The sequence below is a fragment of the Flavobacterium flevense genome (assembly GCF_900142775.1).
GTDB classification, from domain to species: domain Bacteria; phylum Bacteroidota; class Bacteroidia; order Flavobacteriales; family Flavobacteriaceae; genus Flavobacterium; species Flavobacterium flevense.
The window spans coordinates 1-57,671 of the sequence record NZ_FRCC01000004.1; the positions used below are offsets into that span (position 1 = coordinate 1).

Below are 57,671 nucleotides of genomic sequence, written 5' to 3' on the forward strand. Positions count from 1 at the left end.
TAAGCTTATGTACAAATCCTCCCCCGAGCAATCGGGGGAAGAAACTTTCTAACAAATAAAAATACTTTCTTTATCTCAGTATGTTAAGATATTGTGTAATGTTGACTAGCTAAAGCTAATCACCCATTGCAAAACGACCTTAAGGTGGTTATTGCGGCGGGGCTCACCTCTTCCCATCCCGAACAGAGTAGTTAAGCCCGCCTGCGCAGATGGTACTGCAGTTTTGTGGGAGAGTATGTCGTCGCCTTTCTTTATTGAGCCCCAACCTGAAAAGGTTGGGGCTCTTTTTTTTATAGGTACGAGGTGTTCGCCTAACGGCTCGGTTCGTCCCCTTTCTTTATGAAAACCCTGTTTCTAACGAAACGGGATTTTTTGTTTTATATTATTTTTATAAAAATATTAGAGGTCAAGTTTAAATGAATTAGGTAAAAGTTGGGGATTTTGCAAAAAGATTGGATACTTTAAAATGGAATCTCTTATATTCTTTTTATCACATAGGTTACAATTCCCCAAATAATGAGTTCGTTTTCTTCAGTGACTTTTATAGGAGTATAATTGCTGTTTTCAGGCATCAGGTAAAGACAGTCTTTTTGTAATTTAATGCGTTTTACTGTAAATTCTCCGTCGATAAAGCATATGGCTATTTTGTTGTCCTGCGGTTCAATACTGCGGTCTACAATGAGTACGTCCTGGTCTTCAATCCCGGCATCGATCATCGAATTTCCTTTTACCTTAATATAAAAAGTAGCCAGAGGATTTTCGCTCAACTCTTTATTTAAATCAATATTGTTCTCCATGAAATCAGCTGCAGGGGAAGGAAATCCTGCCGAAACACCATCAGGAATAAAAGGGATTTGTAGTTTGCTTTCGTAATTTGGTTTGTAAAAGCTTAGTTTTTGATCTTTTTTCATTCGCATCGTATTTCCAGTATCTGGTCGAATTTGGTAGTATATTTATTAGAGAGAAGTTTTTGATTCATATCCCAGGTCAGTCTTAAATTCTGGCTTGCCAGTTTTACTTTGGTGTCACCCATTTTAGTATTAAGATGATCCATCACTTTCATTAATGCTAAATGTTTTGGATTTTCTTCTTCGAATAGTTGAAATTGTTTTTGGTTTTCACCAATGAGTTCGCTAACGATTACACCTGCTTTTTTAAACTTCAGATGTTCGTTTCCTTCATGTAATTGTTTAAATAAATCAATAGCGGCATTTGAAATAGTTAAAGTGGAATTAGTCGCATACGGTAAAGTGATTGCTTTGTTGAAATAATATTTAGATGTTTTTACAGTATGCTTATCAATGATGAGCATCACTATTATAGTATGGCAACAGGATTGTTGTTTTCGTAATTTCTCTGCGCAAACTGCTGCAAAAGTAGCGATACGCTCCCGCAGTAAATCAAAATCGGAGATCTGTTTTGGGAAACTTCGGGTAATGGCAATACTTTTCTTTTGCTCTGCAATGGGTTCTAAATCTAAAACCGATTTTCCTTCCAGTTCTGCTTTTAAACGGAGACCAATAACTCCCATTTCTCTTTTTATCCAGTTTTCATGTTGTGGTTGTATAAAGTCCAGAGCTGTATTGATGTTTCTTATTTTTACTTTTTTACGCATTCGATAACCAATGCCCCAGACATCTTCAATTTTAGTCCATTTTAAAGCTTTAATGCGTTTTTCTTCCGAATCAATAACATATACACCCTGAGTTTTATCCTGAAATTCTTTGGCAATTTTATTGGCCACCTTAGATAAAGCTTTGGTTTCTGCAAATCCGATGCATATTGGGATTCCAACCCACTTTCGAACCCGATTTTTCATTTGGAGACCATAATCATGATAATCCTGAATATTTAATCCGTCAAAATTGAGGAAAGCTTCATCAATACTATAAATCTCTATATTGGGTGTAAACTGATTAAGAATTTCCATTACACGGCGGCTTAAATCGCCATAAAGGGCATAATTAGAAGAAAAGAGTTTTACATTTTTTTCTTTTACTAAATCTTTAATCTGGAATGCCGGGGCTCCCATAGGAATGCCGGCTGCTTTAGCTTCGTAACTTCGGGATATTACGCAACCATCATTGTTAGATAAAATCGCAACGGCTTTACCGTTGAGTTCCGGTTGGAAAACACGTTCGCAGGAAGCATAGAAATTATTACAATCGACTAAAGCATACATGATACAAAATTACGCAATAGAGTTATTGCTGAATCCTTTTACAGCGTTAAAAGTTATGATTTTCTGAAACAAATTTATTTTTTGAAATAGAAAGAAAATTGTGCGTGTAGTTGATAACTATGTTATTTTACCTATTAACTGTGTTTTATTGTCTTATTTAAACTAAAACGTTTTCGTAAAAGGTAATATAGCATATAAATATGAAAAGCCACTGTAGTTTAATTCTATATTCGCAAGGTATCTTTGTACCAGTTAAAAGAAATATAAATCTAAAATTTCTAATTATGAAAAAGATTTTAAAACTAAGTTTAGTATTAATAGTTGTTTTAATCGCTATAAATACTCGTGCAACTGGCGTTAAATTTTCTAAAGTTGAAAAAGTAAGCCCAAAAAAAATGGTAACTTTTGCCTTAAATGATGTAAATAAAGCTAATGTATCTCTTTATGATGCAAATGATCAGTTGTTACATACAGAAAAACTGTATACATTGAATTTGAATCCGCTTAAATCAGAAGACAAAATCGTTAAAACATACGATTTGAATCCTTTAGCTGACGGGGTTTATTACCTGGTAGCTGAGTCTAAAACAAAAGTGGTGAAATATGAAATTATTGTTGCTAATGAAACTGCAACTATCATGTCTGATCCTTATTCAGAAGTATACAAAACGGTTGCGGTTAAATAATTAACTTTGGTTAGGTTAGTAGTGAGAGACTCCTTTTAGGGGTCTTTTTTTTGTTCTGTTTTTCACTCTAAAAATGACCTTAATTCATATCGGTATTCAGAAGCATTCTTACCGGTAAATTCTTTGAATGATTTGTTAAAATGGCTAAAATTGTTAAAGCCACTTTCAAAAGCAATCGCTGAAATACTGATGGGTTTTTCGGCTAATAATTTACAGGCATGCACCAGTCGGTAATCATTTACAAATTTGGTAAATGTTTTATGGGTTATTTTTTTAAAATAACGACAGAATGAAGGTACCGTCATGCTGACTTTACCGGCAATTTCTTCTAAACGAATGGGTTCTTTAAAATGATCTTTTACATAATTAAAAATAGAATTAATTCTTTCATTGTCCTGAACGTGCATTTCCATTCGGAAACCTTCGGCGTTTAAAACCGTTGCATCTTCAGTGGCTAATTCTAATTCATTCAAAATTTCGATAATACTTAATAATCGTTCGAATGGAGTTTTGTCTTCCATTTTTCCAATTTTCTTCCCAATTTTTCTTTTGGTTTTTCCGCCAAAAGTAATCCCTGATTTGGCTTGTTGTAATAGGTTTTTGATGTTCACCATTTCGGGAATTTCAAAAAAATGTTCTCCTAAAAAATCAGGTTTCATCTGGATCACAATTTCATTTTTATTTCCCGTTAGTTCGTCAGTAAAACCGCAATGGGGCAAATTGCTCCCTATTAAAGTCAAATCACCATTGGTATAATACGAAATGTGGCTTCCTACCTGGCGTTTTCCGGCTCCACCATTGACATAAATTAATTCAATTTCGGGATGATAATGCCAAAAATGGGAGTTGTAATTAATATTGTATTTGGTCAATGTAAAAGAACTTCCAAAAGAGGGTTCGATGATTTTAAGGGTAGGTAAGGCTGATTTCATTTTTTGGTCAATTTGGTTGGCTATACTAAATTAACAAAAAAATATGTAATATTAACTGAATCAAACGATAACGTTTTAGTAAAAGGTAATATAACATATTAACTGGAGAATCTACTGCCCTTTTTATGGCTGTGCCTGCAATAACTTTACATTGTTAAATGAATATAAATCTTAAAAATAGTAGTATGAAAAAGATTTTAAAAATTAGTTTAGTAACAGGAGTAGTTTTATTAGCTATGAATGTGTATGCTGTGGCCGTTAATTTTTCATTCCGTAATGAATTTCGACAAGAAAAAATGATCTCATTTGGTTTAGACGATACTGATCAGGTTAAAATAAGTATTTATGATACCAACGAAAAATTAATCCATAGCGAGAGCCTTATGGTTGAAGGGAAAATTGTCAGAAGTTATGATTTAAATAACTTTGACGAAGGAGTGTATTATTTAGTTGAAGAATCGAATTCTAAAATTATAAAATATGAAGTTTTAGTTTTAGATGATTCTGCGACTATTATGACTGATCCAATTGCAGAGGTGGATAAGCTTGTTTTGTAATTTTTTTAATCAAAAAATAACTAAAAACATTTTTTGGCACGAATTATGATAATCAAAATATGGTTAGAAATTTTGCTATTTGTTAGTAATTAATTAGTTTGTGTAGTTAAATAAAGCTTCGGGTGGTTCTGAAGCTTTTTTTGTTTTTATACTATACCAATGATTTTATCCATGACCCAGCTGGTATGAGTTGCTGTTTTTCCACTGGAAGGATGAATTCCAGTTCCAAGTAATTGTGCTCTCATATCTTCCACATGGTGCAATTGAACGTTTTCAGGATGATCAATTACCATTGGAACAATTCCGTTTTCATTAGAAAGAACCACAGGATGTTCATCAAAAACAGAAAATTCAATGCTTCCCTGACTTCCATAAATAATGACTTTGTCCTCTCTGGTTGCAGTACCAAAATTCCAGCTTCCTGTTCCTGTAATTCCGTCTTCATGAAGCCAGCAGGCTACAAGAGCATCTTTGGCTGAATATAAATTTTGCTGATTTAAGCTCATTCCTGAAACTTCTTTAATATCACCCAGAAGATAGTTGAATAAATCCAGGCCATGACTAGCTAAATCATCAAAATAGCCACCTTTGGCTACTTTAGCATCGGTACGCCAATTGTACAAACCGGATAAATCCTGTGGAGAAGCGGGCTTGCTTAAATGCCAGTTAATATGCCTGATTTGCCCGATACTATTGGCGTCCAGCCATTTTTTAATTTGTTTAAAACGGGGTAATGAGCGTCTGTAATAAGCAGCAAAAAGCGGAATATTTTTGTTTTCAAAAGCTTCCGAAATAGCTTTACTGTCTTCGTAACTGGGGGCCAAAGGTTTTTCGATACAACAAATCTTTCCTGCTTCGGCTACTTTTAAACCGTACAATTTATGTGAATCCGGAGGTGTAGCAATATAAACAGCATCTACTTCAGGATCATTAATCAAGGCATCAGCATCCGAATAATGTTTTTTGATACCATGTCTTTTAGCATAATCAGCTGCTTTTTCGGCATCTCTGCGCATTACGGCAACAATTTCAAATCCTGCTGTTTTTTGGTACGCAGGTCCACTTTTTTTTTCGGTTACGTCTCCACATCCAATGATTCCCCATCGAATTATTTTTTCATTATTTATAGCACTCATTTTTATCTTTTTAATTACATCCGTCAATGCCACAGCTGTCGGCATCTGGAGTGTTCAAGATAGTAATTTTTGATTCAAATTGCCCTTCTTCCCAAACTTTTTCCAAAGTTTTTATAAAAATTTCTTCATGCTGTGCTCCGGAAATTGCATATTTATTATCAAAAACAAAAAACGGAACACCCTGAATTCCTATTTTTTGTGCCGTTAAGATATCTTCTTGTACTTTATTAGCAAAGGCATTTGAATTTAAAACTTCGGTAATGGATTTTTCATCAAGTCCTGCTTGTATTGCCAGTTTAGTTAAGGTCTCTTTGTTATTTACATCTTCTCCATCTGTTAAATAGGCTTTAAAGAGCAATTCTTTAAGTTCATTCCCTAGTTGATGTTCTTTGGCTAAATGCAGTAAACGATGGGCATGGAATGAATTAGCCATAATAGCTTTTTCAAAATGAAATTCTAATCCTGAATTAGCTGCATTTTGGGTCATGTTTTCTAATGATTCTATAGCCCAATCTTTATCTTTTCGGTATTTTTCAGCAAGATGATCTACTAAATTGTCGTCTTCTTCGGCTATAAAGTTAGGATCCAGCTGGAAGCTTTTCCATTCAATTTCAATAGCATCTTTGTGTCCAAATTTTTCTATAGCATGCTCTAATCTTCTTTTTCCAATATAACAAAACGGACACATAATATCCGACCAGATTTGTATTTTAAGTTTGTTTTCCATTTTAAATAAAATTTATTTGTATATACAAATGTACTAAAAACCTTTTGCAACTATTTCTTTTTTATGCTTTTATTAGGAATTGTGATTTTGGCTATAGGCTGTTTAAAAAGCAAAAAAACCATCAAAATGTACTTTGATGGTTTTTGTATGAGGTATAAAAGTGTATTACAATAAGTCTAAAACAAAAGAAGGGAAGAAACCTAAAGCAATATTCAACACAATAGCAATCACTGCAACAGCATAATAGATACGTGAAGTAGGAGTTTTGGCTTCATTAGGCTCTTTAGTGTACATGGCTAAAATTAGTTTGAAATAGTAACCCACACTAATGATAGAGTTAATCACTGCTATTACAACTAAGACAATAAATCCTGCCTGAATAGTTTGGGTGAACAAAAATAGTTTAGCAAAGAAACCTCCAAAGATTGGAATTCCGGCCATAGACAATAATGAAGCAGTTAGTATTGCTGCCATTAAAGGATTGTTTTTTCCTAAGCCATGAAAATTAGTAAGGTCTTCGTTTTCTCTGGTTTTACAAACATATAAAATGACTGTAAAAGCTGCGATTCCGGCTAAGGCATAAGCCGAAGTATAGTACAATAAAGTTCCGGATGATTTTTCGGTGCTTAATAAAGTCATTAACATAAATCCGGCATGTGAAATACCTGAAAAAGCCAACATACGTTTTACGTTGATTTGGCGTAAAGCCATAATATTACCAACAGTCATTGAAGCAATAGATACAATGACAATAATTAATTGAAATGCCGGAGAAATATCAGCATTCATGGTTTTTACTAATTTGTATAATGTGGCAATAGCTACTACTTTAGCCAAAGTACTCATTAATGCGGTAGTCAGTGCAGGAGAACCTTCGTATACATCCGGTGCCCAGAAATGGAACGGAACAGCGGCAATTTTGAAAAGCATTCCAATAAAAATTAAAACAATCCCTATAGGAAACCAAATTGGTAACTCAGCAGAGCGGGATAATTCGCTAATCTCCACAATGTCAAAACTTCCCATTGCACCATAAATCAAACAAATTCCGAAAAGAAGAATTCCGGAAGCAAAGGATCCCATCAGGAAATACTTTAAACCGGCTTCGTTACTTTTAATGCTTAATCGGTTGCTTGACGCCAAAACGTACAAAGCAATGGATAAAACTTCGATTCCTAAAAAGAACATCGCTAAGTTTCCAAAAGAAACCATAGCAACTGCTCCCGCTAACAGGAATATTTTTATGGCAATAAAATCGGAGATTTTAGTTTGATTTCCTTCATAAAATTTATGTCCTAAACTCACTAAGAAAATAGTAAGAATGATAAATAATCCTGAAAACGCCGAAGAAAATTTACTCACAACTATCATGTTGTTGTAATAAAATTGAGGAGCAGCATTATATTCAGATATATCTAATCCAAGCACCGCCAATAATCCAATAACGACTACCGGAATGATGGCTTTTCTAGCATCAAAAATTTCAAATAAAAGGCATAAAATACCTAATCCTATTATTGCTATTAATGTATTCATATATTATTTTGTGATTCAGGATTGGCACCTGATATTAAAAATAGTCGGTTTATTATTGAATTTTATATAATGTTCTTAAAATTTGGTCCAAACTAGGAGTAATTAGTTCATTAATGGGTCTTGGATACATACCGAAAAAGAAAATGACCGCAATGATAATAACTAAAACAAATGTTTCATGGAAAGTAACATCAGCAAAAACTTTTGTATTAGTTTCTCCCAGCATTACTTGTTGGTACATTTTTAACATATAATAAGCTCCTAATATAATTGTTGTTCCGCCTAATACTGCAAACCATACATTAATTTGATACAAACTATACAAAACCGTAAATTCTCCCACAAAGTTAAAAGTAGTAGGCAAGGCTACAGAAGCCAAAACTAATATCATAAACAAGGAAGCAAATTTAGGTGCCTGAGAACGAATTCCTCCCATTTCGGCAATTACTCTGGTGTCAAATCTTCTGTAAATGATTTCGGCGGCAAAGAACAATCCCACTACAACAAAACCATGAGAAATCATTTGTAAAACAGCGCCACGCAATCCGTCAATGTTTAAAGTATAACATCCGGCAGCAATTAGTCCCACGTGAGCCAATGAAGAATAAGCCAATAATTTTTTCAAATCTTTTTGTCTTAAAGCTACAATCGAACCGTAGATTACACCCGCAATTCCTAAACCGATTAATATTGGTAAATACGTTTTTGATGCAATTGGAGTTATTGGTAATTGCCAACGTAAAACGCTATACAATCCCATTTTTAACATGATACCTGATAAAAGCATGGTTCCCACTGTAGGTGCTTTTTGGTACACTTTTGCCTGCCAGGTATGGAAAGGGATAATTGGAATTTTGATAGCATAAGCTAAAAAGAACGCCCAGAAAATCCAGAACTGTTCCATTTGGCTTAACTCTGCTTGGTATAAATCCTGCAACAGGAAGCTGCCTGCTTTTTGGTACAAATAAACAAAAGCAATTAGCATGAATAAAGATCCGGCAAGGGTATAGATAAAGAATTTTACCACTGCTTTTTTGCGTTCTTCAACATCTCCGTTACCCCAAATTAAAGCAATGAAATAAATAGGAATTAATGCTAATTCCCAGAAAATATAGTATAAAAGTCCATCTGATGCTAAGAAAGTTCCTGTCATAGCAAATGACATAAACAGAATTAAAGCATAAAACGATTTGGCATTTTTATATTCATTTCCAAAAGAAGAATAGATAATTAAAGGTGTCAATGACGAAGTCAATAATAACATGATTAATGACAATCCATCGGCAGTTAAGGAAAAAGAAACTACAGGTTTGTTAATCCAGAATTTAAAAAAACTAATATTTTCTCCTGAATTATAAGCATTCAACAAAGCAATTGATATTCCTAAAGCAACTAAGCTGAATAATAATGCGACTTTTGAAGCCAGTTTATCGCCGGCAAAATAAGTAGCAAATGCACCAACAAGAAGTATAATTAATAGTAGTGATACGTTCATGATATAAAATTATTGAGCTAAAAATAAATAAGTTAGTATGGCACTAAGCCCTAAAACAAATACAAACAAGTAAAAACCAATACTTCCTGTTTGTAATTTCTTTCCCTGGTAACTTAATTCGTTGGTTACTTTTCCTAATCCAAAAACTACAGCAGATAAAGATGTTTCGATATAATCTCTAAAGAATCCGGACAAGCTGTTGATTGAATTTACAAAGATGACATTGTAAATTTCATCTACATAATATTTGTTGTAGAGTACTTTTGAAAAACCTGTAATTTCAGCATCTTCTGCCGGAACCTGATTTTGTTTAATGTATTTTACAAATGCAATTGTAATTCCGATGATTCCTCCAAGTACAGCAACAGCCATCAATGCGTATTCTGTTGTTCCAAAGTGATGTGCTTCGTGCGCTTCTTTCGAAAATAATGGTGCTAAATAACCATTCAGCCAGCTATTTGTTGGTAAACTAATCAAACCGCCAATAGTTGCTAAAATTGCCAAAACAATAAGCGGAAAAGTAATTAATCCCGGACTTTCATGTAAATGACTTTTCTGATGTTCAGTTCCTCTGAATTCTTTAAAGAAAGTCAGATACAACAAACGGAACATATAAAAAGCAGTCATTAACGATGCCAGAGAAGCAATAACCCATAGTGCTATATTGTTATGATAAGCAGTCATTAAGATTTCATCTTTCGAGAAAAAGCCTGAAAAAGGAGGAATTCCTGAAATGGCTAATGATGAAAGTAAAAACGTAATAAACGTGATTCCCATCACTTTTTTCAATCCGCCCATTCTGCGCATATCCTGTTCTCCGTGCAAAGCATGAATTACTGATCCGGAACCTAAGAACAAACAAGCTTTAAAGAAAGCATGAGTGATTACGTGAAAAACTGCAATTTCATAAGCTCCAAAACCTAAAGCTAAGAACATTAATCCTAATTGAGAAACGGTAGAATAAGCCAATACTTTTTTGATATCGGTTTGAACCAAAGCAATTGTTGCAGCAACTAAAGAAGTTACAGCACCTACAATAGCAATGATGTTTTGTACTTCAGGAGCTAAATCAAATACATAATTTAATCTTGTAATCATGAAAATACCAGCAGTAACCATCGTTGCAGCGTGAATCAATGCCGAAACTGGCGTTGGTCCGGCCATCGCATCAGGCAACCAGGTGTATAATGGAATTTGAGCTGACTTTCCACATGCTCCAATAAATAAAGCAAATGCAGCAATCGAAATCATCGTAATATCTAAATTACCGGAAGTAGCAATAGCTGTTTTTAAGGTAGTGTAATCTAAAGTTGAAAATAAAGAACCAATGATGAAAATCCCAATCAATAATCCTAAATCTCCAATTCGGTTCATGATAAAAGCTTTTTTAGCCGCATCATTGTATTCCTGATTTTTATGCCAAAACCCGATAAGCAGGTAAGAACAAAGTCCAACGCCTTCCCATCCGATGAATAATACTAATAAGTTGCTTCCGATAACTAAGGTAATCATGAAGAAGATAAACAAATTCAAATAGGCAAAGAACTTGTGCATATTCTCATCATCATGCATGTAGCTGATAGAGTAGAGGTGAATCAAAGACCCAATTCCGGTAACAAAAAGCAACCACAAAATGGATAATTGGTCTAATAAGAAACCAAAATTCACACGGAAATTATGAGTTCGAATCCAATTGAATAAATCAATTTGGACTGCTTCTTTGGTTTCGTTTATTTGCAGGAAAAAAACAAGTGTAGCAACAAATGAAACTGCAACAGTCAATGTTCCAATAATTCCTGAAGCCGATTTTCCAATCTTTTTCCCAAAGAAAATATTAAATAAAAATCCTAAAAAAGGAGCTAATAATAAGAGTAAAGCTAAATTCGTATTCATTATCGTTTATCCTTTTAAGTTTTTTAAATTATTAATATCAATCGAACCTAAATTTCTAAAAATCGATACCAGAATCGCTAAACCTACAGCAACTTCAGCCGCAGCTACAGCCATAGAGAAAAACACAAATATTTGTCCTTGTGCATCCTGATGATAGGTCGAAAATGCTACGAATAAAAGATTTACCGCGTTAAGCATAATTTCGATCGACATAAATACGATGATGGCATTTCGTCTGTATAAAACTCCAAATACTCCAATACAAAAAAGTATTACAGAAAGGAAGATATAGTTCTCGATGCCTATTTCATTTAAAATATTAGTCATTTTATTTCTCCGTTTTTTCTTTTTTAGACAATAATACAACTCCAATCATCGCTGTTAAAAGCAAGACAGAAGCAAATTCGAAAGGGACCATGTATTCATTTAATAAAACACGTCCTAAAACCTTTATAGATTGATAATCTTCTCCGGTAGCAATATATTCTCCTTCAATAGGTTTTGAATTGATGAAAATCAAAATCAGAACCACACAGATTAAACAAAAAGAAACAATAGCTCCTAATCGGGTAATACGGGGTTTATGAACTTCATTTTGCTTATTCAAATTCATTAACATGATTGTAAATAGGAACAAAATCATAATCGCTCCCGAATAAACAATAACATGAACAATAGCTAAAAACTGTGAATTCAATAGTAAATAATGACCCGCGATAGTGAAAAAACAAATTACTAAGTAAAGCGCACTATGAATAGGGTTTCTGCTAAATATTGCCAGAAAAGCGGTAATTAACGTAATAAACGATAAGAAACAAAATATAATTTGTACAGGAGTTGCGTTAGCAAAATCAGGAATATGTATCATTTAGTTAGCGTTATTAAGTTGAGCATTTTTGATAGCCATATCTAACGGCATCACTAATTTGTCTTTTCCAAAAATAAAATCTTCTCTTTCATAACTGGAAGGAACCAATACTTTTGAAGTAGTCAAATAAATAGCGTCTTTAGGACAGGCTTCTTCGCACAATCCGCAAAAAATACAACGCAGCATATTGATTTCGTATATTTCGGCATACTTTTCTTCTCTGTACAAATGTTTTTCATCCGCCTTGCGTTCAGCAGCTTTCATCGTTATGGCTTCTGCAGGGCAAGATAATGCACACAATCCACAAGCCGTACAGTTTTCTCTTCCTTGTTCGTCACGTTTCAACATGTGTTGACCACGATAAACCGGACTCATCGTACGCACTTGTTCCGGATACTGAATAGTAACTTTTCTCGAAAACAAGTGTTTCAGAGTGATAAATAATCCTTTTACAATTGCAACAAGATACAAACGCTCTAAAAAAGTCATCTCTTTATTAGAGACTTGTACTTTTCTTCCAGATAAGGATATGGTTTCTATTGACATCTTTATTTTATTTTTTTATTTGAAGCTAATCCTGCTTTCCGTTTCAATCTTTTTAGTTTTTAAAGAAAAAACTAAAAAGGATTTTCACTTCAATCAGGGCTAGGGTATTTGGGTGTTAATGTTGTTTTATTTTTTATAGCCTATTTTTGTTCTTTCAATTTTATTTTCTTGTTTGTCCATTAATTCATCAAGATAAGAAAATACTAATTCTATGTCTTTATCGTGATTGATTTCTAAAGTGTCGCATTTTGCGACACCTTAATTTTTTATTATTTTTAAGGTGCCAATTTGGCTCCTCAAGATTTCAATAATCTTAAAATCCTAAAAATACGGCTAATTCATGTCTCAAAATTACAATTCCTGTAATCACAATATTAACAATCGATAACGGAATTAATATTTTCCATCCTAAATTCATTAATTGATCGTATCTGAATCTTGGAATAGTCCATCTTACCCACATATAGAAAAAGATGAAGAAACATATTTTTGCAAATAATACTGCAATTCCTATTACGTTTGCCAAATTTACTCCCCAGTTTTCTACCGCCCAACTCATTCCCGGATAATTATACCCTCCAAAGAATAAAACAGCAAGAATAGTCGATGAGATAAACATACTCGCATATTCAGCAAATAAATAGAATCCCATTTTCATAGAGGAATATTCAGTATGATAACCACCAATTAATTCACTTTCGCATTCCGCTAAGTCAAATGGTGTTCTGTTTGTTTCTGCAAAAGAACAAATCAAAAAGATTAAGAAGGAAAGCGGTTGGTAAAATACATTCCAGCTCATTCCCGATTGTTGCATGCTAATTTCTCTTAAGCTTAAAGTTCCCGTCATCATCAATAATGCAATCATGGATAACCCCATAGCAATTTCATAAGAAACCATTTGGGAACCCGCACGAACCGCTCCCATCAAAGAGAACTTGTTATTAGATGCCCATCCACCAATCATGATGCCGTAAACACCAATAGAAAGTATTGCAAAAATGTATAATAAGGCATTATCAATATCAGAAGCCTGAAGGATAATATCTCTTCCAAAAAGATGGAAATGATCTCCCCACGGAATTACTGCACTGGTCATTAAAGCCGTACTCATGGCTACTGCCGGACCTACAAAAAACAAAAATCGGTTGGGTGTGTCAGGCTCAAATTCTTCTTTCGAAAATAATTTTAAACCATCAGCAAGAGGTTGTAAAAGTCCTCCTTTTCCGGCTCTGTTAGGACCAATACGGTCTTGTAACCAGGCTGCAATTTTACGTTCTGCAAGTGTAGAATACATTGCCATAACCATTGTAATGGCAAAGACAACCAGAATGATAATACTTTTTTCTATAATAATTGTACTGTCCATTTTTTATAGATTACCATTGTTAAATTCTTCTTGCTCTTCTTTATTCAAAGGGATTGCAGTCATACTGATCTTTTTACGGTCTTGCTCTCTTCCTTTCAGAATTCCTTCTTCGGTAGCAATATGAACTGTATCCATTTCTCGGGTATAGTTATTCTGATTGATAACCGAATCTTTATCAAATTTTCTTGGTCCTTCAATAACCCAGTCCGTAACTTCTTTTTTGTCAAAACGACAAGTGTTACAAATAAAATCCTCTACTTCGTGGTATTGATCTTTACGTCCGGTAACTCTTTGTATTTCGTTTCCAAACATCCAAACCGTAGTTTTACCGCAACATCCCGGAGTCGTACATTCTCTGTGAGCATTAAAAGGTTTGTTGAACCAAACTCTGGATTTAAAACGGAACGTTTTATCAGTCAAAGCACCTACAGGACATACATCAATCATGTTTCCTGAGAATTCATTGTCAATAGCTTTCGAAATACAAGTCGAAATATTAGCATGATCGCCTCGGTCTAAAACTCCGTGAACTCTGTTGTCTGTCAATTGATCTGCAACCTGCACACAACGTTGACATAAAATACAACGATTCATGTGTAATTGAATATTTGGACCAATATCTTCCGGTTCAAATGTTCTTTTTTCTTCTATAAAACGGGTTTTTGATTTTCCGTGTTCAAAGCTTAAATCCTGCAAATCGCATTCTCCGGCCTGATCGCAAATAGGGCAATCCAATGGGTGATTGATCAATAAAAATTCTGTCACCGATTGACGTGCTTCACGCACCCGGTCTGAATTTTTACTATTCACTTCCATACCATCCATGCATCCTGTTACACAAGATGCCATTAATTTTGGCATTGGTCTCGGATCGGCATCGCTACCTTTGGCAACTTCAACTAAACAGCAACGGCATTTTCCACCGCTTCCTTTTAGTTTAGAATAATAGCACATCGCAGGTGGAACTGATTCTCCTCCTATCATACGAGCCGCCTGCAAGATGGTTGTTCCTGCTTCAACTTCAATTTCTTGACCGTCTATTGTTACTTTCATTTTAATATTGTTTTTTTAGTTTCAGGTTTAAAGCTTCAGGTTTAAGTACTTGAAACTAAAAAAACTTGAAACTTGAAACTATTTTATACTGTTTGTTTGCTTACCAAATGTCTTACTTTATCAAAAGGCTCGGCAACAAAATGATTTCTATCCTTAATTCTTTCCGGGAAACGAACATGATATTCAAATTCTTCTCTAAAATGACGAATGGCTGCTGCCACTGGCCATGATGCTGCATCTCCAAGGGGGCAAATGGTGTTTCCTTCAATTTTACTTTGAATACTCCATAGTAAATCGATATCTTCTTCGCGACCCTGACCATTTTCAATACGCCACAATACTTTTTCTAACCATCCTGTTCCTTCACGGCAAGGTGTACATTGTCCGCAAGATTCATGGTGGTAAAAACGAGAGAAATTCCAAGTGTTGCGTACAATACAAGCGGTGTCATCATAAACGATAAATCCTCCTGAACCTAACATAGAACCTGTTGCAAATCCGCCATCACTTAAAGATTCATAAGTCATTAAACGGTCTTCGCCATTAGCTGTTTTAAAAATTAAATCGGCTGGTAAAATTGGCACTGATGAACCTCCCGGAACTAAAGCTTTCAAAGGTCTGTTCGAACTCATTCCGCCTAAATATTCGTCAGAATTCATGAATTCGTCAACGCTTAATCCTAATTCTATTTCGTAAACTCCAGGGTTTTTAACATGTCCGGAAGCTGATATTAATTTAGTTCCTGTAGATCTTCCAATTCCTATTTTTGCATAATCATCACCTGAATTGTTTACAATCCATGGCACTGCTGCAATAGTTTCTACGTTGTTTACTACTGTTGGGTTAGCCCAAAGTCCGGAAACAGCCGGGAAAGGTGGCTTGATACGTGGATTTCCTCTTTTACCTTCTAATGATTCGATCAAAGCGGTTTCTTCTCCACAAATATAAGCTCCTGCTCCACAGTGAACGTGTAATTCTAAATCATAACCTGTTCCTAGAATATTTTTCCCTAACCAGCCTGCAGCTTTAGCTTCGGCAATGGCTCTTTCTAATATTTTAAAAACCCACATGTATTCTCCTCGAATGTAGATATAAGAACGGTTTGCACCCAAAGCAAAACTGGAAGTAATCATTCCTTCGATCAACAAGTGAGGAATAAATTCCATCAAATAGCGATCTTTGAATGTTCCTGGTTCTGACTCATCGGCGTTGCAAACTAAATGTCTTGGTTTTCCTGATTTTTTGTCAATAAAACTCCATTTCATTCCGGCTGGGAAACCCGCTCCACCACGACCACGAAGTCCTGATTTTTTCACTTCCTCGACCACTTCGTCAGGAGTCATTGATTTCATGGCTTTTTCTACAGAAGCATAACCACCTTCTCTGCGGTATACTTCGTAGGTTTTAATCCCCGGAACGTTTATTTTGTCTAATAATATTTTTTTTGACATCTTATTTATCGTGTAATATTATTTTATTATCTCGGCAATCAGCAATAATCTGATCGATTTTTTCTTTAGTCAAATGTTCTTTGTAGAAATCGCCTAATTGCATCATCGGAGCATATCCGCAAGCACCTAAACATTCTACACCTCTTACTTCAAAAAGTCCGTCAGCAGTAGTTTCGCCAATGCCTACACCTAATTTTTCGCAGGTATAATCCATTAAATCTTCGGTTCCTCTCAAGCAGCAGCAGGATGTTTGGCAAAATTCAAACATGTATTTCCCAATCGGTTTCAGGTTGTACATCGTATAGAAAGTAGCTACTTCGTAAACTTCGATAGGTAAAATTCCAAGAATTTCGGCAACCTTATCCATTAATGCAATACTCAGCCAGTTATCGTGTGCATCTTGAACTTCATGTAAAACAGGCAATAAAGCCGATTTTTTCTTGTCTTCAGGATAATGACTAAGCAATTCGTTGATGCGAGTCATCAATGATTCCGTCATATTTATTTCTTGTTCGTAATGTTTTCTTTCCATTCTTAATTTTAGATTTCTGATTTTAGATTTTAGATTTTTCAATCTGCACTCTATAATCTACATTCTGTATGAGTTTTAGATTTTAGATTTTAGATCTTTTCAATCTGAAATCTAAATTCTAAAATCTGCAATCATTTAAGCGTCTAATTCTCCGGCAATTACATTTAAACTGGATAAAATAACAATGGCATCTGATAATAATGCACCTTTTATCATTTCCGGATAGGCTTGGTAATAAATAAAACAAGGTCTTCTAAAATGCAATCTGTATGGTGTTCTACTTCCATCAGTAACCAAATAGAATCCTAATTCTCCATTTCCTCCTTCTACCGGATGGTAGATTTCGGCAACCGGAACAGGAACTTCTCCCATTACAATTTTGAAATGATAAATTAACGACTCCATATTATGGTAAACATCTTCTTTAGGAGGCAAATAATAATCAGGAACTTCGGCATGGTATTCATTTCCTTCCGGCATTTTGTCTAATGCCTGACGAATGATGCTTAAACTTTCCCAAACTTCGGCATTACGAACACAAAAACGATCGTAAGTATCACCTGATTTTCCTACCGGAACTTTAAAATCAAAGTCTTCATAAGAACTATAAGGTTGCGCCACACGAACATCATAATCAACACCTGTAGCACGTAAATTAGGACCTGTAAATCCGTAAGCCATTGCTTTTTCAGCAGATATAGCTCCTACATTAACAGTTCGGTCTATAAAAATTCTATTTCTTTCGAACAGGTTTTCAAATTCTTTCCAGGCAACTGGGAATTCTTCTAAGAAAACGTCTAGTTTTCTAAAAGCTTCTGGTGACCAGTCTCTTTCAAAACCACCAATTCTTCCCATATTTGTAGTTAAACGAGCACCACAAATTTCTTCGTATATTTCGTATACTTTTTCTCTAAATTGGAAAACATAAAGGAAACCGGTATAAGCACCGGTATCAACTCCTAAAATGGAATTACAAATCAGGTGATCGGTGATTCTTGCTAATTCCATTACAATAACTCTTAAATATTGGGCTCTTTTAGGAACTTCAACACCTAGTAATTTTTCTAATGTCATCCACCATCCCATATTGTTGATAGGAGAGGAGCAATAGTTCATACGATCCGTAAGAGGCGTAATTTGGTAAAAAGGACGATTTTCGGCAATTTTTTCGAATGCTCTGTGGATGTAACCAATAGTAGGTTCAGCATCTAAAATTCGTTCCCCATCCATCAGCAGAATATTTTGGAAAATTCCGTGAGTAGCTGGGTGAGTTGGACCTAAATTCAAGATAGAAAGCTCGTTTCCGTCTTCGTTTAGCTGCTCTTTTATTATTTTAGCATAGCGATGCTCTGGTGGTAATAATAGTTCTGACATTTATAGAATGTGAAAAATTATATATTGTTTTTTTAGCAATTGTCTACTGTTCTTCCAAAGAAACGGTCGTCTTTATCGGTTCTTCCGCCGTCTTCCATTGGGAATTCTTTACGCATTGGAAAAGAAATCATTTCATCCATATTCAAAATACGTTTCAATTGTGGATGACCAACAAAGTTTACACCGAAGAAATCATAGGTTTCTCTTTCCATCCAATTTGATGACAAGAAAACATTCGAAATTGTTTTTATTTCAGGGTTTTCCCCATTAATAAAGGCTTTGATTCGAATGCGTTTGTTTTCGTACCAATTGTGCATGTGATATACAATTGCAAACTGTTTTTCTACTGGATTATCCGGATAATGAACACCGCATAAATCAGTTAAAAAATGAAAACGTAAATCAGGATCGTTTTTTAGGAATAAAATGATAGCGGTATTTTTATCAGCATTGATTTCGAAAGAAAAAATATCTCTTTCCTCCTGGAAATTAAATACATCTTCACCAAAAGTTGCGGCTAATTTTTCTTGTATAGCGGTGTTTTCTAATGCCATTTTATTTGATATTATAAGAAGCTAATAATTCTTGATACTCTGGCGAACTTCTTCTTCTTACCGATTCTGATTTTACCAGTTCTTGTAATTTCATCACGCCATCAACAATTTGTTCCGGTCTTGGTGGACATCCTGGAACGTAAACATCAACCGGAATTACTTTGTCAATTCCTTGCAGAACGGAGTAAGTATCGAATATCCCGCCTGATGAAGCACAGGCTCCAACAGCAATTACCCATCTAGGTTCAGACATTTGTTCGTAAACCTGACGTAAAATAGGAGCCATTTTTTTAGAAATTGTTCCCATTACTAACAACATATCAGCCTGACGAGGAGAAAAACTTACACGCTCAGAACCAAAACGCGCCAAGTCATAATGAGATGCCATAGTGGCCATGAATTCAATACCGCAACAAGAAGTCGCAAAAGGTAATGGCCAAAGTGAATTAGCACGTGCCAATCCTACAACATCATTTAGTTTTGTAGCAAAAAAACCTTCACCTACAACACCTTCCGGAGGGGCAACCATATTTATTTTTGAATCGCTCATTTTTATTTTTAGATTTTAGATTTCTGATTTTAGATTTAGTAACCTGAAAGTTGAAATCAAATATTTTAAAAAATCAATAATTATATTTTTGAGAAATGAAGTTTTCAAATCTAAATTCTAAATTAAAACAATCTAAAATCTAAATTCTGAAATTTCTTTATTCCCATTCAATCGCTTTCTTTTTGATGATGTAGAAAAAACCAACTAAAAGTAAAGCCATAAATACAATCATTTTTATCATTCCTTCTATTCCCAGTTCTTTAAAATTAATAGCCCATGGATATAAGAAAATTACTTCAATATCAAATAACACAAATAATATAGCAACCAGGAAGTATTTAACGGAGAAAGGAATACGGGCATTCCCTACAGATTCGATTCCGCACTCAAAATTTTTGTCTTTTATAGCTGATTTTCTTTTAGGTCCTAATTTCCCGGAAATAAGGATAGTAGCTACTACAAACCCAACTGCCAGTAAGGCTTGCATTAAAATAGGAAAATAATTGAACTGTTCTGATTGCATAATAAAATATTTTGTGCTAAAATAAGTCACAAAGATATGCTTCAATGTTATAAATCACAAGTAGTGAATGTAAAATCATATTCGTTTTGAAGGGGTTTTTTAGTAGTTTTTAATGATTATAAATAAGGATTTCTATCTTTCTTAAAAAAACCTAAAAATTTAACTTTTAATTATATAAAAAAAAGCGTCCCGATAATTATCGGGACGCTTCTGAGCATTCGTAACAAAAAAAATATTTTGTTTAGATTACTGCAACTTTAGCAGCAACTTTTCCTTTTCTTCCTTCTTCTTCTTCGTAGCTAACTCTGTCACCTTCGCGTAATTCTTCCGCGTTGATTCCTGAAGCGTGAACAAAAATGTCTTTTCCTGTTTCTTCGTCTGTAATGAATCCGTAACCTTTTGATTCATTGAAAAATTTAACTGTACCTGTACGCATTGTAATAGTAATAATAATTTATAATAAGGCAAATGTAATGTTTAATATAATACGAAAATGATTAATAGCAACTTTTTTCATAAAATAATTGATATTCAGCCTATTCAGTCCGTTTCGAAAGATATTTATTATAAATCTAATTGTATGCGTAACTCCTTTAATTGTGCGGTATCAATGGCTGCAGGAGCATCAATCATAACATCTCTTCCGGAGTTATTTTTAGGGAAAGCAATAAAATCTCTAATGGTTTCCTGTCCACCTAAAATAGCCACTAAACGATCCAGCCCAAAAGCTAATCCACCGTGTGGCGGTGCTCCAAACTGAAAAGCATCCATCAGGAATCCGAATTGTGCTTTGGCTTCTTCTTCGCTGAAACCTAAATATTTAAACATTAATTGTTGGGTTGCTTTATCGTGAATACGAATAGAACCACCGCCAATTTCATTTCCGTTCAGCACCATGTCGTAGGCATTTGCACGCACTTTTCCTGGTTCGGTTTCTAATAAAGCAATATCTTCCGGTTTTGGGGATGTAAACGGGTGGTGCATAGCGTGGTAACGCCCGCTTTCTTCGTCAAATTCTAACAATGGAAAATCGACTACCCAAAGCGGAGCAAAAACTGCCGGATTACGCAATCCTAAACGCGTAGCCAGTTCCATTCTTAAAGCACTTAACTGTGCTCTGGTTTTGTTAGCCGGTCCTGAAAGTACAAAAATCATATCTCCGGCTTTAGCTCCGGTAACTTTTGCCCAGTTTCCTAAATCGTCCTGATCGTAGAATTTATCTACTGATGATTTGTAAGTTCCGTCTTCGTTGCATTTTACATACACCATTCCGCTTGCACCTACTTGGGGACGTTTTACCCAATCAATTAAGGCGTCAATTTCTTTACGGGTATAATTTCCGGCTCCCGGAACTGCAATTCCTACTACTAATTCAGCAGCGTTGAAAACTGGGAATTCTTTGTGTTGTGCAAATTCGTTTAATTCGCCAAATTCCATTCCAAAACGAATATCCGGTTTGTCATTTCCGTAGGTTTTCATTGCATGCTCATACGTCATACGAGGGAATTTGTCTACTTCAACTCCTTTTATCTCTTTTAGCAAATGACGAGTCAGTCCTTCGAAAATATTTAAAATATCTTCTTGTTCTACAAATGCCATTTCGCAGTCAATTTGTGTAAATTCAGGTTGACGATCCGCACGTAAATCTTCGTCACGGAAACATTTCACTATTTGGAAATATTTATCCATTCCGCCTACCATCAATAATTGTTTGAAAGTTTGTGGCGATTGTGGTAATGCATAAAATTGTCCTTCGTTCATTCTACTTGGAACAACAAAATCTCTCGCTCCTTCCGGAGTAGATTTGATTAAATAAGGTGTTTCAACTTCGCAAAAATCCAGATCAGATAAATATTTACGTACTTCCATTGCCACTTTGTGACGGAAAAGCAAGCTGTTTTTTACCGGATTTCTTCGAATGTCCAAGTATCGGTATTTCATTCGAATATCTTCACCACCATCCGTTTCGTCTTCAATAGTAAATGGAGGAGTCAGGGCTGCATTTAAAATAGTTAGCTCTGAAACTAATATTTCAATTTCTCCCGTTGGAATATTTTTATTTTTAGCTTCTCTTTCGATAACAATTCCTTTAACCTGAATTACAAATTCTCTTCCAAGAGTTTTTGCCAGTTCAAATACTGTTTTTTCAGTACGGCTTTCGTCGAAAATTAATTGTGTTATTCCATAACGGTCTCTTAAATCGACCCAATTCATGAATCCTTTATCACGTGATTTTTGAACCCAACCCGCAAGTGTAACTTCGGTATTGATATGTGAGGCGTTTAACTCGCCACAGTTATGACTTCTATACATTCTTGAAAAATTTAATTATTTGATTTGTAAGTCTGTTGAAAGACCGGCTGCAAATTTAGAACTAATTATGTACATTGAATTGAGAAAATTGATTTTTTAATAGCAGCGGTAATAAGTAGTTTTAATTTCCAATGTTAAGTTTTTGCTCAATGTTATTAAATTGTTACCAAATTGTTTTTTAAATGTAAATTAATATGTAATTTTGATAAAAGAAACCACGTAAAATTTTACATTATGAAAAAATATATAGTTATCGGAGCAATTTTAATCACAGGGATGATTTTTGCACAAGCGCCTAAACCACAATTAGAAGCGGTGGGAAACAAAGTAAAAGCAACTTATTTTTATGAAAACGGACAAGTTCAGCAAACAGGTTTTTATAAAGACGGGAAATTAGACGGAAAATGGGTTTCCTATGATAAGGAAGGAAACAAATTAGCTATTGCTGAGTACAAAAAAGGAGAAAAAGTGGGGAAATGGTTCCACTGGAATGCTTCAACTTTAAGCGAAGTGGATTATTCGGACAATAAAATTGCCTCTGTAAAAAATTGGAAAAAAGAAGCAATAGTTAATGTGGATTAAATTTACAATTGTTGATTGAAAAAAAGGCTTTTCCTGAAATTTTAGGAGAAGCCTTTTTTTTCCTTCATTATTTTTTTTCTTTATGGCTTTTTAATTTAAAGCTGGTATATAAAGTTATTATCGAAAGTATAATCCAGAAAACATCTACAAAAAACGGTTGAAATTGATTGTTGTTATAAGATATCCAAAACCAATTTCCTGTTTTGATACCATTTGCAATTGGAATCAAAAAACCCAGAATACTTCCGGAAATCAAACAAAACTGATTGGTAAAACGATTGTTTTTCTTTAGAATAAAAAAGATGCTCAACAGTAACCAACTTATAAAATATACCGAATAAGTATGATCTTTGCCCAAAGGATAATACATTTTAGTAACAATAAAGGTTACTGCCGTAACCGGAAGCATACTCAGGCAAATGGCTAAGTATATCCGAACTACAGCTTCATTGAATCGTCTTTTTTTCACGGGCATACTTTTCTTATCTCTGGCTACGAGCCAAATCATAACTCCCGAAATGATTACAAAACAGCTTAGAATTCCCAGTACAAAACTGATAATTTTTAAACCATAACCGCCATAGTCCCCAAAATGGATGCGGTACAAAATGTTTTTGACACTGTCTAAATAGGTCGTTTGCGTCAGAGGATTTTTTTTAGATACCACTTCGCCGGTGGCAACTTTATAAACCACTTCGCCAGCACCGGTAAATTTCTTGTCATATTCGGTTTCTCCTTTTACTACAACATGCATATTGGCATCACCATAGTTTTGGATTTCAACATGGGTAATATTAAAATCATCCCAGTTTTTTTTAGTAGCAACAACCATTTCATTAATACTAAATGATTTGGTTAAAGCTTTATTTTCGAATGTGTAATCGGTTCCGGTGTATTCTAATTCTTTGTATAATTTATTTTGATCTCCCTGATAAAGCAATTGAACGCTGGGTGCTACAATGACTAATTTAATCATAAAAAAAGCACCTGTAACGGCATATACAAATTGGAACGGTAAACCCAGCATTCCCAGAGAAGTATGTGCATCAGTCCACCAGGTTTTTAATTTTTCTTTAGGACGGAAAACATAAAAACTGGAAATAATTTTTTTCCAATGCAATAAAACTCCGGTGACTATGGCAAAAAGAAAAAACAGCGCAATAAATCCCGACAGATAATAACCTACAGGATAAGGGATTTGTGCCAGAAAGTGCAAACGATAAATAAATTCGCCCAAATTGTATGATTCCTCATAGGTTGTAGTCTTATAGGTTGTGTTGTTAAGGTATAAAAATTGTCCTTCTTTGGCTTTTTTCGAAGCCAAGCTGTCTTTTGTTGCCTCAAGATACGCTGCAACATTTTTTTCATTATGGGGTTGAGAAATGGTGATTTTTCTACCTTGTAAATCATAAGCCGTATCTAATGCTTTTAAAGCCTGATCGTAATTTAATTGTATCTCATTTGAAATTACTGCCGATTCCCCACGTTCCCAACTGGCAATGTCATCTCTGAAAAACGAAAAGGAACCAGCGAAAAAAATTACATACAAAACCACGCTAATCACAATGCCGCTAACAGTATGGGTATGGAAAAAGATATTATAATTTCGGTTGTTCATCGTTTATTTTGCTATTGGATTATAGGTTTGACCTAAGTACAGTATTCCTGAAAAGAGGCAACTTAGTACTATGTAAATGAGCCAGATTTTCCAGCCATTCTTAGCTAAAAATGCGATTACCATCAATGCCACCCAAAGAATAAAACCGCTAAAAGCCATTGTTATGATGATGTTGGCTCTGTTAAACCAGCTGGCTAAAGCTAAATGGAAGCTGATAGAAACCAAATAACCGCCTAAAATTGCTGCGGTTATTTTGGCAAAGCGTTGCCATTTAGATTGTGTTAAATATTTTGGATTTGCTGGCATGATTTAATTAGTTATAACATTTCGATTAAAGTGGCCGTTGTAAAAAGTAGAATGACAAATGCCGGTTTTATAATTTTTAATGGACTTATAATGATAATCAGGCTTCCGATAGTCATTAATAATATGCAATAAGTTAAAGCTCCTGAGCCTATAGCTTTTTCGAGTAACAAAATAAAAAAAGCACTCAGCAATATGACTAAACCAACATATTTTGTGGGTCTGGTATTTTTTTTAATCCATTGTTCAAATGCTCTGTTATACGAAACATAGGTTTTTTGCGAAGTATAATAAAGTGCGTAAAAACCAATAAATATCAGAAAACTTACAACTGAAATCATAACTTATATATTTAGGATCAGCTTAGCTAAAAAGGTTTAGCTAAGCTGATTTGTTTATACTATTAAAATTTATAAGAGAAGCTGGCTGATGCACTTCTCATGTTCCTTGGATGCACTGTTGACCATCCATCGTAAGTGTCTACGTTAGCAATGTTGTCAATTTTTAATGTTAAATTGAATTTGTCGTTTCCGTAGAAAACCGATGAATTCAATACAGTGTATTCAGGAATAGTGAAAGTTCCGGTTACCAGACCGTGAGTGATTTTGTTTTCACCCGAATAGTTTCCTCCAAATCCCAAACCAAATCCTTTTAGTGCATTATTTTGGAAACGGTAACTTGCCCATAAGTTAGCTGTGTTATAAGCTCCGGCACTGGTTGGTCTGTAACCCACTGTGTTGATATCCCCTTTAAGAACGTTAGCATCTACATAACTATATCCGGCTACAATGTTGAAACCCTGAATAGGATTGGCAATAATTTCGGCTTCAAAACCTTTATTTCTTTGTCCTCCATCCTGAAAGTAAGTAATGTCAGTAGCTGAATTACGAATGTTATAAACACGGTCAGTAACCTTAATGTTGTAGTAGCTTAAAGTAGTATATAATTTGTCTTCCAATAAATTCAGTTTTGTTCCAAATTCTAATTGGTCTGCATGTTCCGGATCAAAAACACGTGGCGTTCTGGTGGATCCATTAACATCTTCGGCAGGAGCTACGTTAGTAAATCCGTTCATATAGTTGGCAAAAAGAGAGACTTTATCCAGAACAGGCTGGTAAACTACTCCAAATTTTGGAGAAAGCGCCGTTTGGTTATAACCTCCATTTTGAGCATTCATAAAGCGATCTACACGCAAACTTGCCATTGCAGATAAGTTAGGCAGGAAATTAATAACATTGGAAACATAAGCACTGTAAACTTCTTGTTTTTGTCTGGAATTATTAACTGTTGCTCCTGCTAATAAAGCATCGGTTGCATTTTTACTCAATTTTCCATTGTCACCGGTTCTGATGTATTGTGCTGGAGTGGTAATTTTAAATATTACTTCATTCACTGTTTGTAAATTATCATCACCAATGTATACCGAACCATTCTGAACATATCCTGTTCCATTGTCAATAATTTGACGATTAAAGTAATCTAATCCTGCTACAATTCGGTTTCTCATGTTTCCAATTTTGAAATCGCCAATAAAGTTTTGTTGGATGTCAGTAGCTAATGTAGTTGAGTTTTGATAATTTAAAAGTCTGTCGAAAACAAGCCCCTGATTAATTCCTTCATATTTTCTTACTGTAGAATTGGGTAATAATTGGTCAGTATTGTCAAATAAATAACTATAGTATCCTTCTGATTTTGCCGATGTTCTGGAAACAGCGGTTTGTGAAGTCCAGGAATCATTTATTTTATAAAACATTTGCCCTTGTAAGTTGAAAGAAGGCGTTTTAATTGATAACTGATTGTTTGTGTAAGAACGTTTGTTGTCGTATCCTAATTCATCCATATTTTTAACTCTTAGTGGAGTAGAACGGGTTAAAAACAACATCGTTGCATTGGTCGCTTCATTGCTTAAAAATTCTGTATTAATTAAGAATGAAAGTCGGTCTGATGCTTTATATGATAAAGACGGAGCTACAAATATTGCTTTTCTGAATCCGGCATCCTGAAAGCTGTTTTCGTTATGATATGCGGTATTGATTCGGAAATTAACTGTTTTTTCTTCATTAAGCGGAGTGTTAATATCAGCAGTTACACGGTTTAATCCGTAAGAACCTGCGGTGTAGTTGATTTCTCCTCCAAAATGATCATAAGGAGTTTTAGTGGTGATATTGATTAATCCTCCATAAGAAACCAGAGTGCTTCCAAACAAAGTTCCTGAAGGTCCTTTGATTACTTCTATTTTATCAATGTTTGCGGGATCCAGACTTCCGTTAGATAATCCCGGTAAACCATTAAGAGCTCTAGGCTGAACGGCAAAACCACGTAGTGAAAAATAACCTGCACCGTCAGAACCTCTACCGGTTGATGTCCACAAAGGCTGGATACCGGGAGCATTTTTCAAGGCATCATCAATGTTAGTAACCACCTGATCTTTTAATAATTCAGAGGTAATTGTGGTGTAAACCTGAGGATTTTCAAGATTTTTTAGCGGTAATCGTGATACTTGCGGGTTTTCTTTGCGGGCAAAATTATTTTTTTTATTCCCATTAACGGTTACTCCGGAAAGTTCTTCTGAGTTGATATTGATGGTCGCGTTTTGTATTAACTCCTGACCTGCAGCTAAAATAATTTTAAACTCTCTTGTAATGTATCCGAGAGCCGAAATTTTCAAAGTATAATTTCCCGGCTTTACATTTTTGATTTTATAGATTCCATTAGCATCTGTAATGGTACCAAATCGGGTTCCTTTCAGGATTACAGAGATGTTTTCGGGAGATTGATTGTCATTTAAGCTTACTTGTCCTGTAATTGTTCCTTTTTCCTGAGCCTGACTTGCATTAGAAAATAACAGAAAAAATAATGAAGTTAAAATAACCAGTGTAAATTTTGTTCTCATTTTTATTTAGAATTGTTTTTAATAACGCAAAAATAGTTAGCGAAATCTTAAAAACCAAAATTAATTTTAATTTATTCTAAATAAACAATATTAATAATGTTTAAAAACAAAACTTGTACGTCGATAGTACACTTTGCTTGTCTTGAAAACTTGTGTGTTAGGTTTTGTTTGTTAGTTTATGATAATTTATTAAAGTGTTAGTAAGAACTCTTCATAATTTTCTGGAGAAACTATTTTTGATGTTACATTGGCATAGTTTACCGAAAAAGTGACAGGAATTTTATACTTGGTTTTAGCGTTCCATTTTATTTCACAAGCTAAAATGGAGTTATCGCTTTTTTCAATATAATCTATTTCCTGTTGCTGTGTTGTCCTCCAAAAATAAGAGTTGGCTTCATTCTGTTGAATATTAAGTTGTTTGACACGTTCACTTATAATGTAGTTCTCCCATAAGCTACCCGTATCTGTCCTTAGAGCCAGCGGATTGAAATTTGCCGTGACCGCATTGATGATCCCATTGTCATAAAAATAGATTTTTTTGCCTTTTTTTATTTCGTTTCGAACATTGTTCGATAAAGCGGGAAGTTTAAAAATCACAAATGCTTTTTCGAGTAGGTCGATGTATTTTTCGACAGTTTTGTTGTCTATTTGGATGAGTTTAGCCAATTCGTTATAATTAACCTCGCTACCTACTTGCAGTGCTAATGCTTTTACGATTTTTTGAAGCAATACCGGTTTTGAAATTTGTTCCAATAAAAACAAGTCTTTATACAAATAACTGTTGGCAATCAGTTTTATATGTTCTTTGGCGTCTATCGGATTGGTAATAATTTCTGGATAGTTGCCGTAGATAAGACGTTGTTCCAAAGCTCTTTTTTCTTCTAGTAATCCACTGTGGGCGACCATTTCTGAAAATGCAATTGGAAATAAAAACATTTCATATTTTCTTCCTGTTAAGGGTTCGTTTAGTTTGTTGGCCAATTCAAAACTGGAAGAACCTGTTGCTATAACCTGCACTGTTTTAATCTGGTCAACAATAATTTTAAGTACAATTCCAATTTTTGTTATGCGTTGCGCTTCATCAATGACTAGAATTTCGTTATCACCGATGATGTTTTTTAGTTTGCTAACGTTTGGATTTTCGAATAAAACAAGTACATCCGATTCATCTCCGTTCAGGAAAAGTGTTTTTTTATTTAAGTCGGCAATTAAGTTTTGAACAAAAGTTGTTTTTCCCACTTGCCTTGATCCAAAAACAAGCAGTGCTTTTCCTTTGAATAAACGTGCTTTGGCATAGGCTGTTTGTTCTCGTCTTATCATAATGAGTTGATTTTGAGAATCAAAAGTACTTAATTTAAATTTTTATTCCAAAATAATTATGTTTTTATTGGATTTGATTCCAAAATAATTATGTTTTTATTGGATTTAATTCCAAAATAATTATGTTTTTTATGCTGGCTATTTGTCTTGCAGCTTGTAAAAATGAATTACTTATTAAACAGTTCGCTCCTACGGAGCTAAGAAAAGGAAACAACATCTATAGCTACAAACATTTCACTCCTACGGAGTTGCCCAAAGTCTTATCAGAACTTGCTGTGTGTAGCAATAATCAGCATCGATAAAGTAAGCTCCGTAGGAGCGACCTATTTCAAAATATGTTTTGATGAGATTCTGTGTTGGAGTAAAGTCAGGAGATATTAGCCTAGCATCCGATTTTAATAATATTTTGTTTTTAAGACGGCTTTGTGGAGCGGATAACTTGTTTACCACTTTTCGTCTAATCATTAAATGTTTTTTAGTTTTATTTTTGTGAGCTTTATATAATAAAAACCATTCCGGCAAAAACCAAAAAACCACCCAAAATCAAATTTCGGGTGGTTTGTTTAAATATTTAAATTCTAAAGATTAAACCGTATGTTTCGGGTTAAAACCGTCTTCGCTTAATTCTTTGTGATCATAATCGGCCACCATTTCGGCTTCATAATCTATTTTTTCTCCTTTAGAGAATTTAGCAATGATTTTTTCCATGATTTCATAAATCACCGGAACGATAATCAGGGTTAAGAATAATGACGAAATTAATCCTCCAATAATTACCCAGGCTAATCCGTTTTTCCATTCAGCTCCAGCTCCGGAGGCCAGTGCAATAGGGAACATACCAAAAACCATCGCAATTGTAGTCATCAAAATAGGACGCAAACGAGCGTGATTGGCCTGGATTAAAGCAGTTCTGATTGTTTCTCCGGCGGCTCTTCGCTGATTCGTGTAATCCACTAACATAATCGCATTTTTACAAACCAGTCCAATCAACATGATGATTCCTAAAATGGTAAAAATGTTTAATGAATTATTAGTTAATGCTAAGGCTAACATGGCTCCAATGAACGAAAGCGGGATAGCAAATAATACCACAAACGGGTGAGCAAAACTGTCATATAAACCTACCATAACTAAGTAAACTAAGATAATAGCGGCTAATAAAGCAATTCCCAGCGTACCAAAACCTTCCGATTGATTTTCCTGATCACCACCCCAAATGTAACTTACACCGGTAGGCTTTTCTAATTTGTCCAGTTTTTCCTGCCATTGGGTTACAATAGTTCCTGATGGTACTCCAATATTCTGACCTTGTACTGTTACAGAGGCCGTTTTGTCTCTACGTTCTAATTTACTAGGTCCTGAACCTTCGGTGATAGTAGCAAACTGAGCTAATTTAATTTGTTGTCCTAAGTCATTCACAAAAATCAGATTACTAACATCAGTAATATTTTTTCTGTCAAAAGCGTTGTACTTGATATTGATATCATATTCATATTCACCAGCTCTGAATTTACCATCCGTATTTCCACTAAAAGCAGTTTGCATGGTCATACCTACTGTTTGTAATGTGAGTCCAAGAGCCGCCATTTTATCACGATCTACCTGAACATTGATTTCCGGATTTCCTTCTTCAACGGTTAATTTAATTTCAGTTGTTCCGGGAATAGTTCTTAATTCAGCTTCGGCTAATTTGGCAAATTTCATCGCGCTTTCCACATTTGGACCCGTAACAATTAATCCTAATGTTGCATCTTCAGCTGTACCCAGGATACCTACAGGAACTGTTTTTACTTTGGCACCAACCAATATTTTTTCTAACTGACGTTTCATTTTTGCAGCATAAACAGAGGCGTCATCCGTACGCTCCGATTGCTCAATCATTTTAACATCAATCTCCGCTTTATAAGCTGTAGCCTGAGAAGCTCCCATTCCTTCAGAAGTTTGTCCCACCGTTGTAATCTGGCTGTGAACATATTCCTGAGATTTTAAAAAGGCTTCTGCTTTTTGAGTCATAAAGTTGGTTTGTTCTAATGAAGCATCTTTTGGCATTTCTATTTGAACTAAAAACTCACCACTATCAGATGTTGCAAAGAATTCACCACCAATGAAACCACCACCCATTAATCCGATAGTAGACGAAAAGAACAATACCAATACTACCAGAATCGTTTTGATATAATGGTTAAGACACCATTCCAGAATTTCAGTAACCCAGTTAGTAAAACGAGTTAATAAACTTTCGAAACCAAGAATAATTCTTCCAAAAAGGTTTTTTCCTTCAATATGTTCTAATTTTCCAAAACGGGAAGACAACCATGGAATAATTGTAAACGACGCTAAAAGAGATAATAATGTCGAAATTACCACGGTCATACAGAATTGTGTAATAATATTGGATACCAATCCTGTACTCATAGCAATAGGTAAAAATACTACCACAATTACTAAGGTAATCGAAGTTACGGTTCCGCCAATTTCGGCTGTTCCGTCATAAGACGCACGAATACGGCTTTTGCCCATTTCCATGTGCCTGTAAATATTCTCTAATACCACAATGGCATCATCCACCAGAATCCCTACCACCAGAGATAATCCTAATAAACTCATTAAGTTTAAAGTGTATCCTAAAAGATAAATTCCGATAAATGTTGCAATTAACGAGGCAGGAATAGAAACCATTACTATTAATGAGTTTCGAATACTATGCAGGAAGAACAACATTACTAATGCTACCAGAATTACGGCAATAAGTAAATCATGCAATACAGAATCAGCAGCTTCGAGTGTAAAAACTGTACTGTCTTTGGCAACAGCCAATTTCAGATCATTTACTTTATAATCTTTTTCTAAGATTGCAATGGTTTGAATTAATTGCTCACTTACTGCTACGGCATTTGCGTCAGATTGTTTTACAATTTGGAGTACAATAGCGCTTTTTTGATCTACACGGGCAATTTTTTCAGCAATTTTTTGTGTATCCTGAACATCGGCGATGTCTTGTAAACGAATTTGAATTCCGTTTTTAGATGAAATTACTAAGTTTCTTAATTCGTCTACATTTTTATATTTTCCTGCTAAACGAATTAATATTTTTTGCTCACGGGTTTGAATGTTTCCTGTAGGGAAATCCAGATTAGAAGCTAAAATAATTTGTTGCACCTGAGGGACAGATAATCCGTAACCCTGCATTCTGGTAGCGTCAAGATTCACCTGAATTTCACGTTCCTGTCCGCCAATAATGTTTACTTGTGCTACCCCTTGTACACGGGATAAAACGGGAGCAATTTTTTTATCAATTAAGTCATAAAAAGCAGCTTCATCCATTTTACCATTGGCACCAATAGTCATGATAGGTAAGTCACTCAGCGAGAATTTTGTTAAAGAAGGCGCATCGGCATCATCCGGTAAATCACTCAGGATGGCATTGATTTTTCGTTGCGCATCATTCATGGAGTTGTCTACATTGGCATTGGATGTTAAAGTTACCGAAACAATGGAAAGGCTTTCGTAAGATTTAGAATCAATCTTCTTGATGTTTTCTAACGAGGCAATTGCATCTTCAATTTTCTTAGTAACGGTATTTTCAATCTCACTTGGAGAAGCTCCCGGATAAACAGTAGAAACCGTAATTACATTAGTCTCAAATTTAGGAATCAACTCATAGCCCAGTTGGCTATAGCTGAATAATCCTCCTAGAATCAGTATCGTAAAGAGCACGATAACTAGCGAGGGACGTTTTATGGATATTTCTGCTAATTTCATATATTTCTTTTATATTTTATGGAGTTCTTAGTTTTTAGTTTTTAGTGTTGAGCACTCCTGTTTTTTGCTAAGGACTAGGTACTAACTGCTAATTACTTAATAACCTCTACTGATTTACCGTCTTGTAAATTAATTTGACCCGTAGTAATCACCGTTTCACCATCTGATAAACCGTCCAGAACTTCCACTTTATCACCTAAAATTCTTCCAGCAGTAATTGTTTTTAATTTTGCAATTCCGTTTTCAACAACAAAAACCTGATTGCTGCTTACACTTCCTACAAAGGCATTTCGGGGAATTACCGTCAAAGCTTGTTTCTTTTGTGATGATTTAAATACAGCTGTACCATACATACCTGCTTTCAGGTCGTTGTTAGCATTATTTGAAATTTCGATTTCAACCGGGAAATTTAAACTGTTATCTGCTTTAGCAGCAATAAAAGTAATTTTACCTTCAAATTCTTTATCAGGATATACACTTGTTTTAATGGTAACATTGCTGCCTGTTTTTAAACTTGCTACCTGAGATTCGTTTACAGTAACCGTTAATTTTAGTTTGTTAACATTTACAATTTCAAACATTTCAGTAGGAGGCATTGCTGCTAACATAGAACCTGGTTCGATAAGTTTTTTATTGATAATTCCGCTTATTGGTGCTTTGATACGGGTGTCACCAATATTAATTTTAGCCTGTTTGTAATTAGCTTCAGCATTAATTAAAGCTACTTTAGCCTGATCCAGTTGTTGTTTTGTAACCCCGCCTGTTTTATAAGCATTATCAAAACGATTGTAATCTGATTTTGCATTTTGATAAGCCGCTTCTGTCGCTTGTGCACTTACATTAATAGCATCTCCTCTCATGATAGCCAGCGTTTGTCCTACTGATACACGATCTCCTTCTTTAGCTAATACTTTAATAACTTTTCCTGATTTCTCAGCAGCAAGTGTTAGTTGTTGTTTGGGTTCAAAGTTACCATTGGCAACAAAATCTAAATTGATTTCTTCTGTTTTTACAGTGGCTACTTTTACTGAAACGTTAGCGTTTTTCTCAGCAACAATAGCAATTTTCTCTTCGTTTGCCTCTTTATTTTTAGTCAAAATAAATCCTATTAAAGCCAGAGCAGCAATAATTACAATTCCGATAGTTATGTTTTTTTTCATCTTAGTTATTTAATAATGTTCTTAGTTCTCCTTTTGATTTTATTAGTTTGATTTCTGCCAGTTTATAATCTAAAACGGCTGCAGTATAATTGTTTTGTGCTTCGGTAGAAGCATTCTCAGCATCAAGTAAATCTGTTAAAGATGCTAAACCTTGCTGGTAGTTGTTATTGATGTTTTTCAGAATTTCATCCGCTAATCTCATGTTTTCTTTTTGATTTTGCAGCGTGATGATGCTGTTCTCAATTTGCGTTTTTGCGTTTTTATAATCTAAATCTAATGATAACTGTGTGTCTTTAATATCTTCCTGAATCGTTCTTAGTTCAACATCAGCTTGTCTTATTTTAGCTCTTGTTCCAAAACCTGAGAAAATAGGAACTCTTAAATTCATTCCGATGGTTGAAAAATCAGACCAGTAAACACCATCAGACGGTTTTGCAAATAATGGCATTTGAGGACCCTGACCAATGTAGTTGTAGCTTGCCGAAAGAGAAAGTGTTGGGTAATAACCTGCAATAACTGATTTTTTTTGCAGTACTAGCAATTCTTCCTGTTTTTTAAGCAGTAAATATTCAGAGCGATTACTGACATTTGGGCTGTCTGAAAAAGCAGCTCCTGTGATTTCAAATTCTGTTTGCGGAATTTCAATTGGGGTATCCATTGGCATTCCCATATAAAATTTCAAAGCATTTTCCTGTAATTGTAATGAGTTAGTGATTTGTTGTTTTTGCGTATTGATATTAGAAAGATTTACAGTCATTCTGTCTAAATCAATTCTTTTAGCTAAGCCGTTATCAAATTGACCTTTTACAATGTCACGAACTTTAGTAGTCGTTTTTAAATTACTTTCGGCAAGTGCCAGTTTTTGACGTAAAACATATACCTGATAATAATTATTTGCGACTCTTTCAATAACTTGTTCTTCAGTTAATTGATTGTTAATCTGGTAAAATTCACGTGTGGTTTTCGCAGCTTTTAAACCGGTAAAAACAGATTGATCAAATAATGCCTGTGTTAATGATACACCTGCGGTAGAAGTCCATTTTTGTCCTAATGGTGCTAAAAGTGTTGTTCCCGGAGCACCAAAGAAATCTCCCGGTAAAGCATTTAACTGCAAAATAGGATTGTAAGTCATATTTCCGTTAGCCGAAATTTGTGGTAAGGCTCTGGAGCGAACTTCCTGGATCTGGTATTCGCTGTTCTCAATTTGTAATTGTGCTTTTTTAGCATCGGCTTTGTTCTCTAATGCATATTTTATGGCATCCTTGAGAGACAGCGTTGTTTTTTCTTGTGCATTTGTAATCGTTACAAATGATAGAATAGTTAGTATTAGTAATTGCTTCATTGATTTAGTTATATTTAAGTAAATTTTTCTCTAATTCGATAATTCCTTCAGGAGTTGACATGGCTCTGGTATGATATTCTAAGGCTTTCAATTCTAATTGATAGGCTTCTCTTTCAGATTGAGTATTCTCGTTAATATTGAAAATTAAGTAGTAGTAAAACTTAACATAAGCTTCAATATCAAGCTCTTTTCGATACAAATTTTGAGCAATCCCTTTTTCAATATTTTGTCTAAAGCAAAATTCGCATTCTTCAATTTGAAACTTTAAAGCATTTCGATAGATTTCAGGATAATGCTTTTTTAGTTGATAAATAGGTGAGCTTTCAGAGGATTTAAACATTTCGCCAAACATGCGTCTGATTTCAAAATTTTCTTCAATGGCATTGTAGTTTTTAGAAATAGCATCATTTATGAGTTCATGAACTTTTGTGTGAATTAAATGTACGCTCTCTTCAATTAGTATTTCTTTGTTGCAAAAATATTTGTAAATGGTTTTTTTAGAAATGCACATTTCGCCCGCTATGTCATCCATAGTGATACTTTTAAAACCTAGTTTTAAAAACATTTCGCCCGCTTTAGATATAATCTTCTCTTTCATTTTATTTTTAATTCCTTATTATTAGTAGCATTGATTAAATGCTAAATTCTACATTGGCTACCAGTTTAATATCTTGTCCGGTTGCTAATCCGTTATTGGAGTGAAAAGAATTAGATGCTAACCCAAAATCATTTCTGTTAATATCTGCTGTGAGTTCAAAAGCGATCTTTTTTTCTCCGTCTAAATAGTCGTTTTCTATCAGTTCAACATCAAGTTCCACTGTTTTAGTGATGTTTTTGATGGTTAAATCTCCCTTTAGAAAATTAATATTTTTGTTAATTTTTTGAAAAGAGGTAGATTTAAAGCTAATGGTAGGATATTGATTGACATCAAAAAAATCATTCAGTTTTAAGTAATTGCTAAATTGTTCCAACTTAGATTCTCTGTTTTTAACATCTAATGAAAATGCTATTGTGGCATCTTCAATTTCGTTATTTCTAAAGTCGGCATGTCCTTGAAAACTATTAATGTTTCCGCCTAAATAAGCAATTATTGAATGTCTCATTCTGATTAAAACATCCGATTGATTTGAATTAACTTTCCATTTTGTTTTCATGATGCCCTCTGTTTGTGCAATTTTTTTCCGTTTTATAAAAAGCTTTTTGTCTTTAAAAGACGCTTCGGAATTTAATTGTTAAATATGGCGCAAATATAGAACGGAAACTTTGAAAACCAAAATAGTTTCCATTGTATTTAAGATAATTTAACATTTCATTGATAATCGAAGTTTGTAATCAGGAGTGAATGCTGTAAATTAGCCCAAAATTATGTTTATGCACGCCTTAAGTCAATATCAGGAATTCGTAACAGAATATCTTAAATCACAGTTAGAAGTTAAAGAGCCTAAAAATCTATACGAGCCCATACATTATATATTGCATCTTGGCGGGAAAAGAATTCGTCCTGTTTTAACGGTGATGAGTGCGGAAATTTTTGATGTTTCTTATGAGAAAGCGTTGCCGGCAGCTTTAGCTGTTGAGGTTTTTCATAATTTTTCGTTAGTGCATGATGATATTATGGACGATGCACCGTTGCGAAGAGGAAATGTCACCGTACATGAAAAATGGGATACTAATACCGCTATTTTGTCCGGTGATGCTATGCTGATTCTGGCTTATCAGTATTTTGAAAAATATGAACCGGTAATTTTTCAGGCATTAGCCAAGTTATTCAGTAAAACAGCGCTTGAAGTTTGCGAAGGTCAGCAATGGGATGTTGATTTTGAAACGCGAAAGGATGTGACCATTCCGGAATATTTAAAAATGATTGAATATAAAACTGCTGTTCTTGTAGCTGCCGCAATGAAAATGGGTGCTATTATAGCCCAGACTTCCGATGAAAATGCTAATTTAATTTATGAATTTGGTCTGAATTTAGGATTGGCGTTTCAGTTACAGGATGATTATCTGGATGCCTTTGGTGATCCGGAAACCTTCGGAAAGCAAGTAGGAGGTGATATTATTGAAAATAAAAAAACCTATTTGTATCTAAAAGCAATGGAATTTGCTAACGGGATAGACAGACAGGAATTAGCTGATTTGTTTTCGATTCAAATGGAAGAAAATGAAGCGAAAATTACTCAGGTAAAAGAAATATTTGTTAATTCAGGAGCTTCGGCTGCCACTAAAAAAGCGATAGCGGCATATACTTTTAAAGCTTTTGATACTTTGGATAAGATGAATATTGATGAACAAAAGAAACAAATTCTTCGCTCTTTTGGGGAGAATCTGATGGGGAGAAAAGTGTGATAAATTGCAGTATCAATTTTAATGACAATTTCAATTTCTAAAACGAAGCTTTTTTGTCACTGCTATTGAATTTTGCCATTGCCATTGCCATTGAAATTGGAATTGGAATTGAATTTTGAAATTGAAACTATGTATGTTACTCCGTTAAATACCGATTTGTTGTTTGAAGAAGCACAAAAAGATTCTTTGTATCTTAAATTGGTTGAACAATTAAATAAAGATTTTAATCTGGCTAATGAAGGAGTTGATTTTCCTATGAGTATCACACCGGATGAACTCAAGATTCAATTGCACGAGAAAGTCTATCGATTGATTCAGTATAAGTTTGCTGAATATCTGAATTTGCTTTATGTAATTGATGTATCCGAAGACGAAATCAAAAAACTGGATGGTTCCGATTTAGTTGTCTTAGCCGAACAAGTTGCCTTTTTAATTCTGAAAAGAGAATGGCAAAAAGTGTGGTTCAGGAATAATTTTAAGTAAAGTTTCTAAGATGCTAAGGGGCTGAGAGGCTAAGTTGTGTCTCATTCTTTTTAAATCTTAGAATCTTAGTTACTTAGAGTCTTAGCAACTTTCTAAAAATAAAACCTAACAAAAGGCATAAACGCATCGCTGTAAGCACTTTTGTTGTCATCATGTAAAACATTGTAACGGGCACCTATCGTTACATTTCCGTTGCGGTAACCGGCACCTAAAAATAAGCCGGTGTTCCAGAAATTATTACTAAAACCATCATTACTGCCAATTCCTTTGACATTCACTCTTAATTGTTCCAGTTCGGCTGAAAGCTGGATTTCAGGAATGGGATTAAAAAGGGTAATTAAACTTCCGCCGTAAAGATTAGAATTGTAAACATCTTTTTGTTTTACATAGGTATATTGTGCACCAAGACCCACTGCAAAATATTCATTAACATTATAAATAGCGCTGGGCGAAACGGAAATATCAGTATACCTGTTTCCGAAACTTAATCCTAATCCGCCACCAAATTGCACTTTTTGCCAAAAATCATTACTCGATTTAAAGTTAGAACGCTGATTTTGAGCCGATAATTGGGTCGAAAAAAATACTATTAAAACAGTCAAAAATAAATTTGATACAGCTAAGGCATGTTTTTTTATCATAAGTGCTAAGGTATTTAACATTTTAATAGTTAAAAGTGTTTTAATTTTCAAGTAAATTTAGTTGATTATTGTACTTTTGCCAAACTATTTTAACAAAAAGTATATTCACTCATATTATGGATAGGTTTTCATTTTTAAATGCAGCGCATACCGAATTTTTCGCTCAATTATACGATCAATATTTAGAAAATCCAGATAGCGTAGAGCCTAGCTGGAGAAGTTTTTTTCAGGGTTTCGATTTTGGAATGGAAACTTATAATGAGGAAAATCCAATTCAATACAGTAATCAGGCAGCTCCTGTAGCTTCTGTTTCTTCGGCTCCTGTTGATAACAGTAAAATATCTGAGCAACTTCAAAAAGAATTTAAAGTTGTAAAATTAATTGAAGGTTACCGTTCCAGAGGACATTTGTTTACTAAAACAAACCCGGTTAGAGAACGCAGAACTTTTTCTCCAAGTTTAGATTTAGAGAATTTTGGTCTTTCTTCAGCTGATTTAACTACTGTTTTTGATGCGGCAAAATTATTAGGCTTACAGCCTTCTTCATTGTCTCAGATTGTTGATCACCTTACAGCAGTGTATTGTCAGCATATCGGTATTGAGTACATGTACATTCGCAGACCCGAAATTGTTGAGTGGATTCAGGAAAGACTAAACATTAATGAAAACCGCCCTACTTTTTCTGCTGAGGAAAAAAAGGGAATTTTAAATAAATTAAATCAGGCCGTTTCTTTCGAGAACTTCCTCCATACTAAATATGTAGGCCAAAAGCGTTTTTCTCTTGAAGGAGGAGAATCAATCATTCCTGCTTTAGATGCTTTGATTGAAAGAGCTGCCGAAAAAGGAGTAGAACAATTCGTTATGGGAATGGCTCACCGTGGTCGTCTGAACGTTCTGGCTAACATTTTTGGTAAATCTACTCAGGATATCTTCTCTGAATTTGACGGAAAAGATTACGATCAGGAATATTTTGACGGGGACGTTAAATACCACTTAGGTCTTACAGCCGATAAAATTACCAAATCAGGTAGAAAAATCAACATCAACTTAGCTCCAAACCCTTCGCACTTAGAAACTGTAGGTGCTGTTATTGAAGGAATTACAAGAGCAAAACAAGATAAATATTTTGAAGATGATTTCTCTAAAGTATTGCCTATCGCCGTTCACGGAGATGCTGCTATTGCAGGACAGGGAATTCTTTATGAAATTATCCAAATGGCACAATTAGATGGTTACAAAACTGGAGGTACCATCCATATTGTAATCAACAACCAGGTAGGTTTTACAACTAACTATTTAGACGCACGTTCTTCTACCTATTGTACAGATGTGGCTAAAGTAACTTTGTCTCCGGTATTACACGTGAATGCTGATGATGCTGAGTCTGTAGTTCACGCCATGCAATTTGCACTGGATTTCCGTATGCAATTTGGACGTGATGTATTTATTGACTTATTAGGATATAGAAAATACGGTCATAATGAAGGTGATGAGCCTCGTTTTACACAGCCGGTATTGTATAAATTGATTGCTAAACATAGAAATCCAAGAGATATTTATGCTGAAAAATTATTATCTGAAGGAGTAATCGATGCTAATTTGGTTAAAACTTTAGAAAAAGAATACAAAGACGACTTAGATCATAATCTTGAAGCATCCCGTAAAAAAGATTTAACTGTAATCACCCCATTCATGCAAAATGAGTGGAAAGGATTCGAACAGGTTTCTGATGCCGGTATGTTACAAAAAGTAAATACTAAGGTTGAAAAATCAACTTTAGATGCTATTATTGGAACAGTTTCCAGCTTACCATCTGATAAAAAATTCATTAATAAAATCACTAAAATCGTTACCGACAGAAAAACAGGTTATGATAACAATACCATCGATTGGGGTACTGCCGAAACATTGGCTTATGGTACTTTATTGACAGAAGGTTTTGATATTCGTATTTCTGGTCAGGACGTTGAGCGTGGAACTTTCTCTCACCGTCATGCGGTTGTAAAAGTAGAAGATTCTGAAGAAGAAGTGGTTTTGTTAAATCATATCGAAAACAAAAAAGGAAACTTCCGCATTTTTAACTCTTTCTTGTCAGAATACGGAGTTTTAGGATTTGATTATGGTTATGCACTGGCTAACCCAAATGCATTAACAATCTGGGAAGCACAATTTGGAGATTTCTCTAATGGAGCCCAAATCATGATTGACCAGTACATCTCTTGTGGAGAGGACAAATGGAACAATCAAAACGGATTAGTAATGTTGTTGCCTCATGGATACGAAGGTCAGGGAGCTGAACACTCTTCGGCACGTATGGAGCGTTACTTACAATTATGTGCACGTCACAACATGTACGTGGCCGATTGTACAACGCCGGCTAACTTCTTCCACTTGTTGAGAAGACAAATGAAAACCAAATTCCGTAAGCCATTAATTGTTTTTTCTCCAAAAAGTTTATTGCGTGATCCAAGATGCGTTTCTACAGTTGAAGAATTAGCAAATGGTGAATTTCAGGAAACTATTGACGATACTGCCGTAAATAAAGCCGATGTGAAAACATTAGTTTTCTGTACCGGTAAATTCTACTATGATATTGTTGCCGAAAGAGAAAACAACGGGCGTAATGATGTAGCAGTAGTTCGTATCGAGCAATTGTTCCCATTGCCGGTAGAGCAATTAAAAGCAATTATCGCTCAATATCCTAATGCAGATGATTATGTTTGGGCACAGGAAGAGCCTAAAAACATGGGAGCTTACACGTATATGTTAGCTAACTTTGATTTAGTTAAATGGAGATTAGCTTCATTAAAAGCATACTCAGCACCGGCAGCAGGAAGTTACACAAGAGCTAAACGCCGTCATGCTGATGCCATCAGAATGGTATTTGATAAAAATTTATTTAGATAGTCATTGCGAAGAATCAAGCAATCTCATTAAATATTTTTTTTCAGAAGCTATTTCCCGCTATTCGTTACAAACGAAGTTCATTGAACTCCGCTTAAAATGAAAGTCAAGTGAAATAATCTTTTTATTTTTTAAAGAAAAAAATAAAAAGGATTTTCACTGCTATCGGGGCTAGAGTTAAATACACAGAATAACGATTCATAATTAAAAAATAAAATTCATAATTTAAAATATTACGACATGATTTTAGAAATGAAAGTTCCATCGCCAGGGGAATCTATTAAAGAAGTTGAAATCGCCACTTGGTTAGTAAAAGATGGGGATTATGTTGAAAAAGATCAAGCAATTGCTGAAGTAGATTCAGACAAAGCTACATTAGAATTACCAGCTGAAGCTAGTGGTATCATTACCCTAAAAGCAGAAGAAGGTGACGCAGTAGCGGTAGGAGCAGTAGTTTGTCATATTGACACTGCAGCAGCTAAACCATCAGGTTCAGCACCATCAGCAGCGCCTGCAGCAGAGGCTCCAAAAGCCGAAGCACCAAAAGCAGCACCTGCACCAGCGGCTCCGGCAGCACCGGCAGCTACTTATGCAACCGGAACTCCGTCTCCGGCTGCTAAAAAAATATTAGATGAAAAAAACATCGCTCCGGCAACTGTATCAGGAACTGGAAAAGGTGGAAGAATAACTAAAGATGATGCGGTAAATGCTGTGCCATCAATGGGAACTCCTACAGGTGGAAGCCGTGGAGTAGAGCGTACTAAATTGTCTATGTTACGTCGTAAAGTAGCGGAGCGTTTGGTTTCTGCTAAAAACGAAACAGCGATGTTGACTACTTTCAATGAAGTAAACATGACGCCAATTAACACCTTGCGTAATGAATACAAAGATGCATTCAAAGCTAAACACGGTGGTGTAGGTTTAGGATACATGTCATTCTTTACAAAAGCAGTAACCAGAGCTTTAGAATTGTTCCCTGATGTAAACTCTATGATGGACGGTGATCATAAAATCGCTTATGATTTTGCTGATATCTCTATCGCAGTTTCAGGACCAAAAGGTTTAATGGTTCCTGTAGTTCGTAATGCTGAAAACTTAACTTTCCGTGGAATTGAAGCTGAAATCAAAAGATTAGCTATCAAAGCACGTGATGGTCAAATTACTGTTGATGATATGACAGGAGGTACTTTTACAATCACTAATGGTGGTGTATTTGGATCTATGTTGTCTACACCAATTATCAATCCTCCACAATCAGGAATTTTAGGAATGCACAACATTATTGAGCGTCCAATTGCTGTAAATGGTAAAGTGGAAATTCACCCTATGATGTATGTAGCACTTTCTTATGACCACAGAATTATCGATGGTCGTGAGTCTGTTGGTTTCTTAGTTGCTGTAAAAGAAGCTTTAGAAAACCCGGTAGAATTGCTTTGCGGTGGAAACCCTAAAAAAGCATTTGAATTGTAATAAAATAAAATTCAAAATATTTAAAATCCCAAATTCCAAATTTCATGGAGTTTGGGATTTTCTTTTTATATTCGAGAAATAAATAGAAAATTATGAAAATCAAATTACTATTACTCACCGTTATTTTTGGGTTAACTACTGTATTTGCTAATCCTCCAGCTAAAAAACGGATTTTGGTTTATACTAAAAACGGAAAAGGCTATGTCCATAAAAATATTCCTTTTAGTGTAGAAGCCTGGAAGAAAATTGGTGAAGCAAACAACCTCATTGTTGATGTTTCTGATGATCCGGCGGTAATGACAACCGAAAATCTGGCTAAGTACAGCTGTCTGGTGTTTTCGAATACCTGTAATGATATTTTTAATACTGAAGAACAAAAACATGCTCTTGTAGCTTATATTCATGGTGGTGGTGCTTATGTTGGGGTTCATAGTGCATCAGATTCCGAAAAATCCTGGCCTTGGTATGCCGAAATGGTGGGAGGGAAGTTTAAAAGGCATCCCGCTTTTCAATCTTTCGAAATAAAAGTAATTGATGAAAAGCATCCTTCCACTTTGATGTTAGGGAAAAAATGGATAAAAGAAGACGAATGCTATTATATGAATGAATTCAATCCTAATAATCATGTGCTTCTGGCTGCTGATATGCGAACGATAAAAGACAGCGAAAAAGAAGTGTATCCGGGACGCACTTTTGGCGATTACTTACCCTTGGCCTGGTGTCATGAATTTGAAGGCGGCAGAGTGTTTTATACCGCTCTGGGACATGATAGTAAGGACTACGTTAATCCGGTGTTTATTCAGCATCTTACAGGTGGTCTTTTATGGGCTTTGGGTGAAAATTCAAAAGAATCCCATTCGAAGAAAAAAAACTAAAAGTAAACAGGTTTAAAAAAGAGTTAATCGCAGATTCCTATTTTTTTAATTTGAATCTGCGGTTAATTAATGATATGATTTTATTTGAATTCTACCCAGTCAAATAAGGCATAATTTTGTGTAGTAGGAATATGATCTCCTATGAAACTTAAGTTTTCGACACTGCAAAATATTTTAAACTTGGTCTGAGTGCCATAAGTAAGTGTCTTTGTAGTTAGAATCTGGTTGTCAATTTTCCAGGTGGCAACATATTTTTTCTTGTTATTTAAAGCTAATGTAATCGAAAGAGTGTACCATTGTGCTCGTTTTATTTTATGCTGAAAAGAATAAAATGGATTTCCTTGCGAAGTCATATATACTATAAGTTCATCTGAAGCTGCATTTAACTCCTGTCGAATCGCCTCATTGCCATAACCTATTTCAAAATCGAGTTCGTGCGTATCATCATTGTATAAAAAAGCACCTATACTGGCACAGTCACCTACACCCATTTCCGGGACATAAACACGCCAGGAATAAGTACCCGTAGCATAAGTTGCTACCGATTTTACCTTAGTTCGATCCCAGGTATTTGCATTGGTAAACATCTTTAAAATTCCGTTTTCAGCGAAATAATTAGGAACACCTACCTGAGTAGCATCTTCCCATTCGTTTAAATCATTAAAATTCCAGGTTTTTAAAGTGCTTACAGGAGTTTTTGGTGTAGGATTTCTGGACATTTCTGATGTGTTGTTGGTCGCAGTGGCATTTGTTTGCTTTGGTGCTTCTTCCATTATATCTTCACTGGCACAGGAAAACAAGAGCATTCCTATTGCTAAACAAGCCGCTTTGCAGTAATTTTTAGTCATATATGCTGATGTTAGTTAGCGTAAATATAAATAATTATTATAATAATCGATAATAGCTTTTCCTTTCAATAATACATCAGCGCCAATAATACCATCGACGGTTTTTGATTTGTAGGCTGTTAAAGCTTCATTGACATGAGATAAATCAAAAATAACCAAATCAAAGCTGTGGTTTTTCCAGGAACCTAACTCTAATTTATTTTCTAAAGCAGTCTGAGTAAGCATTCCTGTTGCTCCGGCACCCGAGGCTCTGGTTATTGAATCTTGGGCGTTTAAATTAAATAAAGCAATATGTTCAAAACCTACACAGCTGTTAGATGCTCCTGTATCTAAAATAAAGTTACCTCTAACACCATTGATTTTGGCTTTTATCAACAGGTGCTGGGTTTTAGTAATTTTGAATTTTACTTTTTTATATTTTTCCTTTTTTAGGATTTCGTGCAGGTTTTTCATTTTCTAAATCGGATAATCAGCCAAATTAAGGCAATTGGGAGTACAATTCCCAAAATAATATAAATATAATTTAATGGTGTGCTTTATTTTCTCTGCTCTAGTTTGTACTGCTTTTGCGAATCTTTGCGTAATAACCTAATTTTGCTTTTTTAAATAAAAACCACTTTGGAAACAAAATCTATAATTACCGATACCCATACTCATTTATACAGCGAAGATTTTAAGGAAGACAGAGACGAAATGATGCAACGTGCCCTGGCGGCTGGTGTGACTCGTTTTTTTATTCCTGCGATTGATTCGGTTTACACAGCGGCAATGTATGATTTGGAACAAAAATATCCGGACCATGTTTTTTTAATGACAGGCGTGCATCCTACACATGTGAAAGAAAATTATTTGGACGAATTACAATTTGTGGAAGCAGAATTAAAAAAAAGAAAATTTTATGCCATTGGCGAAATTGGGATTGACATGTACTGGGATAAAACCCATTTAAAAGAGCAACAATTGGCTTTTAAAAAACAAATCCAATTGGCAAAACAATACCAACTGCCTATTGTGATTCATTGCCGTGAAGCTTTTGACGAAGTTTTTGCCGTTTTAGAAGAAGAGAAGTCAGAGGATTTATTTGGGATTTTTCATTGTTTTTCAGGAACTTATGAGCAGGCTTTACAGGCTTTGTCTTATAATATGAAATTAGGTATTGGTGGCGTTGTGACCTTTAAAAATGGGAAAATTGATCAATTTTTGGATAAAATCGACTTGCAACATATCGTTTTAGAAACGGATGCACCTTATCTCGCTCCGGTTCCTTTTAGAGGAAAAAGGAATGAAAGCAGCTATCTGGTGCATGTAATTGATAAGTTATCACAGATTTACAATGTTTCTGCTGATGAAATTGCCCAAATAACAACTGAAAATTCGAAAGCAATTTTTGGGATTTAAAGTAGAATTCGCTAAAATTTAATATTTTTTTTGTTCATTTGTTTTTCTAATAGTACCAAAATGCAAAAGTTTGACGAGATTCGGCCGTATTATGATTCCGAAATAAATAAAGCGATAAGAAAAGTACTTCATCATCCGATGTTGAAGTCATTAATGAATTTTTCTTTCCCAAATGTGGATGACGAAGTATGGAAAGAACAATTGATGAAAACGCATTCTATTCGTGATTTTCAATGTAATTTTATCTATCAATCCGTTCAGAAAGTATTAGAAAAAAGTTCCGAAGGTTTGTCAACTTCCGGATTCGAACATTTAGAACCTAATACTTCTTATTTGTTTATCTCTAATCACAGGGATATTTTACTGGATACTACTTTGCTTAATGCTACTTTGTTCGAGCATGATTTGGTGATGACCGCTTCGGCCATTGGAGATAATTTAGTAAAACAGCCTTTCCTGAATGTTTTGGCTAAGCTGAATCGAAATTTTCTGGTTAAGCGAGGTTTGTCTCCACGAGAAATGTTGCAAAGTTCTAAAACATTGTCAGAATACATAAGCCATTTGTTGCAACATGAAAACCGTTCGGTTTGGATTGCACAACGTGAAGGACGAACAAAAGATGGTAATGACATGACCAATCCCGGGGTTTTAAAAATGCTGGGGATGGCAAATGACGAGGCTAATCTGATGAGTTATTTTAAAAAAATCAAAATTGTTCCCGTTTCAATTTCGTATGAATACGATCCTACCGATGCTTTAAAAATGCCTCAATTATTGGCGGAAGCAAATAATGAAGTGTATGTAAAACAGGAGAATGAGGACTTTATGACTATTTTAAGCGGTGCTTTAGGTCCTAAAAAACGTATTTTTATTCATATAGGAAAAGTTCTGGATACTGAAATTGATACTATTATTGCTGAAAATGACAATGTAAATAAACAAATTCAGGCTTTGGCGCAAGCCATAGACGATTCCATTTTGAGCAGTTATAAATTATGGCCTACTAATTATATTGCTTATGATATTTTAAATCAAACGGATAAATATTCGCATTTGTATACCGAAGATGAAAAAGCAGTTTTTAAACGCAGGTTAGAAAAAAGAATTGATGCCGAAAACCCTATAGCATTGCAGGGAATATTAGCGATGTATGCTAATCCGGTAGTCAATAAACTGAAATATACTCATGAACTCAAGGACTAAAATTCTTTTAATTTACACGGGCGGAACCATTGGTATGCAAAAGGACCTGAGTTCCGGAGCATTAAAAGCGTTCAACTTTAGTAAATTATTACAAAAAATTCCTGAGTTAAAACAGTTGGATTGTGAGATAGAAACGCTTTCTTTTGAAACGCCAATTGATTCCTCTGATATGAATCCTTCACATTGGATTTCGATTGCCGGAATGATACAATCAAATTATGCGGCATTTGATGGTTTTGTAGTGCTTCATGGTTCTGATACCATGTCATACACCGCATCGGCTTTGAGTTTTATGTTCGAAAATTTAGCTAAGCCGGTGATTTTAACCGGTTCGCAATTGCCTATTGGTGATTTGCGTACAGATGCCAAAGAAAATCTGATTACAGCCATTCAAATCGCCTCTTTACAGCAAAATAATAATGCCGTTATTACCGAAGTTTGCCTTTATTTTGAATATAAATTGTATCGCGGCAACAGAACGACTAAAATTAATTCTGAAAATTTCAATGCTTTTTGTTCCCCTAATTATCCGGCCTTAGTAGAATCAGGAGTGCATTTAAATCTGAAATCGGATTTGTTTTTAACAAATGATGGTGCTAAGGATTTGATTGTTCATGATTCTTTTGACACCAATGTGGTTATTTTAAAAATGTTTCCCGGAATGAGCGAAAGTGTTTTTAGTGCCATCTTGAATATTCCAAATCTTAAAGGGATTGTGCTGGAAACCTATGGTGCCGGAAACGCAACCACCGATGAATGGTTTATCAAAGCCCTGACTCAGGCAATAGCAAACGGAAAACATATTGTGAATGTAACACAATGTCCCACAGGTACAGTAAATATGGGGCAATATGAAACGAGTTCGATCTTAAAACAAATAGGAGTCATCTCAGGTAAAGATAGTACTACCGAGGCTGCAATTACTAAATTGATGTTCTTGTTGGGTCAAAATACAGCTCCAAACCATTTTAAAACAGTTTTTGAAACTTCTTTACGAGGAGAAATGACATAATCTTTAAAAAATATTTTTCTAAGTCAGATTTTTTCATGTTATTTGCAATCCCAAAAAGAGAGGTGTCCGAGTGGTTGAAGGAGCTAGCCTGGAAAGCTAGTATGTGGGTAACTGCATCGAGGGTTCGAATCCCTTTCTCTCTGCAAAAAAAAATAATGCTTCCTGAAAGGGGAGCATTTTTTGTTTTATAGCGTGACAAACTTTTTGTTTGACTAAGCGTATAAAGTAAAAAAGGATCAGGCATAAAATGCCAAGCATTCATTTCTTTGTGAGACGCCCCTCTTGGGATCAATGAAGTTAATCCCTTTCTCTCTGCTGATTAAATTCCAAATGCAAAAAAACCTCGAAAATATTATTTTTCGAGGTTTTTTGCATTAAAACGATTCATGTTAAAATCTTCGAATAAACAGAATCAAGGATTTAGTGCAAAAGTTTTAATTTAGAAAAAGATTCTGATACTAATAATGAGTATTAATCTTCAAAATTATTTAGTTTTAGAATAGCTTTTGAATATATTTACAGTAACAAAAACATATTTAAAGTTTTTTACATTATTCCTCAATTCAAAAATTAACAATTTCCTTTTTCAACCGGGTTTTATATTCATCAATTTTATAAAAATCACATGCTAAGAAAATTTAGTTGTCTCCTACTGATCGCTTATATCTGTTTATTTACTTCGTGTATTACTGATGCTAAAGATAAAAATAGTATTAAGGTGGGATTTTCACAATGTATAAGTGGAGACGCGTGGAGAGATGCTATGGAGTATACAATGAGGTTAGAAGCTTCGTTAAATCCTAATGTAGAACTGACTGTTTTCAATGCAAACAGAGATGTAAATAAACAAATCAAACAAATCGAATCGATGATTGAGAAGGATTTGGATGTTATTATTATATCTCCATTTGATTCCAAATCATTGACCTCAGTATTGGATAAAGCATTTTCTAAAGGAATTCCGGTTATTTTGCTGGACAGAAAAGTGAACTCAACAAGTTATACAGCCTATATAGGTACTGACAATATTGAAGTGGGACAATTAGCAGGAAAGTATCTGGCATCTTTATCTAATGGAAAAGGGGTCGTGTTAGAAGTGAGAGGGAATCCTAACACCTCTCCGGGACTGGACAGGAGTATAGGGTTTCACAAAGTTATCAGTCAATTTCCAGGTATAAAAGTCATCAGTTTAGTTTCTAAAAATGATCAATTGCCTCAGGCAGAATTCAATAAAATTATTGAGCAAAATCCCAATATTAACTATGTATTTGCTTATAATGATATCATTGCCTATCAGGTTTGGCAGGCGGCTAAGAAAAAAGAATTCGAAAATAAAATTAAAATTATTGGTGTCGATGGACTTAATGGGCCAAGTGGCGGAGTTCAATTAGTTAAAGACAAAATTATTACAGCCACTGTTTTATACCCAACAGGAGGTGCAGAAGCCATAAAATTAGCTTTACGAATTTGTAATAAAGAAATTGTTCCTAAACATAACGAATTGAATACGGTTTTAATTGATTCTATAAATGCAGACATACTAAGTAATCAGTTTGACAGGATAACGGTACAGCAATCAAATATTGAGTCGCAACTTAATGTAATCAAGGATCAGGAAGAAAAATACATAACCTTATACAATCTAATCAAACTATTGAGTTTCTTTTTAGTGATTATTTTTTGTCTGGCTGTTTTTAGTATTTATTCGGTTATTACAATTCGAAATAAGAAAAGACTTTTGGAAGTTAATAATTACAAAATCACAAGTCAAAAAAACGAAATCGAAAAATTTGTTGAAAAACTGAAAGAAAGCAACGAATCTAAAATTAATTTTTTTACCGGTATCTCGCATGAATTCAAAACTCCGCTGACTTTAATTTTAAGTTCGGTGGAATCATTGCATGATGAATTTCAGAATAAAAGCAATACGGTTAAGAAAGATTTAGACATTATGTACAATAATTCGATGCGATTACTCCGATTGATTAATCAACTATTGGATTTTAGAAAAGTAGAGGATAAAAAATTCACGATTAAATTATCGAAGAATAATCTGTGGAAATTCTCGGTAAATATGTTTAAAGAGTTTAAAAGAGAAGCTAAAAAAAGAAACATTAATTATACGATTGAAACCGATAATGAAGAGATTGAAGTATATTTTGATGTTAATCTAATGGATAAAGTATACTATAATTTATTGTCAAACTGTTTTAAATTCACTCCTGATGGTGGTGAAATAGCAGTAAGAATTACCCAAAACACTAAAAACGGATTTGTAAAAATTAGCTTTAAAGATTCTGGAATAGGTATCCCGGAAAAAGAAATTAAACAAGTTTTTAGTCCCTTTTTTCAGGGAACTAATAATTACCGGAACGGTTCGGGAATTGGGCTTAATTTATCTAAAAGTTTTATAGATCTGCATCAGGGAATAATTGAGGTCAAATCAGTTAACGGAGCGGAGTTTTCTGTGTATTTGAAATTAGGGGAAAGCCATTTAAATAAAGCAGATATCGTTAATAGCTCCTATCATTCTTTTGTGACTGATGAAAATGAATACGAGTATTTAGAAAATGAATTTTCATTAAGTAATGAATCACTAATTGTTGAGAACAAACAGTCTCTTTTAATTGTCGAAGATAATATTGATTTATTAGATTTTATGTATTCCAAATTGAAAGAGGAATATATTGTTACAAAATGTAATGGAGAGAAAGCTATTGAAAAAGCACTGGAATTAATGCCTGATATTGTTGTTTGTGACTTGAATCTTCCGGAAAGAAATGGTTTTGAAATTTGTGAAACTTTAAAAAAGAATATGATTACGTCGCATATTCCCGTAATTATTCTGACTGCTATGGATGATAGTAGCACTTATTTAAAATCTTTAGAAGTGGGAGCCGATTTGTTTTTGACCAAACCATTCAATTTTAAAGTTTTAAAACACTCCATAAAAGGTTTGCTGTTTAATAGAGAAAAGTTGCGGTACTATTATACTAACAATATTGATAAAATTGAAAGCGATAGTTTAAGTTTAATCGAAAAGGAGTTTTTAAATAAAATTAATGTAATTCTGGAAAATAATATTGATAACTCGTCGTTTTCGGTTGAAGAGCTGGCAAGCAATTTGAATATTTCAAGAGTTCAGCTCTACAGAAAAGTAAAAGGGGTTTTAGGGATAGGAGTAGGCGATTACATCAATAATTTCAGATTAGACAAAGCTCAAATTTTACTTAATACAACAGCTATGAATATTTCTGAAATTGCCTATTCTTGCGGTTTTGCTTCACCCAATTATTTTTCGACTGCGTTTAAAACTAAATTTGGAGTAACACCTAAAGATTATCGAAATAATTAATGACCTGAAAATACTCTCATTCCGTTTTTCTGAGTAATCTAATGGATTATAAGTTGGTTTTGAAATACCATGCTTATAATCCATTTTTTGTTTTCACATTTATGTAATCACTGCAGGGTTTGAAATTGTAATGATTAATAAAATGCAGAAAATCTTGAAGCTGCATTTTACTTAATCAATGTAAGAGGAATAAGTTTGTTAATTAAATCTTTGTTTTTAAAGATTCTTTTATTGATTACTACACTTTTTTTTAACAGTTATTATTTATTCGGATGCTGAAAACCTAATATTTTGAGATAAAAAAAATGGAATATGTATATAATCCTTTTCTTTTTTATGGATAATCTTTTTTTTACGCTTCCGGCATGTTTCAATATTAGAATAAAATGTAACTTTTTCGAAATACTGATTAGAATACTTTTCGAATAACAGATTTAAATAACTGTAAATCAGTTAATTACATGAATGAAACCATTTTAGAGATAATGGATACATTATGAAAAGGTTGTGATAATGTTAAATAATACATTTGGATATACTTAAATCACACAATCTGAGGAGTATAATAGTAATCGGATTTATTAAGATAAAAAGGTTACAACTGTTACAAAATTTAATTTAATAATTTTTGAAAATGAAAAAGATATTAATCTGGTCCATCACTGCAGCTTTAGCAGGTTTCTTATTTGGTTTTGATACTGTAGTAATATCAGGAGCCGAAAAAAAATTACAATTATTATGGGGCACTTCAGATGTGTTTCATGGTATTGTAGTAATAGGGATGGCGCTTTGGGGTACCGTGATTGGTGCTTTTTTTGGAGGAATCCCTACTAATAGAATAGGGCGTAAAAATACCTTAATATGGATAGGCGTCTTGTACACTATCTCTGCAATAGGTTCCGGATTAGCTAATGACCCCTGGACTTTTGCCTTTTTTAGATTTATAGGTGGTTTAGGAGTAGGTGCATCTACAATTGCTGCACCAGCTTATATCTCAGAAATAGCACCGGCTAAAGACAGAGGTAAACTAGTAGGACTTTATCAATTTAATATTGTATTTGGGATTTTAATTGCTTTTTTGTCGAATTATCTTTTAAATGATATTGGAGAGAATGCCTGGCGCTGGATGGTGGGAGTAGAAGCGTTTCCTGCAGCTATTTATACCGTTTTTGCGTTTACCATACCTAAAAGTCCACGATGGTTGCTTACCAAATTCAGAAATGATGAAGCCATAAAGATGCTGCGAAAAATCAATCCTGATCAGGATCCGGAAAAGCTGATGTTAGAGATAAAGCAGGAGATGGAAAACACGGTATCTAACGAAAATATTTTTCTTAAGAAATATAGATTTCCTCTCATTCTGGCATTTTTAATTGCTTTTTTTAATCAGTTATCGGGTATTAATGCCTTGTTATATTATGCTCCAAGAATTTTTCAGGAAGCTGGTCTGGGAGAGAGTACTGCTTTATTAAGCAGTATTGGTATAGGTGTGACCAATATGCTTTTTACGCTATTAGGTGTTATTTTGATAGATAAATTAGGAAGAAAGCAATTAATGCTGATTTGCTCTTTTGGATATATTATCTCTTTAAGTCTGGTTTCTGCCACCTTCTTTTTTGGTTGGAACGGGGAACTAATGCCGGTATTCTTGTTTTTGTTTATTGCCGCTCATGCTATCGGACAAGGAACTGTGATTTGGGTATTTATTTCAGAAATATTTCCTAACCACTTACGAAGCACCGGACAATCATTTGGCAGTTCTGTGCATTGGGTTCTAGCAGCTGTTGTACCGTCTATGGTTCCTATATTGTTTTCGACCATAGGTGCCGGAATTGTGTTTTTGTTCTTTGCGGTTATGATGGTATTCCAATTACTCTTTGTGCTGTTTATGATGCCGGAAACCAAGGGTATTTCATTAGAAGAATTAAGTAAAAAACTAATTAAAAAATAAATAAATGAAAAAAGTAGTAAAAAAAATACCGCTTAGATTACTGTTGTCTTTATTAACAGTTTTCATTTTAACAAGCTGTAAAAAATCGGTGTTTGCTGATAAAAAAGACTATTCAGAAGCTGAATTGTATCGACCTAATTTTCATTTTACTCCTCAAAAAGGCTGGATGAATGATCCTAATGGAATGTTTTATTACAACGGTTACTACCATTTGTTTTTCCAGTATTATCCTGATTCTAATGTTTGGGGACCTATGCACTGGGGACATGCTATAAGTACAGATATGATTACCTGGACAGAAAAACCTATTGCACTTTATCCGGATGAGAAAGGATACATTTTTTCAGGGAGTGCAGTAGTGGATATTAAAAATACTTCCGGTTTTGGAAGTCTAGAAAATCCACCAATAGTGGCAATGTTTACTTACCACGATATGAAAAAGGAAAAGGCAGGAGAAACTAATTATCAATCTCAGGGTATTGCTTATTCTCTGGACGAAGGTTTGACCTGGACAAAATATGAAGCGAATCCGGTTATTAAAAATCCGGATATGAAAGATTTCAGAGATCCAAAAATGACTTGGGATGCCATTCATCAACAGTGGATTATGGCTCTGGCAGCCGGAGATAAAACAATGTTTTATAGTTCTAAAAATTTAAAAGAATGGAAATTACTTTCTGATTTTGGAAAAGCAATTGGTGCTCATGGAGGAGTTTGGGAATGTCCGGATTTTTTCCCTATGACTGTTGAAGGAACTGATGAATATAAATGGGTTCTCCTTTTAAGTATCAATCCCGGAGGTCCTAACGGTGGTTCAGCTACTCAGTACTTTGTAGGAGATTTTGACGGAAATAATTTTAAACTTGACGAATCTTTTTCGAAAGATATTAATGGTGATAAAGGAGTTTGGATTGACTACGGAAGAGATAATTATGCAGGAGTAACTTTTTCTAATGTATCAGAAGTTGACGGAAGAAAATTGTTTATAGGATGGATGTCAAACTGGAATTATGCTCAAAAAGTACCTACAGAAACATGGAGAAGCAGTATGACTATTCCCAGAGAATTAGTGCTTGTAAAAAAGGATGGACATTATAGTGTTAATTCAAGACCTGTAAAAGAACTACAAAATTATGTGGGTAAAACCATTAAAAAAGAAACTCTTAAGATTGATAAAGAGACTGTAATTGTTGATAAATCAGTGATCAATTTGTCAAGTATGGACATTCATTTTTCTTTAAAAAATCTAAAAGAGGATACTTATACCTTCTCTCTTTCAAATGAATTAAAGAATACGGTCAAATTTGGCTTTAATAAAAAAGAGAATTATTTTTTTATTGACAGGACTCAATCAGGGGATTTATCTTTTTCACCTCTTTTTGCAAATAAAATTTCAAAAGCACCTATTACAGAAAAATTTGATGCTATAGATGTAAGAATCATAGTTGATAAAACATCAATTGAGATTTTTTACAATAATGGAAAAACCGTGATGACTGAAACTTTTTTTCCTGAAAAACCAATGGAAACATTTTCTGCAACCAAAGAAAAATTCGGTTACACACTGGAAAACTTAACTATTAACCAATTAAATTTTAACTAAACTATCTAATTATGAAACACAAAATTATTCTTTACTTAATCTTAATGGGATCATTTTTCTCATTAACAGCCCAGAACATAGGGATAAAGGGAGTTGTAACTTCTTCCGAAGACGGTATGTCACTCCCGGGAGTATCGATTTTAGTATCAGGAACAAATAAGGGAGCTACAACTGATCTGGATGGTAAATATGAACTTAAAAATATAGATTCAAAAGCAACTTTGATCTTTAGTTATGTAGGTTATACTAATCAAACGATACAAGTAAATGGTCAGGCAACAATTAATGTTGTCTTGAAAACGGAATCGCAGCAATTAACAGAAGTTGTGGTGACTGGATATTCCAGAGAGAGAAAAGTAGACGTAACAGGAGCAGTTGTTGTCGTTGAAATGAAGCCTATTGAAGGGCAAAGTATGAGTTCTGGTAATGCCATGCAGGCGCTTCAAGGAAGGGTTGCAGGTTTAGCGGTTGAAAAGTCAGGAGATCCCAGCGGAGCAAGTAGCAGAATATTAATCAGAGGGGTGAGTACCTTGGGAAATACAGACCCGTTGTATGTAATTGATGGAGTGCCAACAGTAAGACCTGAAGTGTTTGCCAGTTTAAATCCCAGTGTAATAGAGTCAGTTCAGGTATTGAAAGATGCTTCTGCTTCTTCTATTTATGGTTCCAGAGCAGCTAACGGAGTTATTATTGTTACTACTAAAAACGCCGCTAAGGGAGATGTTACTTCCGTTTCCTTTAATACAAGTGTTTCGATACTTTCTGAGAAAAAACAACGCTATAAAATGCTTAATGCCTTAGATCGTGGTAAGGTATTATGGCAAGCATCCGTTAATGATGGTGCAGATCCGGCTGGTGGATATGGTGAAATCTATAATTTCGACTGGAATAATGATTTCAATAATCCGGTTTTAAATAACGTAACTGTAAAACCTTTTGTAGGAGGTGACACTACAGTACCTGTAGGAGATACTGACTGGCAGGATACTGTATATAAAACGGGTTTGCTTATCAATAACGATTTGTCCGTTTCAGGAGGTTCTGAAAAAGCTAATGCGGTTTTAAATCTTGGGTATCTTGATAATAGTGGTATGTTGAAATTTACTAATTATGAAAGATATTCAGCGAGATTGAATGCTAATTTTAAATTGTTTAATGACAGAGTGAAATTTGGAGTTAATTCTCAATTTACACAATCTGATGAACTAAGTGCAGCTAATGATGTAGGGAATGCTCCTACACCAGGTTTAGCCATTTCACTGGCACCTACCATTCCTGTTTATACCAGTACTGGAGCTTATGGAGGACCAATAGGTTCAGGCTATTCAGATAGAAATAACCCTTTGTTAATGCAATATTTAAACAGATGGGATAATTCCAGAAAAATGTCTTTATACGGTAATATTTTTACGGAAATTGATATCGTAAAAGGATTAAAATTCAGAAATAGCATTGGTATGGATTTTAATGATTTTAAACGAAAAAACATTGAACCAATTGTAAACAACGGATTTATTACACGAAATGTAAATAGCTTATCATTAGATACAAATAAGTATTCAAGTTTGACGATTTCTAATACATTGACTTATGATTTAAAAATTTCAGAGCATAAAATTGGAATTCTTGTAGGAACTGAATCGACTAAAACAGATTTTAATTCATTATTTGCCCGTGCAGAAGGATTTGCAGTTGAATCAGAATCTTATTTCACACTCGCTGCAGCTACTGGTGCAAGAACGAATAATGGTATAACAACGGGGAGTAGATTACTTTCTCATTTTGGAAAATTAAATTATGCTTTTTCAGATCGTTATTTAGCTTCTTTTACCATTCGTAGAGATGGTTCTTCCCGATTTGGTAGTGATAACCGATTTGGTATTTTTCCGGCGGTTACTGCTGGGTGGAGAATTAACAATGAAGAGTTTTTAAAAAATAGTACAGTAGTTTCAAATCTTAAATTACGTGCCGGTTATGGTGAAGTAGGGAATCAGTCCATTGGAGATAATGCACGTTTTGGATTGTTCGAAACAAGATACGGTCCTAATCAAAATGTATATTTCCCTGATTTTTTTAATATTTATTATAATGTGGGAACAGCTTATGATTTGAACGGAGCCAATACAGGGAATTTACCTTCTGGTTTTGTTTCCATACAAGGTTTGAATTCAGGTCTTAAATGGGAAACGACTAAAGAATATAATGTAGGACTTGATTTTGGTTTCTTAGAAAATAAATTATCCGGGTCGTTTGATTATTTTTCCAGAAAAACAGAAGGTATCTTGATTGTACCGCCTGTAGCATCTACAGTTGGTGAAGGACAACAACG

At 34.5% G+C, this 57,671-nt stretch carries 50 protein-coding genes, 1 tRNA gene and 1 rRNA gene (1 of these 52 running past the window's edge); 17 read left to right on the forward strand and 35 right to left on the reverse strand.

Features of this window, described 5'->3' with window-relative positions; translation table 11 throughout:
• Positions 1-140 precede the first annotated feature (140 nt).
• Positions 141-250 (forward strand): 5S ribosomal RNA (gene rrf, locus BUB89_RS08035).
• A 226-nt stretch (positions 251-476) separates the two neighbouring features.
• On the opposite strand, the gene BUB89_RS08040 is transcribed toward rrf, so the two are convergent.
• Together BUB89_RS08040 and BUB89_RS08045 are read right to left on the reverse strand one after the other, a co-directional pair.
• Positions 477-917 (reverse strand): LexA family protein, encoded by a 441-nt coding sequence (locus tag BUB89_RS08040; protein ID WP_073243846.1) that lies wholly within the window; start codon positions 915-917, stop codon positions 477-479.
• The gene (locus tag BUB89_RS08045) at positions 908-2,182 is read right to left on the reverse strand and encodes a Y-family DNA polymerase (protein WP_073243848.1); all 1,275 of its coding nucleotides are present in this window, start codon (positions 2,180-2,182) and stop codon (positions 908-910) included. Before BUB89_RS08045 ends, BUB89_RS08040 begins: the two co-directional genes overlap by 10 nt.
• A 284-nt stretch (positions 2,183-2,466) precedes the next feature.
• Here BUB89_RS08045 and BUB89_RS08050 point away from each other — a divergent pair, with 284 nt between their 5' ends.
• A complete protein-coding gene (locus tag BUB89_RS08050) occupies positions 2,467-2,868 on the forward strand; it encodes a hypothetical protein (protein WP_141384523.1) in 402 nt (133 codons plus the stop codon).
• A gap of 62 nt (positions 2,869-2,930) precedes the next feature.
• Here the strand turns inward: BUB89_RS08050 and BUB89_RS08055 are convergent, their stop codons facing one another.
• Positions 2,931-3,800, reverse strand: coding sequence for an AraC family transcriptional regulator (locus tag BUB89_RS08055; RefSeq protein WP_073243852.1), 870 nt, complete (start codon positions 3,798-3,800; stop codon positions 2,931-2,933).
• A 185-nt stretch (positions 3,801-3,985) separates the two neighbouring features.
• Between BUB89_RS08055 and BUB89_RS08060 the strand changes: the two genes are divergently transcribed.
• The gene (locus BUB89_RS08060; protein ID WP_073243854.1) at positions 3,986-4,357 is read left to right on the forward strand and encodes a hypothetical protein; all 372 of its coding nucleotides are present in this window, start codon (positions 3,986-3,988) and stop codon (positions 4,355-4,357) included.
• Positions 4,358-4,503: 146 nt separating this feature from the next.
• Here the strand turns inward: BUB89_RS08060 and BUB89_RS08065 are convergent, their stop codons facing one another.
• The 18 genes from BUB89_RS08065 to aspS form a co-directional block, all read right to left on the reverse strand.
• The gene (locus BUB89_RS08065; protein WP_073244359.1) at positions 4,504-5,493 is read right to left on the reverse strand and encodes a Gfo/Idh/MocA family protein; all 990 of its coding nucleotides are present in this window, start codon (positions 5,491-5,493) and stop codon (positions 4,504-4,506) included.
• 10 nt (positions 5,494-5,503) lie between these two features.
• A complete protein-coding gene (locus BUB89_RS08070) occupies positions 5,504-6,220 on the reverse strand; it encodes a DsbA family oxidoreductase (protein WP_073243856.1) in 717 nt (238 codons plus the stop codon).
• Positions 6,221-6,385: 165 nt separating this feature from the next.
• Positions 6,386-7,756, reverse strand: a complete 1,371-nt coding sequence (locus tag BUB89_RS08075) for an NADH-quinone oxidoreductase subunit N (RefSeq protein ID WP_073243858.1) — start codon at positions 7,754-7,756, stop codon at positions 6,386-6,388.
• A 52-nt stretch (positions 7,757-7,808) separates the two neighbouring features.
• Entirely contained in the window at positions 7,809-9,251 is a 1,443-nt protein-coding gene (locus BUB89_RS08080; RefSeq protein WP_073243860.1) for a complex I subunit 4 family protein, read from the reverse strand.
• Positions 9,252-9,260: 9 nt separating this feature from the next.
• A complete protein-coding gene (gene nuoL / locus BUB89_RS08085; RefSeq protein WP_073243862.1) occupies positions 9,261-11,144 on the reverse strand; it encodes an NADH-quinone oxidoreductase subunit L in 1,884 nt (627 codons plus the stop codon).
• Between the two features lie 6 nt (positions 11,145-11,150).
• Positions 11,151-11,471 carry an NADH-quinone oxidoreductase subunit NuoK gene (nuoK, locus tag BUB89_RS08090; protein ID WP_073243864.1) on the reverse strand — a complete coding sequence of 107 codons (321 nt, stop codon included), beginning with the start codon at positions 11,469-11,471 and terminating at the stop codon, positions 11,151-11,153.
• Between the two features lies 1 nt (position 11,472).
• Entirely contained in the window at positions 11,473-12,012 is a 540-nt protein-coding gene (locus BUB89_RS08095; RefSeq protein ID WP_073243866.1) for an NADH-quinone oxidoreductase subunit J family protein, read from the reverse strand.
• Positions 12,013-12,558 carry a NuoI/complex I 23 kDa subunit family protein gene (locus BUB89_RS08100; RefSeq protein ID WP_073243868.1) on the reverse strand — a complete coding sequence of 182 codons (546 nt, stop codon included), beginning with the start codon at positions 12,556-12,558 and terminating at the stop codon, positions 12,013-12,015.
• A gap of 313 nt (positions 12,559-12,871) precedes the next feature.
• A complete protein-coding gene (gene nuoH, locus BUB89_RS08110) occupies positions 12,872-13,924 on the reverse strand; it encodes an NADH-quinone oxidoreductase subunit NuoH (protein ID WP_073243870.1) in 1,053 nt (350 codons plus the stop codon).
• Positions 13,925-13,927: 3 nt separating this feature from the next.
• Positions 13,928-14,977, reverse strand: coding sequence for an NADH-quinone oxidoreductase subunit G (locus tag BUB89_RS08115; protein ID WP_073243872.1), 1,050 nt, complete (start codon positions 14,975-14,977; stop codon positions 13,928-13,930).
• Positions 14,978-15,060: 83 nt separating this feature from the next.
• Entirely contained in the window at positions 15,061-16,428 is a 1,368-nt protein-coding gene (gene nuoF, locus BUB89_RS08120; protein WP_073243874.1) for an NADH-quinone oxidoreductase subunit NuoF, read from the reverse strand.
• Between the two features lies 1 nt (position 16,429).
• A complete protein-coding gene (locus tag BUB89_RS08125) occupies positions 16,430-16,960 on the reverse strand; it encodes a complex I 24 kDa subunit family protein (RefSeq protein ID WP_073243876.1) in 531 nt (176 codons plus the stop codon).
• Positions 16,961-17,095: 135 nt separating this feature from the next.
• Positions 17,096-18,334 carry an NADH-quinone oxidoreductase subunit D gene (locus BUB89_RS08130; protein ID WP_073243877.1) on the reverse strand — a complete coding sequence of 413 codons (1,239 nt, stop codon included), beginning with the start codon at positions 18,332-18,334 and terminating at the stop codon, positions 17,096-17,098.
• Positions 18,335-18,366: 32 nt separating this feature from the next.
• Complete coding sequence (locus BUB89_RS08135; RefSeq protein WP_073243878.1) at positions 18,367-18,888, reverse strand: NADH-quinone oxidoreductase subunit C; 522 nt, start codon at positions 18,886-18,888, stop codon at positions 18,367-18,369.
• A 1-nt stretch (position 18,889) separates the two neighbouring features.
• Entirely contained in the window at positions 18,890-19,438 is a 549-nt protein-coding gene (locus tag BUB89_RS08140) for an NADH-quinone oxidoreductase subunit B (RefSeq protein WP_073243879.1), read from the reverse strand.
• 157 nt (positions 19,439-19,595) lie between these two features.
• A complete protein-coding gene (locus BUB89_RS08145) occupies positions 19,596-19,961 on the reverse strand; it encodes an NADH-quinone oxidoreductase subunit A (protein WP_073243880.1) in 366 nt (121 codons plus the stop codon).
• Between the two features lie 241 nt (positions 19,962-20,202).
• On the reverse strand, positions 20,203-20,397 hold the full coding sequence (locus tag BUB89_RS08150; RefSeq protein WP_007137066.1) for a cold-shock protein: 195 nt from the start codon (positions 20,395-20,397) through the stop codon (positions 20,203-20,205).
• Between the two features lie 128 nt (positions 20,398-20,525).
• Positions 20,526-22,274 (reverse strand): aspartate--tRNA ligase, encoded by a 1,749-nt coding sequence (aspS, locus tag BUB89_RS08155; protein ID WP_073243881.1) that lies wholly within the window; start codon positions 22,272-22,274, stop codon positions 20,526-20,528.
• A gap of 234 nt (positions 22,275-22,508) precedes the next feature.
• Here aspS and BUB89_RS08160 point away from each other — a divergent pair, with 234 nt between their 5' ends.
• A complete protein-coding gene (locus BUB89_RS08160; protein WP_073243882.1) occupies positions 22,509-22,856 on the forward strand; it encodes a toxin-antitoxin system YwqK family antitoxin in 348 nt (115 codons plus the stop codon).
• A gap of 67 nt (positions 22,857-22,923) precedes the next feature.
• On the opposite strand, the gene BUB89_RS08165 is transcribed toward BUB89_RS08160, so the two are convergent.
• The 11 genes from BUB89_RS08165 to BUB89_RS08215 all read right to left on the reverse strand — a co-directional run bounded on the left by BUB89_RS08165 (position 22,924) and on the right by BUB89_RS08215 (position 36,408).
• Positions 22,924-24,474 carry a PepSY-associated TM helix domain-containing protein gene (locus BUB89_RS08165; RefSeq protein ID WP_073243883.1) on the reverse strand — a complete coding sequence of 517 codons (1,551 nt, stop codon included), beginning with the start codon at positions 24,472-24,474 and terminating at the stop codon, positions 22,924-22,926.
• A 3-nt stretch (positions 24,475-24,477) separates the two neighbouring features.
• On the reverse strand, positions 24,478-24,780 hold the full coding sequence (locus BUB89_RS08170; protein ID WP_073243884.1) for a hypothetical protein: 303 nt from the start codon (positions 24,778-24,780) through the stop codon (positions 24,478-24,480).
• Positions 24,781-24,791: 11 nt separating this feature from the next.
• On the reverse strand, positions 24,792-25,118 hold the full coding sequence (locus BUB89_RS08175) for a hypothetical protein (RefSeq protein ID WP_073243885.1): 327 nt from the start codon (positions 25,116-25,118) through the stop codon (positions 24,792-24,794).
• A 62-nt stretch (positions 25,119-25,180) separates the two neighbouring features.
• The gene (locus BUB89_RS08180; protein WP_073243886.1) at positions 25,181-27,670 is read right to left on the reverse strand and encodes a TonB-dependent receptor; all 2,490 of its coding nucleotides are present in this window, start codon (positions 27,668-27,670) and stop codon (positions 25,181-25,183) included.
• Positions 27,671-27,859: 189 nt separating this feature from the next.
• Positions 27,860-28,990: an ATP-binding protein gene (locus BUB89_RS08185; RefSeq protein ID WP_073243887.1), complete on the reverse strand. Its 1,131-nt coding sequence runs from the start codon at positions 28,988-28,990 to the stop codon at positions 27,860-27,862.
• Positions 28,991-29,230: 240 nt separating this feature from the next.
• A complete protein-coding gene (locus BUB89_RS08190) occupies positions 29,231-29,455 on the reverse strand; it encodes a hypothetical protein (RefSeq protein WP_141384518.1) in 225 nt (74 codons plus the stop codon).
• A gap of 120 nt (positions 29,456-29,575) precedes the next feature.
• Entirely contained in the window at positions 29,576-32,752 is a 3,177-nt protein-coding gene (locus tag BUB89_RS08195; protein WP_073243891.1) for an efflux RND transporter permease subunit, read from the reverse strand.
• A gap of 92 nt (positions 32,753-32,844) precedes the next feature.
• The gene (locus tag BUB89_RS08200) at positions 32,845-33,912 is read right to left on the reverse strand and encodes an efflux RND transporter periplasmic adaptor subunit (protein ID WP_073243893.1); all 1,068 of its coding nucleotides are present in this window, start codon (positions 33,910-33,912) and stop codon (positions 32,845-32,847) included.
• Position 33,913: 1 nt separating this feature from the next.
• Entirely contained in the window at positions 33,914-35,254 is a 1,341-nt protein-coding gene (locus BUB89_RS08205; protein WP_073243895.1) for a TolC family protein, read from the reverse strand.
• Between the two features lie 4 nt (positions 35,255-35,258).
• Positions 35,259-35,852 (reverse strand): TetR/AcrR family transcriptional regulator, encoded by a 594-nt coding sequence (locus BUB89_RS08210; RefSeq protein ID WP_073243897.1) that lies wholly within the window; start codon positions 35,850-35,852, stop codon positions 35,259-35,261.
• Positions 35,853-35,886: 34 nt separating this feature from the next.
• Complete coding sequence (locus tag BUB89_RS08215) at positions 35,887-36,408, reverse strand: YceI family protein (RefSeq protein WP_073243899.1); 522 nt, start codon at positions 36,406-36,408, stop codon at positions 35,887-35,889.
• Positions 36,409-36,625: 217 nt separating this feature from the next.
• Here BUB89_RS08215 and BUB89_RS08220 point away from each other — a divergent pair, with 217 nt between their 5' ends.
• Both BUB89_RS08220 and BUB89_RS08225 read left to right on the forward strand, forming a co-directional pair.
• On the forward strand, positions 36,626-37,600 hold the full coding sequence (locus BUB89_RS08220) for a polyprenyl synthetase family protein (protein ID WP_073244361.1): 975 nt from the start codon (positions 36,626-36,628) through the stop codon (positions 37,598-37,600).
• Positions 37,601-37,729: 129 nt separating this feature from the next.
• Positions 37,730-38,083 (forward strand): hypothetical protein, encoded by a 354-nt coding sequence (locus tag BUB89_RS08225; RefSeq protein WP_073244363.1) that lies wholly within the window; start codon positions 37,730-37,732, stop codon positions 38,081-38,083.
• Positions 38,084-38,175: 92 nt separating this feature from the next.
• Here the strand turns inward: BUB89_RS08225 and BUB89_RS08230 are convergent, their stop codons facing one another.
• Positions 38,176-38,724 (reverse strand): hypothetical protein, encoded by a 549-nt coding sequence (locus BUB89_RS08230; RefSeq protein ID WP_073244365.1) that lies wholly within the window; start codon positions 38,722-38,724, stop codon positions 38,176-38,178.
• 116 nt (positions 38,725-38,840) lie between these two features.
• On the opposite strand from BUB89_RS08230, the gene BUB89_RS08235 reads away from it, so the two are divergent.
• The 3 genes from BUB89_RS08235 (at position 38,841) to BUB89_RS08245 (ending at position 43,972) form a co-directional block, all read left to right on the forward strand.
• On the forward strand, positions 38,841-41,630 hold the full coding sequence (locus BUB89_RS08235) for a 2-oxoglutarate dehydrogenase E1 component (protein WP_073243901.1): 2,790 nt from the start codon (positions 38,841-38,843) through the stop codon (positions 41,628-41,630).
• Between the two features lie 237 nt (positions 41,631-41,867).
• Positions 41,868-43,097 (forward strand): 2-oxoglutarate dehydrogenase complex dihydrolipoyllysine-residue succinyltransferase, encoded by a 1,230-nt coding sequence (gene odhB / locus BUB89_RS08240; RefSeq protein WP_073243903.1) that lies wholly within the window; start codon positions 41,868-41,870, stop codon positions 43,095-43,097.
• A 92-nt stretch (positions 43,098-43,189) separates the two neighbouring features.
• On the forward strand, positions 43,190-43,972 hold the full coding sequence (locus BUB89_RS08245) for a ThuA domain-containing protein (RefSeq protein ID WP_073243905.1): 783 nt from the start codon (positions 43,190-43,192) through the stop codon (positions 43,970-43,972).
• An 80-nt stretch (positions 43,973-44,052) separates the two neighbouring features.
• On the opposite strand, the gene BUB89_RS08250 is transcribed toward BUB89_RS08245, so the two are convergent.
• Together BUB89_RS08250 and BUB89_RS08255 are read right to left on the reverse strand one after the other, a co-directional pair.
• Positions 44,053-44,820, reverse strand: coding sequence for a hypothetical protein (locus BUB89_RS08250; RefSeq protein WP_234982589.1), 768 nt, complete (start codon positions 44,818-44,820; stop codon positions 44,053-44,055).
• 15 nt (positions 44,821-44,835) lie between these two features.
• Positions 44,836-45,273, reverse strand: a complete 438-nt coding sequence (locus BUB89_RS08255) for a retropepsin-like aspartic protease (protein WP_073243907.1) — start codon at positions 45,271-45,273, stop codon at positions 44,836-44,838.
• Positions 45,274-45,438: 165 nt separating this feature from the next.
• Here BUB89_RS08255 and BUB89_RS08260 point away from each other — a divergent pair, with 165 nt between their 5' ends.
• The 8 genes from BUB89_RS08260 to BUB89_RS08295 all read left to right on the forward strand — a co-directional run.
• The gene (locus tag BUB89_RS08260; RefSeq protein ID WP_073243910.1) at positions 45,439-46,218 is read left to right on the forward strand and encodes a TatD family hydrolase; all 780 of its coding nucleotides are present in this window, start codon (positions 45,439-45,441) and stop codon (positions 46,216-46,218) included.
• 60 nt (positions 46,219-46,278) lie between these two features.
• Positions 46,279-47,421 carry a 1-acyl-sn-glycerol-3-phosphate acyltransferase gene (locus tag BUB89_RS08265; protein WP_073243912.1) on the forward strand — a complete coding sequence of 381 codons (1,143 nt, stop codon included), beginning with the start codon at positions 46,279-46,281 and terminating at the stop codon, positions 47,419-47,421.
• Positions 47,405-48,433 carry an asparaginase gene (locus BUB89_RS08270; protein WP_073243914.1) on the forward strand — a complete coding sequence of 343 codons (1,029 nt, stop codon included), beginning with the start codon at positions 47,405-47,407 and terminating at the stop codon, positions 48,431-48,433. Before BUB89_RS08265 ends, BUB89_RS08270 begins: the two co-directional genes overlap by 17 nt.
• Before the next feature lie 56 nt (positions 48,434-48,489).
• Positions 48,490-48,576, forward strand: a tRNA-Ser gene (locus tag BUB89_RS08275).
• 482 nt (positions 48,577-49,058) lie between these two features.
• Positions 49,059-51,788: a substrate-binding domain-containing protein gene (locus BUB89_RS08280; RefSeq protein WP_073243916.1), complete on the forward strand. Its 2,730-nt coding sequence runs from the start codon at positions 49,059-49,061 to the stop codon at positions 51,786-51,788.
• A 634-nt stretch (positions 51,789-52,422) separates the two neighbouring features.
• Positions 52,423-53,739 carry a sugar porter family MFS transporter gene (locus tag BUB89_RS08285; protein WP_073243918.1) on the forward strand — a complete coding sequence of 439 codons (1,317 nt, stop codon included), beginning with the start codon at positions 52,423-52,425 and terminating at the stop codon, positions 53,737-53,739.
• A gap of 4 nt (positions 53,740-53,743) precedes the next feature.
• A complete protein-coding gene (locus tag BUB89_RS08290) occupies positions 53,744-55,342 on the forward strand; it encodes a glycoside hydrolase family 32 protein (protein ID WP_073243920.1) in 1,599 nt (532 codons plus the stop codon).
• An 11-nt stretch (positions 55,343-55,353) separates the two neighbouring features.
• Positions 55,354-57,671, forward strand: the 5' portion of a protein-coding gene (locus BUB89_RS08295) for a SusC/RagA family TonB-linked outer membrane protein (RefSeq protein ID WP_073243923.1). 832 nt of this gene lie beyond the right edge of the window; only the first 2,318 of its 3,150 coding nucleotides appear in the window; it begins with the start codon at positions 55,354-55,356; its stop codon lies beyond the right edge, outside the window.

Coding starts and splice junctions, on each gene's coding strand:
- nuoF (WP_073243874.1), bottom strand. CDS start 16,428: ATGTCAAAAAAAATATTATTAGACAAAATAAACGTTCCGGGGATTAAA.
- BUB89_RS08255 (WP_073243907.1), bottom strand. CDS start 45,273: ATGAAAAACCTGCACGAAATCCTAAAAAAGGAAAAATATAAAAAAGTA.
- BUB89_RS08280 (WP_073243916.1), top strand. CDS start 49,059: ATGCTAAGAAAATTTAGTTGTCTCCTACTGATCGCTTATATCTGTTTA.
- BUB89_RS08075 (WP_073243858.1), bottom strand. CDS start 7,756: ATGAATACATTAATAGCAATAATAGGATTAGGTATTTTATGCCTTTTA.
- BUB89_RS08070 (WP_073243856.1), bottom strand. CDS start 6,220: ATGGAAAACAAACTTAAAATACAAATCTGGTCGGATATTATGTGTCCG.
- nuoK (WP_073243864.1), bottom strand. CDS start 11,471: ATGACTAATATTTTAAATGAAATAGGCATCGAGAACTATATCTTCCTT.
- BUB89_RS08160 (WP_073243882.1), top strand. CDS start 22,509: ATGAAAAAATATATAGTTATCGGAGCAATTTTAATCACAGGGATGATT.
- BUB89_RS08145 (WP_073243880.1), bottom strand. CDS start 19,961: ATGCAATCAGAACAGTTCAATTATTTTCCTATTTTAATGCAAGCCTTA.
- BUB89_RS08195 (WP_073243891.1), bottom strand. CDS start 32,752: ATGAAATTAGCAGAAATATCCATAAAACGTCCCTCGCTAGTTATCGTG.
- nuoL (WP_073243862.1), bottom strand. CDS start 11,144: ATGAATACGAATTTAGCTTTACTCTTATTATTAGCTCCTTTTTTAGGA.
- BUB89_RS08230 (WP_073244365.1), bottom strand. CDS start 38,724: ATGATAAAAAAACATGCCTTAGCTGTATCAAATTTATTTTTGACTGTT.
- BUB89_RS08180 (WP_073243886.1), bottom strand. CDS start 27,670: ATGAGAACAAAATTTACACTGGTTATTTTAACTTCATTATTTTTTCTG.
- BUB89_RS08060 (WP_073243854.1), top strand. CDS start 3,986: ATGAAAAAGATTTTAAAAATTAGTTTAGTAACAGGAGTAGTTTTATTA.
- aspS (WP_073243881.1), bottom strand. CDS start 22,274: ATGTATAGAAGTCATAACTGTGGCGAGTTAAACGCCTCACATATCAAT.
- BUB89_RS08140 (WP_073243879.1), bottom strand. CDS start 19,438: ATGAGCGATTCAAAAATAAATATGGTTGCCCCTCCGGAAGGTGTTGTA.
- BUB89_RS08270 (WP_073243914.1), top strand. CDS start 47,405: ATGAACTCAAGGACTAAAATTCTTTTAATTTACACGGGCGGAACCATT.
- BUB89_RS08040 (WP_073243846.1), bottom strand. CDS start 917: ATGCGAATGAAAAAAGATCAAAAACTAAGCTTTTACAAACCAAATTAC.
- BUB89_RS08095 (WP_073243866.1), bottom strand. CDS start 12,012: ATGATACATATTCCTGATTTTGCTAACGCAACTCCTGTACAAATTATA.
- BUB89_RS08045 (WP_073243848.1), bottom strand. CDS start 2,182: ATGTATGCTTTAGTCGATTGTAATAATTTCTATGCTTCCTGCGAACGT.
- BUB89_RS08080 (WP_073243860.1), bottom strand. CDS start 9,251: ATGAACGTATCACTACTATTAATTATACTTCTTGTTGGTGCATTTGCT.
- BUB89_RS08185 (WP_073243887.1), bottom strand. CDS start 28,990: ATGATAAGACGAGAACAAACAGCCTATGCCAAAGCACGTTTATTCAAA.
- BUB89_RS08200 (WP_073243893.1), bottom strand. CDS start 33,912: ATGAAAAAAAACATAACTATCGGAATTGTAATTATTGCTGCTCTGGCT.
- BUB89_RS08165 (WP_073243883.1), bottom strand. CDS start 24,474: ATGAACAACCGAAATTATAATATCTTTTTCCATACCCATACTGTTAGC.
- BUB89_RS08205 (WP_073243895.1), bottom strand. CDS start 35,254: ATGAAGCAATTACTAATACTAACTATTCTATCATTTGTAACGATTACA.
- BUB89_RS08285 (WP_073243918.1), top strand. CDS start 52,423: ATGAAAAAGATATTAATCTGGTCCATCACTGCAGCTTTAGCAGGTTTC.
- BUB89_RS08210 (WP_073243897.1), bottom strand. CDS start 35,852: ATGAAAGAGAAGATTATATCTAAAGCGGGCGAAATGTTTTTAAAACTA.
- BUB89_RS08100 (WP_073243868.1), bottom strand. CDS start 12,558: ATGTCAATAGAAACCATATCCTTATCTGGAAGAAAAGTACAAGTCTCT.
- BUB89_RS08225 (WP_073244363.1), top strand. CDS start 37,730: ATGTATGTTACTCCGTTAAATACCGATTTGTTGTTTGAAGAAGCACAA.
- BUB89_RS08055 (WP_073243852.1), bottom strand. CDS start 3,800: ATGAAATCAGCCTTACCTACCCTTAAAATCATCGAACCCTCTTTTGGA.
- BUB89_RS08220 (WP_073244361.1), top strand. CDS start 36,626: ATGCACGCCTTAAGTCAATATCAGGAATTCGTAACAGAATATCTTAAA.
- BUB89_RS08245 (WP_073243905.1), top strand. CDS start 43,190: ATGAAAATCAAATTACTATTACTCACCGTTATTTTTGGGTTAACTACT.
- BUB89_RS08050 (WP_141384523.1), top strand. CDS start 2,467: ATGAAAAAGATTTTAAAACTAAGTTTAGTATTAATAGTTGTTTTAATC.
- BUB89_RS08290 (WP_073243920.1), top strand. CDS start 53,744: ATGAAAAAAGTAGTAAAAAAAATACCGCTTAGATTACTGTTGTCTTTA.
- BUB89_RS08235 (WP_073243901.1), top strand. CDS start 38,841: ATGGATAGGTTTTCATTTTTAAATGCAGCGCATACCGAATTTTTCGCT.
- BUB89_RS08135 (WP_073243878.1), bottom strand. CDS start 18,888: ATGGCATTAGAAAACACCGCTATACAAGAAAAATTAGCCGCAACTTTT.
- BUB89_RS08190 (WP_141384518.1), bottom strand. CDS start 29,455: ATGATTAGACGAAAAGTGGTAAACAAGTTATCCGCTCCACAAAGCCGT.
- BUB89_RS08170 (WP_073243884.1), bottom strand. CDS start 24,780: ATGCCAGCAAATCCAAAATATTTAACACAATCTAAATGGCAACGCTTT.
- nuoH (WP_073243870.1), bottom strand. CDS start 13,924: ATGGACAGTACAATTATTATAGAAAAAAGTATTATCATTCTGGTTGTC.
- BUB89_RS08175 (WP_073243885.1), bottom strand. CDS start 25,118: ATGATTTCAGTTGTAAGTTTTCTGATATTTATTGGTTTTTACGCACTT.
- BUB89_RS08150 (WP_007137066.1), bottom strand. CDS start 20,397: ATGCGTACAGGTACAGTTAAATTTTTCAATGAATCAAAAGGTTACGGA.
- odhB (WP_073243903.1), top strand. CDS start 41,868: ATGATTTTAGAAATGAAAGTTCCATCGCCAGGGGAATCTATTAAAGAA.
- BUB89_RS08250 (WP_234982589.1), bottom strand. CDS start 44,820: ATGACTAAAAATTACTGCAAAGCGGCTTGTTTAGCAATAGGAATGCTC.
- BUB89_RS08125 (WP_073243876.1), bottom strand. CDS start 16,960: ATGGAAAGAAAACATTACGAACAAGAAATAAATATGACGGAATCATTG.
- BUB89_RS08215 (WP_073243899.1), bottom strand. CDS start 36,408: ATGAAAACAAAATGGAAAGTTAATTCAAATCAATCGGATGTTTTAATC.
- BUB89_RS08130 (WP_073243877.1), bottom strand. CDS start 18,334: ATGTCAGAACTATTATTACCACCAGAGCATCGCTATGCTAAAATAATA.
- BUB89_RS08265 (WP_073243912.1), top strand. CDS start 46,279: ATGCAAAAGTTTGACGAGATTCGGCCGTATTATGATTCCGAAATAAAT.
- BUB89_RS08115 (WP_073243872.1), bottom strand. CDS start 14,977: ATGAAAGTAACAATAGACGGTCAAGAAATTGAAGTTGAAGCAGGAACA.
- BUB89_RS08065 (WP_073244359.1), bottom strand. CDS start 5,493: ATGAGTGCTATAAATAATGAAAAAATAATTCGATGGGGAATCATTGGA.